Here is a 57,671-nt window from a genome sequence, read left to right as displayed (position 1 = left end):
CTTCTCTCGCTGGCTGCGATGCTTCGGCCGGTTGTTCTGCTTCGGTCTGCGGGCTGGATGAGGTCGGGCGAACGAGTTCGGGCGTGCTGGACGAGTTCGGTCTGCGGGCCGGGTTCGATCGCATCGAGCGCCGCCTCCGCGCAGGATCAGCCGGTCTTCCTGTCGACCGGGCCCCTGGTGCGGTGATCTCCAGCCCGGCGGCAGATCGAGCATGGAACGCCCGCCGTCTTCGCCGGGACCGGTTTGTTCATGCTCGATGGGGGAACGCCGCAACCGCAGACATCCGAACAGCGGTCGCCGGGTGCCGGAATGCCACCCGGCCGGCTGTTCCGGATGGCGGGGACATCCCGGCCACGGCACCGGGGCGGAACCGCGTTACGGCGCTCATCGGCACCGGGGCGGAACCGCGTTACGGCGCTCATTCCGTACCGCATGATCGTTGATCTTCAAAGGGGTTGACCGGCATTGCCGGGTTGTGCTGACGGGCGCCGCGGAGTACGAACAGTCCAGGGAGGACTTTCGATGACCGCTGTTTCCCCGCGCCCCGTGCAATCCCGGTCGTGGCCGCTGCGGCGGCAGGTCAGGGGCTCCTGGTTGGCCCGGACTCTGCGTACCACCGATGCGAAACAGATCGGGATCATGTATCTGGTCACGGCGTTCGTGTGGTTCGTGCTCGGTGGTGCGATGGCGCTGCTGATGCGGGCCGAGTTGGGCCGGCCGGGCATGCAGATCCTCTCGCCGGAGCAGTACAACCAGCTGTTCACCATGCACGGCACGATCATGCTGCTGTTCTTCGCGACGCCTATCGTTTTCGCCTTCGCCAACTTCGTCGTGCCGATTCAGATCGGTGCTCCCGATGTGGCGTTCCCGCGGCTGAACTCGTTCGCGTACTGGCTCTATTTCTTCGGGGGACTGATCGCGTTCGGCGGTTTCCTGGTGCCGGGTGGTGCGGCCGACTTCGGCTGGACCGCCTACACGCCGCTGAGTACGTGGCAGCATTCGCCGGGCGTCGGTGGCAACATGTGGGTGGTCGGGCTGGCGATCTCCGGTGTCGGCACGATCCTCGGCGCGGTCAACATGATCACCACGATCCTGTGCCTGCGGGCTCCCGGGATGACCATGTTCCGGATGCCGATCATGACGTGGAACATCCTGCTCACCAGCGTGCTCGTGGTGCTGGTCTTCCCGTTCCTGGCGGCCGCGCTCTTCGCCCTGGCGGCCGACCGGGTGCTCGGCGCGCAGGTGTTCAACGTGGAGACCGGCGGCCCGATGCTGTGGCAGCACCTGTTCTGGTTCTTCGGTCATCCCGAGGTCTACATCATCGCGCTGCCGTTCTTCGGGATCATCACCGAGGTGGTCCCGGTGTTCAGCCGCAAGCCGGTGTTCGGCTACAAGACACTGGTCGCCGCCACGATTCTGATCACCATGCTGTCGATGAGCGTGTGGGCGCACCACATGTTCGCCACCGGCCAGGTGCTGCTGCCGTTCTTCAGTCTGCTCAGTTATCTGATCGCGATTCCGACCGGGATGAAGTTCTTCGTCTGGATCGGGACGATGTGGCGCGGGCAGCTCACGTTCGAGTCGCCGATGCTGTTCGCGGTCGGGTTCATGGTGACGTTCCTGCTGGGCGGTCTGACCGGGGTGCTGCTCGCGTCGCCGCCGGTCGACTTCCACGTGACCGACAGCTATTTCGTGGTGGCCCACTTCCATTACGTGCTGTTCGGGACGATCGTGTTCGCGGTCTTCTCCGGCATCTACTTCTGGTTCCCGAAGATGTTCGGCCGGATGCTCGACGAGAAGTTGGCGAAGGTGCATTTCTGGCTGACCTTCATCGGGTTCCACACCACGTTCCTGGTGCAGCACTGGGTCGGCAACGAGGGCATGCCCCGGCGGTACGCGGACTACCTGCCCGGCGACGGCTTCACCACGCTGAACATGATCTCCACGGTCGGGTCGTTCGTGCTGGGCGCGGCCACGCTGCCGTTCCTCTACAACGTGTGGAAGTCGTACCGGGCCGGTCCGGTGGTGACCGTCGACGACCCGTGGGGGCACGGGAATTCGCTGGAGTGGGCCACGTCCAGCCCGCCGCCGCTGCGCAACTTCGACCGGATGCCCCGGATCCGTTCCGAGCGGCCCGCCTTCGACGTCAAGTTTCCGCAGCTGGCGGCCGGTGGTGAGTCGGTGGCCGGGCCGCCCGAGGGAGGGGCTCGGCCACTGACCGAGGAATCCAGTGGGGGAGCGAGCTATCCGGAGGACCGTACCGATCGTTGAGATAGGCGGTTAACGGAGGAACTGTCTGGTTTGCGCATAGATGCTCACTGTGAAAGAGGTCCTAAAGCCCCGTACCTAGCAATCCGCGCAAGGCGATGAGAGATCGGACAACCCGCCCCTTTCGGAAGGGATCTCATGCCGATCGCTCTGCACGCGCTGGTGGCCGCCGCGCTCGCCGTGCCCGCCGCCCCGGTGGCCGCCACGACACCCCGGGACTGCGCCGGAGACTTCACCGCGCGCTCCCGGGCCGACCTCGCGAAGATCACCGTCCTGGATCCAGGCCCACTCGCCAGAGGCATGCCCGCCCTGGCCGACGTGCGGCTCGCCAGCGCCGAGGGCACCGTGGACAGCGCCGCACGGCCGTACCGCAGCATCGCCTCCGGCCGGCACGCCGACGCCCGCATCCTGGGCCTCCCCGGCGGTGGCGCCGGCGCCCGGCACGCCGCGCCCGGACCGGGCGGGCCCGATGAGAAGAACCTCGTCGCCTTCCACGCCGCCGGTCTCGCCACCACCGCCGCCGGACGGTCGACCGCGTATGCCACCTGGGACGACGCCTACCGCTGCGGTAAGACCGGCGCCCTGACCCGGGCGGCGACCATGCTCAGCGGGCTGTCCGTGCTGGACGGCGCGGTGAACGTGGGTGGCCGACCGACCAGTCTGCTGCGGATCGGGCCGACCGGCTCCGCACAGAGCGCGACCGACCTGGTCGACCTGCGGCACGGGCGGGTGGGCGTACGATCCGGCGCCGGTGTCTCCCTCGGTGACCTGAGCCTCTTCCCCGGCACGCCCCAGGAGATCTCGATCAAGGTGGTCAACCAGCCCACCCTCGAAGTGGTCGCCGGCAGCCGCCCGGGCGAGACCGACGTGAACTACCGCCCGGCCGTGCTGCGGATCACCACCGCCGGCCGGCCGGTCCAGGTCCTCAAGGACGCCGGCGCCGCCGTGTCGCTCGGCCTGCTCACCGGCACCGCGCAGGGCCCGCCGGCCGCGCTCGAGGTCCGGTTCACGCTCGGTGAGGTCCGGGACGGTCAGCGCGGACGTCAGGTCTCGGCCGAGGCGTCGACCGTGCGCGTCGAGGTCAAACTCGGCATGAGCCACCTGCTCGACGTCGCCCTCGGCAGCCTGTCGGTGGTCGCCTGCGCGCCCGTCGCGACCGATCACCCGCAACAGCCGGGCCCGCTCCGGCCGTCTCCGCTCCCGGACTACCCGGACGACGTCGACACCGATGTCGGCTCCTCGCCTTCGGCATCGCCCGACGTCGACCACTCGCCTTCGGCGTCGCCGGACACCTCCACCCCGATCGATGACGTTCCGGTCGCGGTCCCCTCCGCTTCCGACGACATCCCAGGTGGTACGGGTGGAAGCGGTCTCGCCTTGACCGGAACCGATGTGACCGTCTTCGGTTTCGCCGGAGCCGGCCTGATCCTCGCCGGTCTGCTCTCCCTGCTGCTGACCCGTCGCCGGCCCACCCGCGACTAGACGCTCTCGTGCACCGGGCAGGCCGGCCGTCCCGCCGGCCTGCCCGGCCCTTCCGTTCCTCCGGTCGCCGCCGCCTCGCTCGGCGTGCCGGGTCGGACGGTCCGGCCTACGATGACGGAATGTCGCTGGTGACCGACGCCGCGGTGGACGAATGGCAGGCCCGGCTGCTCGGCCTCAGTCACAGCCTGCACGCCGAACCCGAGACGGCGTTCGAGGAGCACGCCTCGGCGGCGAAACTCGCGGCGATCATGGGGGCGGCCGGGTTCGACGTCAGCGAGGGTGTCTGCGAACTGCCGACGGCCCTGCGTGCCACCTACGGCGAGGGTGAGCTGACGATCGGGATCTGCGCCGAATACGACGCACTCCCCGGCATCGGCCACGGCTGCGGCCACAACGTCATCTGCGCGTCGTCGGCCGGGGCGGCGATCGCGTTACGGGCCGCCGCCGACCGCTACGGCTTCCGAATCGTCCTGCTCGGCACCCCGGCCGAGGAGAGCGGCGCCGGTAAACAGCTGATGCTCGAACGCGGCGGCTTCGACGACGTGACCGTGGCGATGATGGCCCACCCCGGCCCGGCCGCCGACACCGCCGCGGTCGGCGACAGCACCCAGGCGTGCAGCCGTTTCGCGGTCACGTTCCGGGGCCGTCCGGCGCACGCGGCGGGCGCACCGTGGGACGGGGTGAACGCCGCCGACGCCGCGGTCGTCGCCCAGGTGGCGATCGGCCTGCTCCGCCAGCAGACGCCACCCGTCTACCGGATCGCCGGTTTCGTCAGCTCCGGCGGCGACAAGACCAACATCATCCCCGAACGCAGCGTCCTCGAATACGAGGTCCGCACCCCCGGCGCCGCCCAGCTGGACGCCCTGCGCCGCCGGGTGCACGCCTGCTTCGAGGCCGGGGCACTGGCCACCGGCGCCACGGTCGAGTTCCGCCGCACCGAACCCGACTACCTCGACCTGCGCAACGATCCCTGGCTGATCGAACGCTACGGCAGCCACCTGCCGGCGTTCGGTCGGGCCGCGGTGCCGCTGCCGGGCGGTGTCAGCGCGGCCTCCACCGACATGGGCAACGTCAGCCACGTCGTACCGTCCATCCACCCGATGATCGGCCTCCGGGGCGTGACCGCGATGCCGCACACCCACGAGTTCGCGGCCGTGACCGTCACCCCGGCCGCCGACGAGGCCCTGCTGCACGCCGCCAAACTCCTCGCCCGGACCGCCACCGACCTGGCCGCCACCCCCGACCGCCGAGCCGCCTACCTGGCCCGTCAGCACACCGGCCGGCGGTGACCGGCACCGCGCACCCGGGCCCGGTCCGACCCGGGATCAGCGTGGCGGCAGCGTGCCCAGGTAATCGGCGAACGAACGGCGCGGCACCCAGCCCTGCGCCCGGGCCCGGCTGATGTCGAGGACGACCGGGCTGGTGAGCTGCTCCACGGCGTACCGGGAGAGGATCGGCGGACGTCGGGTGAACCGCGCCGCCGCGCCGACCATCGCGGCGGCCGCGCCGACCAGCGGAATCGGCAGGTGCATCACCGGCACACCACACACCGCGGCCACCACCGCGTCCCGCTGATAGGCGACCGCGTCCGCGATGTTGTAGGCGCCGGCCACCCAGCCCACCCCACCCGCCCGTCCCGCCGAGCCCGCCGACGCACCCGCCCGTCCCGTCGAGCCCGCCGCCGCACCTGCCGCGGTCGCGCCGCCCGCCGCTGTACTCGCCGGGTTTGTTCCGATTTCCGGGTTTGTGCGGCTTTCCGGGCTCGTGTTGCTTTGCGGGCCCGTGCCGCCCGCCGACAAACCCGCCGCGGCCAGGCAGGCATCGGCCAGGTTTTCGACGGCGGTCAGGCTGAGCGTCACATCGGGTCCGGGTAGCAGCGCCCGCCCGCCCCGAACCGCCCGCCGCAGCCGGGGCAGCAGATGCGGATCACCGGTCCCGTAGACGGCCCGCGGCCGTAGCACCACGGCCCCCGCGTCGAGGGCCAGCCGTTCGCCTGCCGCTTTCGTCCGCCCGTAGGCGGTCATCCCGGCCAGCGGATGGTCCTCACTGATCGCTTCCGGTCCGGCCGGTGCGTAGACGCTCGCGCTGCTCACCCACACGATCGGCCGATCGCCGGCCGCGTCCAGCAGGCGGGCGGCCCCGTCCACATTGACCGCCCGGAAGGCGGCCTCCGATCCGCGGCCGGGCGGCGGGTCACCGACGGCGGCCGCGAGATGCAGCACGACGTCGATCCCGGTCAGATCCGGCGTGGTACGGGCAGCGTCCCAGTACCGGAACTCCCCGACCGGCCCGGGCCGCCGCCCCAGACAGACGACCGTGGCCCCGAGCCCGGCGGCCGCCCGAGCCACCACACTGCCGCAGAACCCGCTCCCCCCGGTCACCGCGATCATGCCCAGGATCCTCCCACCCCACCCACCCGGCGGCTCAAGCCCAGCTCCGGGCGTCTCCACCGGGGTTGTGGAGGGGCTGCCAGCGGTGCGCCGACGTGGTCACGTCCGCCCGAGGTGATGTGTGACAGTCGCCCGGCCACGGACAGCCGGCCCTTCCCTTTCGGTCGCGCGGGCTGGGGCTGGGTGCGGCTGCCGGCCCCGATCCGGGCTGGGGCTGGGTGCGGCTGCCGGCCCCGATTCGGGCTAGGGCTGGGAGCGGTTGTCGGTGTCGGTCCGGGTTGGGGTTGGGTGCGGCTGCGTGCGTGGGTCCGGGCTTGGGGCTGGGTGCGGCTGCCGGTCTCGGTCCGGGTTGGGGTTGGGAGTGGCTGCCGGTCTCGGTCCGGGTTGGGGTTGGGAGTGGCTGCCGGTCTCGGTCCGGGTTGGGGTCGGGAGTGGCTGCCGGTCTCGGTCCGGGCTGAATCGGCCGGTCGTCGGGCGTGGCCGGTCGGCGGCTGTGTTCCATGGTGGGGCGGTCATGTCGCGAGGAGCGGCGGGAACTCGACGGGTCGCTGCTCCGCACCGCACGGGTGGATCAGCAGGTGGTGGCGGTGATGATCAGGGACGACCAGCCGGGTAGGGCGCTTCTTCGGGAGGCGCGAGCCCTTGTCACCACGGGGCGGTATGGGGCGAGGGCGGTCAGGGCGTCGAGCAACTGGGTGCGGGCCAGGCGGGCGCCCGGGCAGGCGTGTGGGCCCACGCCGAAGACCAGTTGTGCGACGTGTGGTGGAGCCGGGGCGGTGGGGGAGGGGTCGTGGTTGTGGGCGTTCACCGCGTGCCGGGTGATCAGAATCAGACGGTCGCCTCGGCGGATCGGGCGCCCGGCGATCGTGCCCGGGGCCGCGGCCGACCGGGGAAGCAGCGGTGTGGGGGCGGTCACGCGGAGGAGTTCGCCGGTCAGAGCTTCGGGGGCGGTTTCGACGTACGCCCAGAGGTCTGCGTCGGCACACCAGGCCGCCGCCCGCGGCAACCCCGCGACCGTCGTGTTGATCGCGGCCACCGCGAGCATCGCGGCGAGGCCGGTGTCGGGCGGCGGCGCGAGCGGGGCGTTCAGCCGGGCGTCGGGCGACGGCGCGGGCGGGGCGTTCAGGCGGGCGTCGGGCGACGGCGCGAGCGGGGCGTTCAGGCGGGCGTCGGGCGACGGCGCGAGCAGGGTGTTCAGCCGGGCGGCGGCCTGTTCGGCGGCTCGGCGGCGGCGGGGGAACGGTAGGCCGGGCAGATGTTCGCGGGCGCCGGCCGCGGCGGCGGCTCGGGCTGCGGATGCCAGTTCGAGGGGATCGACGGTGAGGCCGAGGAGGGCGGCGGCGGTGGCGCCGGAGAGTTCGGCGGCCACGTCGACCAGGTCGATCGGGTCGCCGTCGGCCAGCGGTTTCAGGCGGCGGTCCAGGACATCGGTCCATACCGGGCGTAACCGCGCGACCCCGTCGGCTCCGAGAGATTCGGCCAGGTCGCGTCGGGAACCGCGATGATCGTCGCCCTCCTGATCGAAAAGCAGGCCGCCACCGGTCAACCGGCCCGCCGCGCCGCCGGTGGTGCCTTCGGCCGTGCGGTCCAGCGGTATCCGAGTCAGGCCGTCGGTGAACGCGGAGCGTGAGTGGGCGAGAACGGTCGTGCCGATTCGGGTCGTCGGCCGGCGGCGAGCGGCTGCCATCAGCGCGAACAGCACCGGGTGGCTGCGCAGGTAGACCTGACGGTCCCGGCGGCGCGCCCGCGCGTGCGACATGTTCGGCCTCCCGTAGCCCCGTCCAGAGAACGCGATCATCGTTCGCTTCGCAGCCGAGGTCAATTCGCGCCTCGACCCGGAAGCGGCCGCCGTCGCCCGCGCATGCCGCCGCCTTCAGGTCGGCCGAAAGCCCGAAATGCCCGGCTAGCTCTGGGCGCTGTCGCGGTGAGCCATGCGACAGCCCGGTCAACCAGCCGGCGGAGCCGCCCGGTGGGTGATCCGGGTGGTGGTGGGTGATCCGGGTGGTGGTGGGTGATCCGGGTGGTGGTGGGGGATTCGGGTGGCGGTGGGATTCGGGTGGCGGTGGGGTTCGGGTGGCGGTGGCGGTGGCGGCGGGGGTTTGGGTGGCGGTGGGTGGGGTCGGGTTGTTGTGTGTGTGGGTAGGGGCGGAGCGGCGTTGGGGGTCAGCGGACGTGGACCTGGGACGGGGTGGTGGGGCGGTATCGGCGGTCCCAATACCAGAGGAGGGTTCGGCGGGGGCCCCACGCTCGTAACCGTCGCAGACTGGACTCGACGACGAGGTCCTCGGCCCGGATGATGCGGTCGGTGACGCGGCGGGCCCGGTTGAGGAGCGTCACGTCCTCGGAGCCGTCCTCCAGCGCCTCCCGCGCGGTGCCTCCGCAACGCAGGTAGAGGTCGGCGGTCAGGGCCAGATTGTGCCCGTGGACCAGGACATAAGGGCTGCGGAAGTCCGGCGTCCGGTGCGCCTTGCGATAGCGGCCGTACACCGCGGCGAGCCGCACGGCGGCCGGGAAGACGTGGCGTTCGGCCCAGGTCGGTTGCTCGTCGCGGCGCGGGACACTGCGGCCACAGACAAGATCGAAACCGTTGCCGAGGTACGCCCGAAGTGTCGCCACCCAGTCGACCGCCGGCAGGCAGTCGGCGTCGGTGCGGGCCAGGAACCGGCTGCCGGTCGTGATGGCGTGCCGGAATCCGGTGTCGGCGGCGGTGCCCGCCCCGCGTTCGGTCTCGGTGACGATCTCCACCGGGAACGCGGCCGTCTCCGCGAAACGCCGGACGACCCCGACGGTGTCGTCGGTGGACGCGTTGTCGACGACGATCAGCCGGAACCCCTGATCGGTCTGCCGCCCGAGCGCCGCCAGGGTCGCCCCGATCGACCCGGCCTCGTCGAAGGCGGGCACGACGACCGCGACGACCGGCGCGCTCATGGCCGTACCCGCTGATGGGGTATCGATGAGGCGAGCGAAGCCGCAGCGTTCCGGTCGGGTTTGCGGGAACGCCCGGCCAGGGGCACCGGGGCGAACATGACGCGGTCCGGCCGCGCCGAACCCATCCGGTCGAGGGGCCCGCGCAGTGCCGCCTCGACGCCGGCCCGATCGACGCCGGGGACGGTCTCGACGATGGCGACCACGTGTTCGTCACCGTCGCCGGCCGGCACCCCGACCAGGACGGCGAGCGAGACGCCGGGTACGTGCAGCGACGGCTCGTACAGGCCGGGATAGATGTTCTCCGCGTTGCGCAGGATCATGTCCTTGCTGCGCCCGCCGAGCACCACCCGTCGCCCGGACAGGGTGGCGATGTCCCCGGTGGCGACCCATTCGTGCGGTTCGGCGCCGAGGTAGCGGTCACAGACCCCGGTGCCGGCGAGCAGCAGCTGCCCGTCGTCGCCGACCCGACCGTGCACCCCGGGGAGCAGGTCGCCGACGAGATCACCGGCGCCGTCCCAGGCGCCCTTGTCCCGGGATTCGACGGCGGCCGCCGGGAACACCTCGGTCAGCGCGTAGACCCCCCAGGCTTCGTCGGCGCCGGCGGCCCGCACCCGGTCGAGTAGGTGTGCCGACACCGGCGCCGACCCGCTGTAGACCCGCCCGCGGAACGGCACCCCGCCGTCCAGTGCGGCCCGCAGCTGCGGCGGAGTGAGATAGACGGCCTGCGGCCGCAGGCCGAGGACCTGCCGGGCCAGCACCCGCGGGCGGCGATCGGGGGTGGCGACCGGCGCACCGGCGGCCAGCGACGGCACCATCACGAAGAACGTGCCGCCGAGCACCGGCACTCCGGCGACCGGCCGGACCAACTCGGCCACCGACCGTAGCCCGGCGTCGAGCCCGGCCCGGGTGTGCACGACCGCGCGCGGGCTGCTGGTGGTCCCCGAGGTGAAGATGATCACCGCGTCGCCGTCACCGTCGTAGGCGGCCGGCACCGGGCCGGGCCGCAGCTCCAGCGCCGGGGCGTTGCCCGGCAGCCGGGCGCCGACGGTGACGGTCGGCCCGAGCGCGGTGAAGTCGGGAAGGGCCAATCCGGCCCGGCGGGCCAGTGGGGCGGCCCATCCGGCGACCGCCTGGGCGGCCGCGTCGGCGACGATCAGGGCGGGCCGGGCCAGCGACAACCGGGCGGTGAGCACGTCCGGGCCGGCGGTCGGGTCGAGCAGCGCCACCCGCACGCCCAGCCGGTACGCCGCGAGCACCATGGCCACCGCCCGTGGTCCGGGGCGGATCGCCAGCCCGAGCGTGTCGCCGGCGCCCAGGCCACGGGCGTGCAGGGCGGTCGCGTACCGGTCGCGGAGCCTGGTCAGGTCCTCCCCGGAGACGGTCTTCCGGCCCCGCAACAGGGCGGGGCCGGACATCACACCGGTGCTCAGCGCGTCGAGCAAGGGGCTCCCCTCATCGTGGGTCCGGGGTCAGGGCGCCACTGCCACGGTCGAGGTACCAGCGGGCGGTCCGCAGCACCCCGTACGCACGCAGCCGCCGGGTCGAGTTCTCCACCACCATCGACCGGCTGTGCACGATCGATGAGGTGGTCCGGCGTACCCGGTTGAGGAAGAGCCGGTCGGTCGGCGACGGCCGCCGCGGCATCCCGCCGCACTCCTGGTAGAGCGCCGCGGTGATCGCCATGTTGTTGCCCGCGTGCATCCGGTAGGGCGCCCGGAACCCGCTGTCGCGATGTGCCGGCCGGATCCGCCCGAACGCCGCCGCCAATGCCACCAGCAGCCGGAACACCGCACGCCCGGCCGGTCCGTGCTCGTCGCGGCGGGCGGTGATCCGGCCGCACACCAGGCCGGCTCCGTCGTCCAGCGCGGCCCGGGCCGCCGCCACCCAGCCGGGCCGGGGCAGGCAGTCGGCGTCGGTACGCGCCAGCAGCACCGCCCCCGCCGCGATGGCGTGCCGGAACCCGGTGTCGACCGCGCAGCCCACACCCTTCTCGGTCTCGACGAGCACCCGCATCGGGAACGGCGCGCGGCCACGGAACGCCTCGACCGTCGCGACCGTCGTGTCGGTCGAGGCGTTGTCGACGACGAGCAGGGTGAAGTCGGTGTCGGTCTGTGCGGCCAGCGCGTCCAGGGTGGCGCTGATCCGGGTCGCCTCGTTGTAAGCGGGCACCACCACCCACAGCCTGGTCATGATCGTTCCCACACCATGGTCATCATGCTGACACCGCCGCCGAGCCCGATGAACAGCACCCGGTCGCCCGGCGCCAACTCCGGGTGGATGCGGCTGAGCTGCACGCCGAGGGTCGCGCTGGCCATGTTGCCGAGAGTCGTGACGGTGATGTCGAGCCGGTCCTTCGGCACCCCGGTCACCTCGACGAACTTCTCCAGGTAGGGCATCGTCACCTGGTGCACCAGAATCCGGGCGTACTCGGTGTACTCCATCCCGGTGCGTTCCCGGACCCGGTCCAGGATGCCCGCCCCGATCGTCTCGAACACCCCGCGCAGCCGGTGCCCGTCGCCGGTGAAGTAGGTGTGCTCCTCGCCCCGCGGATGCCGTGACCCGCCGCCCGGGATCCCGCCGACCGTCCAGTGCTCGGAGTGGGTGGCGGTGTCCACGTCGATGATCCCGCCCCGCTCGACCGGTTCGACCACCACGGCCGCCCCGGCGTCGCCGAACGTGTACCCGGCGAACGCCCGCCGTGCCTCGGCCAGCCCGGACACCCGCGGTCGCATCACCCGGCTCGGTGTCTCCCCGGTGACCACCAGTGCCCGCCGGGCCCGCCCGGCCAGGATCATCGACCGGGCCAGGTCGATCCCGTTGACGAAACTGTTGCAGGCGTTCGTCACGTCCAGCGCGTGGGCCCGGCTGCCGAGCGCGTCCTGCAGGATGTGCGCGGTCGCCGGTTCGACCATGTCCCGGCTGGCCGACGCGAACAGCAGCAGGTCGACGTCCTCCGGGCGCCGGCCGGCCGAGGCGAGGGCGTTGCGGGCGGCGTGCAGGCCGAGCGTGGAGGCGTACTCGTGGTCGGCCGCGATCCGCCGCCGTTCGATCCCGGTGAGCCGGGCGAGCAGGCCGCGGGGGAGCTTCCCGATCCGGTCCTGCAGCTCGGTCGTGGTGACCTCGCGCTCCGGCAGATGGGCGCCCACCCCGGTGATTCCGACTCGCACTATCCCCCCACTGACGGTTCGGTCCCTCAGCATGACCGAACAGTGTCCGATATGACGACCGTGCCGGAACAGCTTTTTCTGCTCGGCAACCTGGGCACCATGATCACTTACGCGGCGATCACGGTGGCCATCGCGGTGCCGGTCGCGCGGGCCGGGCAGCTGCGGAGCAACAGGCTCGCGGTGGCCACGGCGCTGATCTTCCTGACCGCCGCGGTCGGGCACGGACTGCACGCCTACCTGGTCTTCACCGAGGTGAGCCGCGCCTGGGTGTGGGCGCTGGCCTGCTGGAACGTGGTGACCGGGGGAGCCGGTGTCTACTACTGGACGGTCCGACGGCGCAGCCGGTCACCGGCCGGGGCGATCTACCCCGACCCGCAGCGGAAACGGTTCCAAGACGAGGCCGACGCGCACCGGGCCACCCTGGAGGCGGTGGTCGAGCACACCGACGAGGCGATCATCGGCTCTGACCTGGACGGCGTCCTCACCGCCTGGAACCGTGGCGCGGAACGGCTCTTCGGCTGGACCGCCGACGAGGTCATCGGAGTGCACGCCCAGGTGCTGACCGACGATGCCGGCGCGGTGGAGCAGCGGGACATGATGCGGCGGATCCGGGCCGGGGAGCGCGGTGTGTCGTACGAGACCCGCCGCTTCCGCAAGGACGGCACGCCGGTCGAGGCGTCGTTCAGTGTGGCCCTGGTCAAGGACCGGTTCGGGCAGCCGATCGGGTTCTCCGCGGTGGTCCGGGACATCACCGCGATCAAGGAGGCGGCGGAACGCCGGCGGGCCATCGAGGAACGCACCCACCAGGCCCAGCGGATGGAGAGTCTCGGCAAACTGGCCGGCGGGGTGGCCCACGACTTCAACAACATCCTGGCGATCATCGTGAACTACACCGACTTCGCCGCTGAGGAGGCGGCCGGCAACGACGCCCTGGCCGCCGACCTGAAACACGTGCGCAGCGCCGCCGACCGGGCCATCAATCTGACCCGCCAGCTGCTGACCTTCACCCGCGGCGACACCATCCAGCCGCAGGACGTCGACCTGAACGCCGGCCTGGCCGAGGTGCACGCGATGCTCGGCCGCACCATCGGCGAACACATCAACCTGATCATGGTGCCGTCCCCGGCGCCGGTGATGGTCCACGCCGACCCCGGCCGGCTCCAGCAGGTGCTGCTCAACCTGGCGATCAACGCCCGCGACGCGATGCCGGACGGTGGCACCCTGGTCCTGGAGGCCAACACCGCGGCCCTGGACGGCGGCGAACTCGAGATGCAGCCCCCACTGCCCGCCGGAACCTACGCCCGCCTGCTGGTCAGCGACACCGGCGAAGGCATGACCGCGGACGTGGCGGCACACATCTTCGAACCCTTCTACACGACCAAACCCCGAGGTCAGGGCACCGGGCTGGGATTGTCCACGGTCTACGGCATCGTCGCCGAGGCGGGCGGCAGCATCAACGTCTACTCCGAACCCGGTGTCGGCACCACGTTCCGTATCTACCTGCCGATCGCCGTCGCCTCCGGCACCGGGGTCCCCGCGGTCCTGCGCCAGGACGACCCGCCGTCCGGGGACGGCCGCACCATCCTGGTCGTCGAGGACGAGCCGGCCCTGGCCCGGGTGGTCACCCGGATCCTCGCGGGGGGCGGCTACCGCGTGCTCACCGCCACCGGCGGCCCGCAGGCGCTGACCCTGTTCCACCAGCACGGCTGCGATCTTCTGCTGACCGACGTGATCATGCCGGAGATGTCCGGCCGCCGCCTCGCCGAACTCGTCCACCAGGCCGAGCCCGGTCTGCCGGTCCTCTACATGTCCGGCTACAGCAACGGCCTCCTCGGCACCACCCACGTCCTGGACGGCGACATCGCCTTCATCGAGAAGCCCTTCACCGCCCACGACCTGCTGCACAAGGTCGCCGAGGTCCTGCCGAACCTCATCCGGGGGTACGGCTGACCCGCCCGATGCCGTGGATCAGGGGTGGGTGGTGAACGAGGCCAGTACGACGGTGTAGTCGGCCAGCTGCTCGGCCCAGGCCTTGCGGGTGGACTGCCACTCCAGGACGTAGGAGCGGCCGCCGACGCTGGTGACCCGGCGTAGTGAGCGCATGGCGGTGCCGTCCGGATCCTGGAAGGTGTACTCCCAGACGGCAGCCAGCGGGTCCGGAAGCGCTTCCAGGCGGAGTCGGCGGTAGCCCGGCAGGTGGGTCTCCATCTCGGCGATCTCCAGTTCGGCGACCACGTCCGATGGGGGTTCGGGTAGGGCCGTGATGCCGAACATCGCCCGGTTCCGGTCGGATCGGAAGGCCTGCCCGCCCGGGATCTCGTCGCGGTGCCAACCGGCCGGTACCGCGATCCGGTACCCCTCCGGGCTGTCCCACCAGGTATGGCCGTCCGGCGGTGGGATCTCCGGTAGCCCGCCCCGGCCGTCCCCCGCACCGGCGAGACCACCGGTGCCGACGGGACCCGCCGCACCGGCGGGACCCTGGTTCGGGTGGGCGACGGCGGGAGTGGACCGGGCGGTGTGGGTGGGTGCGGTGGTGGTGACGGCGGCGGTGTCCGTACGCGCGCGGGTCTCGCCCTGTGCGGTCGCCGCGACCGCGGTGAGCGTCGTGGTGACGGCGACCGCCGCGACGATGGCCGGAATGCGGCGGCGTGTCGTGGAGCGTGGCCGGCGGCGGCCGGCCTCGATGACGCCGCGCAACGCCCACTCGGCGCCGGTGACGGTGAGCCGGTCGGACGGGTCACGGCGCAGGAGCCCGGCCAGCACCGGTGTGAGTGGCCCGGCCCGGCGGGGCGGGTCGGGCCGGGCGGCACCGACGGCCCGCAGCACCTCGGCGGTGGTGGGGTACAGGAACGGCGGCCGACCCTCGACGGCGTGGTAGAGCGTCGCCCCGAGGGACCACAGGTCGGACCGCTCGTCGGTGGCGTGGTCGTAGATGCGTTCGGGTGCGATGTATTTCGGGGAGCCGAGCACGATCCCGGCGTCGGCGAGGGTGCGGATGCCGTTCGGTGTGACGGCCGGGCCGAAGTCGGTGAGCACGACCCGACCCTCGTCGGTGATCAGCACGTTGCCCGGTTTGACGTCGAGGTGCAGCACTCCGGCGCGCCCGGCCGCCCGCAGCGCGGACACCAGCAGCAGGCCGATCCGGGCGACGCGGACCGGGGACATCGGCCCGGACTCGTCGATCATCTGGTGCAGCGAGCGGGACGGCAGGTACTCCATGATGATCCACGGCCCGTCCCAGGACGGTAGGACGTCGTGGGTCTGGATCACGTTGGGGTGCTCGACGCGGGAGGCGGCGGCGGCCTCCGGGAGCGCCCAGTCCCGGAGGAGTTCCTGCTGACCGATGGTGAGGCCGTCGGGGAGGGCGCAGTGTTTGGCCACGACGTATTCGTCGGTCTTCTCGTCGACGGACAGCCAGATGCGACTCATGTGACCTGAGGCGAGCGAGCGGACGAGTCGATAACGTCCCCCGACGACCTCTCCCACCGCGGCCATGTATTTACCCCGTCTTCAAGATGTGTTTACGCAGGTCAGAAGCTCTGTCGAGAGTAGCCGGTGCGAGCTGACGAAAATCGAGCTTGGTAACTCTGTGCACCGGTACGACTATCCACTGTGACCAGGGCGCGGTCCATCGTCCGACCGGCGGGCGCGGGCTCGATGTCAGAGTTCCGACACCATCCGGGCGATCGGATTAATCGGGCGTATCGGAGAGGGTCAGGTCAGCCCGCCGATGACCGCGAATGCCCGTTCGGCGTCGGCCCGGATCGCCGCCCGGATGTCCGATGTGGGCTCGCCCAGGGTGACGCGTCGCCGGATCTCGGCGTGCAACGCGTGGTCGGCGGCCGCGAGGACGGCGGCGGTCAGGCGGGACCCGGACGGCAGGGCCTCGGCCAGGGCGTCCTCGGTGAGCTCCCGGAGCAGTCGCACACGGGCCAGCAGGGCCGGGCTGTCGTCGACGACCCGCCAGAGCCGGGCCGCCCCGGGGTGCAGGCCGAGTGTCGGGTCGTCGCGGTCCAGTCGGTCGAGGAATGCGCGGCACACCGCGGCGGCCGGGCTCTCGTCGCCCGCGCGGTCGTGCACGGCCCGGGCCAGCCGTCGCACCACCTCGTCCTGCCGGTCGAAGAGCAGGTCCTCCTTCGTCGGGAAGTAGTTGAAGACCGTGTTCACCGACACGTTCGCGGCCCGGGCCACCTCGGCCACGGTGACCCGGTCGAACCCCTTCTTCAGGAACAGCATCAGCGCGGAGTCGGCGATCGCCGTCCGGGTCGCCTGCTTCTTCTCGTCTCGAAGACCCACGCAGGAATCTTAGCGTCACTCAAAACTTGGGGTGACACCATTTTTTCGGTACGGTCGCATGCCCATCGACTTCGGTATCTACCCGGGTGGTCTCTCCATCGCGGTGGACGGCCCGGCCGAGGACCCGCAGCGCATCGGCGCGGCCCTCGACGATCTGCACGGCGACCGCCCGTTCCTGGTGCGTGGTTATCTGCACTACAGCGACGCGGCGCCGGGTTCGCCCCAGGCGCCGCCCGAGCCCGAGCGTTATGCGACCGGCCGGCGCCGCCTCGACCTGGTGCTGTGTTTCCGGGAGCCGGGCGAGGATCTGACCGGCTGGCTCGGATTCGTCCGGGAGCGCATCCGCCGGCACGCGCCGGTGCTGGCCAAGGTGCAGATCGCCGAGGAGCCGGACAATGCCGGGCCGGGTGGTGACGGCGAGTTCCCGGCGGTGCGGCGGGCCCTGATCGAGGGGGTGCTCGCGGCCCGCGACGAGGTGGCCCGGCTCGGCGCGGACGTCCTGGTCGGCTGCAACTCGACGCTCGCCTTCGACCCGGGGCAGGCCTACTGGACCGGGCTGGCCGAGGCAGGCGGCGACGAGTTCCGGGACGCGCTCGACTACGTGGGGCTGGACTTCTTTCCGGACGTCTTCCGGCCCGTCCCGGCCGAGTCGTTCGCCGAGACGGTCGCCGGGGTGCTGCGGCACTTCCGCCGGGAGAGCCTGGGCGCCGGCGGGATCCCCGGTGACGTGCCGATGCACGTCACCGAGCACGGGTGGCCGACCGGTGCCGGCCGGTCACCCGCGCGTCAGGCCGAGGTGTTGGAGACCGTGGTGCGGATCGTCGACGCGGCCGCGGAGGAGCTCAACATCGACACCTACGAGCACTTCGACCTGCGCGACGCCGACAGCGACGTCGACGACCCGATGTTCCAGTTCGGTCTGATGACCTCGGACTACCGCCCGAAACCGGCGTTCGAGACCTATCGCCGCCTGATCACCGAACTGGGACGAGAGTCCACTGCAGACCGCCGCGCGGGTCGTGCCAGCTCCGAAGCGGAGCGGCGCTGACCGAGGTCCGGAGGCGGACCGCATCGGCGGCGCCCTGGGCGGACAGCAGCAGGTAGCGGACTCCGTGCCCGCCCGGATCGGCGACCGACGCGGCGAAGTCCCGGTCCGGGGTGATCACGAACTGTCGCGGGTGGTCGCTGGCCAGCACCACACCGAAGGCGTAGGCCGCGTCGGTGAGGACCGCGCCGTCCGGCAGCCCCATCGCGTCCAGGTCGGCGGCCACCTGCCGGTTGACCATGGTGAGACCCCGGGTCCGCTCCGCGCCGTCCGCGGTGAACCACTCCGACTCCTCGCGGGCCAGCGCCGGCTGCCCTAGCGTGACCAGGGTGGCCGGTATCGAGATCAGTACCGCGCCGAGCGCGAGCGGCACGACCACCGGCCGGGGCCGGGCCGCGATCAGATGCCCGGCCAGCAGCACGGTCAGCGGGATCACGGTGATGTGGAACCGCAGCCAGCCGAACGACGTGCCGGACAGGAACGCCAGCCCGTCGAACGCCAGCACCGACCCGAGCACCGTGCACGCCGCCAGCGCCCGTGGATCACGCCGTCGCCAGGCCATCCCCAGTGCCGCCACCAGGATCAGCAGGAACAGCGGGGCCAGGCCGGACATCTGCTGCACCCAGTAGCCGAACCGGCCGGGCAGGTCGTCGCCGGTCACCGAGCTGATCCCGGTGGCGTTCGCGGACACCTGGGCCGAGTTGCCGTACTGGGAGGAGAACGTGGCGAACCACTGCCCGACGATCAGCTTGCCGGCCAGCGCCCAGAGGATCACCGCCAGCAGCCCGGGCAGTCCGGCGATCACCGCGTCGGCCCGGGCCGACGCCATCCGGCGGGGGCGTTCCCCGGCCGTACGGACGAAGGTGGTCAGGAAGACGAGAACCGGGACCGCGGCAGCCGGGGCGAGCGCCTCGTATCTCGCGCCGTAGGCGAGCCCGATGGCGAGGCCGAGTGGCACGAGCTGTTCGGGGCGGCCGTCGACGAGCCAGATGACCAGCGCCCGCACCGCCAGCATCAGGCAGAGCAGGAAGCACGCCTCGCTCATCCCGTTACCGGAGTAGATGACGATCATCGGGTGCAGCGCGAACGCGCCGGTCAGCACCAGCCGGGCGGTCCGCGGCACGTCGGAGCGCCGCAGCACGTCATGCAGCACCGGGACGGTCGCGGTCATCAGCGCCGCCGAGACCAGCACCACCAGCAGGCCCTGCTGGGTGAGCGCCGGGAAGATCAGCCCGAGCGGCAGGAACGGCAGCAGGATCAGCGACGGCAGCGGGTTCCAGACGAAGCCGATCGCGGCCAGGTGCGGATCCCGGCTGAACAGCGTGTACCAGGCGTTCGCGACCCGGCTCGCCGAGTCACCGGGCACCAGGTCGCTCTGCCAGAACCACAACGCCATGGCCAGATAGACGACGGCATAAAAGACAACAGGCCGTTTCAACACCGCGGGGGTACGGGTGAGGACGTCAACCGACATCAGCGGTCTCCTTCGTCAAGTGGAGTCCGTGTGTCGTCTTCTCCCAGTAGGACGGTTTGAAGACCAGCTGCCAGGCGGCTTTGGCCCCGGCCAGGCTCATCATCGCCCAGTACCCGGGGGACAGCAGTGCCGTGCCGAGCAGGTCCGGCCGGTCCATCGTGCGGGCCGACAGCACGTTCAGATAGATCACCGTGGCGTTGCCGAAGACCAGGCAGATGACGCCCAGGTAATAGAAGGGCGGCACGAAGATCTCCTCCATGACCGGCGGCCGGTCCAGGAACCAGAGGATCGTGGTCGCCCACAGCACCGCGTTGAGCAGCGCCGCCAGCGGGGTGCCGCCGACGAACAGGTTGAGGCAGAGGATCCCGCGCCAGCCGAGTTGCCGGACCGTGGCCCGCGGCGACCGCAGATGTACCAGCCAGGTCATCAGGTAGCCCTTGTACCAGCGGCTGCGCTGCTTGATCCAGTTGATGAAGTCCGAGTTCGCCTCTTCGAGGGTGACCGAGTGCAGCACCCCGACCCGGTATCCGGAGCGGGCCAGCCGGATGCCCAGGTCGGCGTCCTCGGTCACGTTGTACGGATCCCACGCCCCGAGCTCGCGCAGCTCCCGGGCCCGGAAGTGGTTGCTGGTGCCACCCAGCGGAATCGGCATCCGTAGCGCCACCAGACCGGGCAGCAGGGACCGGAACCAGGTGGCGTACTCCAGCGCGAACCACTTGGTGATCCGGTTCTGGTCGACGTTGAAGTAGCCGAGCTCGGCCTGCAGGCACACGTAGGACGGCCCGAGCCGGCGCAGCGCCACCACCGCCCGGCGCAGCTGCAGCGGATCGGGGATGTCCTCGGCGTCGTAGATCGTCACGAGCTCGCCGGTCGCCTGCTCCAGCCCGACGTTGCAGGCCTTCGGCTTGGTCTTCGGCTGCGACTCGGGCACCACCAGGATCCGTACGTGATCGGCGGTCGCCACCGCCTCGGCGGCCTCGATGGTCTCCCGGTCGTCCTCCTCCAGCAGCAGGATGATCTCCAGCTTGTCGGCCGGGTATTCGAGGGCGCCCAGATGGGACATGAGCAGCCCGATCACCGACGGCTCCCGGTAGGCGGGCACCAGTACGGTGTAGATCGGCAGCTCGTGGTCGGGAACCGCGCGGGCCTCCTCGTCACTGACCCGGATCAGGTGCTCACCCCGGGTCGACGCCCACACCAGCACCACCCGGAAGACGATCGCCGCGCCGTACGCCACGGTCACGATCGCCACCACTGTCTGCAGCACGGTCATCGGCCGCAGCACCGCCCACACCGCGATCAGGACCAGCGCCACGATCAGACCGGTCCGCTGCATCCGGGACAGCACCACCCGGGCCGAGAAGTCCGCGCTCATCGGGCCGTGCCCATCAGGACCACGGCCATCGCCACCAGCGCGGCCAGCGCGAACCGGCCACGCGGCAGATACTGCCGGACGGCAGTGACCGGGGCGGGCGCCGGTGACCAGCGGGTCACGAACACCGCGACGGTCAGTGCCAGCACCGCGTCGGTGAAGATCGGCAACCGCGCCACGTCGAACACCGCCGGCCCGAACAGCCGTCCGATGAGCAGTACGGTCAGCACCGAACCGACCGTGACCACGGCCAGGGTCAGCGACGCCACCGCACCCCGGGCCAGCGCCTTGGCGGTCGGTCCGAACAGGACGACCACGCTGATCAGCAGGCACGCCACCGCACCGGCCAGGGCCAGGCCGGGCAACTGCTGCGCGGGCAGCAGCAACTCGGTGCCCTGATGCGTGGTGACCAGGCCGCCTCCGCTGCTGGTCGGCCCGGCCGGGCGGCCGAGCAGGGTGACCACGGCCCGGATCCCGGCGTCCACCGACTCCCGGACGGCCGGGGCGATCCCGGCGATCGCGAGCAGCGGCAGCAGCAACGCCCAGCGCAGCCGGGCCACGGTACGCGTGCCGACCAGCAGGATCGCCGCACCGGCCAGGAACGACAGCGCCGCCGGAACCAGCCGGCCGGCGGCCGGCAGGAGCAGCAGCAGAGCCGCGCCGGCGGCCAGGAACACCGTGGCCAGCAGCCCGTCCACCTGTCGATCGTGCACGTCGGGTTCGGAGCTCGACGGCCGGATCCGGCTCGCCGCCAGCGCTGCCGCCGCGGCCACCGGGATCAGCAGCGGCACCCCGGAACCCCGGCTCCACAGCCCGTCCCACACGTCCCGGGTGAGCGCCGGGAACGCCACCGCGGTCAGCGCCACGGCCAGCACCAGCCGGGTCGCGACCGCCCGACGCACCGCCACCACCAGGCCGCCCGCACCGGCCGGAGCGCCGTACACCCAGTTGCTGGTGACCGCGTAACGCAGCACGAACACCACCACGATGGCCAGCACGTTCGCTTCCAGATAGTGCAACCCGGCCAGTTGCACGAGCCCGACGAGCAGACCCAGATGAACCGGCGTGAGCGTGTTGTTGAGCAGCAGGAACCGGCCGAACCGGCGCCGCCGGGCGTACTCACCGGGCGGCATCACCAGGTTGTCGATGACCACGAAGTTCCACCCGATCGCCACCTGTACGGCCAGGAACGCGGCCAGGAGGTAGGGCAGTCCGGCGACCTCGCCGAGCGCCCACAGCGCCGCCGAGTTGACCGCCGTGCCGATCGCCCCGGCCAGCGCGAACCCGGCCAGTCGGCCCAGCGGTGACACCGGATGCCGGGCCGCGGCGAGCCGTAGCAGGGTGAGGTGCCGCAGGTAGCGCACGCCCTCGCGCAGCGACGCCTTGCTCTCCCCGGCCTGCCGCGGCTGGAACGTGTACGGCACCTCGGTGATCTGCCGCATCCGGCCGCGGACCACGATCTCCAGCAGGATCTTGTACCCGTTCGGCCGCAACGACGAGGTGTCGAGCGCGTCCCGCCGTACCGCGAAGAAGCCGCTCATCGGATCGGTGACCGCCCGCAGCCGAACCGGAAAGAAGAGCTTGGCGAGTGTGCCGGAGGCGCGCGAGACGACGCGCCGGAAGGCGCCGCCGAGACCGGTCACCCGGCCGCGGGTGCGGTAGCGGCTGGCCACCACCGCGTCGGCCTGGTCGACCTGCCCGGCGGCCAGCAGTTCGGGCACCGTCGTCGGCGGATGTTGCAGGTCACCGTCCATCACGACGACCCACGGCGCTCGCGCCGCGGCCAATCCGGCGGTCACCGCACCCCCGAGACCCCCGGTCCGTTCGTCTTTCGGCCGATGCAGCAGGCGTACGCCGTCCGGATCCGATTCGGACAGTGCGGTGATCACCGCCGGGGTGTGGTCGTCGCTGTCGTCGACGAAGACGATCTCGCCGGGGGTGGCGCCGAGCGCGTCGCGCAGTTGCTCGACCAGGGGCCGTACGTTGTCCGCCTCGTTGCGGGTGGGCACCACGACGGTCACCGCCGGGGGTGCTTTCAGCCGAACTGGGGCTACGTCCGCCATTACCGGGTCTCCCTCTGGGAAGTGAATCGTGCGACTGCTCCGCCGCCGGCCTCGTAGTACTCGACGACGACGGTGTGTTCACCGGCTGCGACCTCGACGTCGGCGGTGAAGGTGGTGGGGCCGTGATCGGACCAGCCGTCGACGACCGTGACGCCGTCGAGCAGCACCCGGATCCCGTCGTCGCCGGTCGCCGCGAACCGGTACGTGCCGGCCGTCCAGTCGGCGGTCCGGGTCCAGCGGGCGGAGAACCCGTCGGCCGGGATCGCCGGATCGGGGCTGCCGTCACCCCAGTCGAAGGCGACCGCGTCGTCGGCCCGGGTGATCGCGGGCGGGCCGGTCAGGGTGCGGTCGGCGAAGTACTCGGCGGTCCAGGTGTCGACCGGGACGACGTCACCGATCCGCTGGTAGCCGAACTTCGCGAGGGCGCCGCCGCCGTTCTCGAAGTACTCGACCCGGATCTGGTGGGTGCCGGAGAGCAGCAGCCGGTCGGTGCTGAACGTGTCGTTCTGGTTGACCCACTTGTCGACGATCGGGACGCCGTCCAGCCAGACCCGGATGCCGTCGTCGCTCTGCCCGGCGAACCGGTAGACCCCGGCCGGGAGTGTGTCGGTGCGGGTCCAGCGGGCGGAGAAACCGTCCACCGGCAGGCCGGGCGCGGGTGAGCCGCCACCCCAGTCGAAACCGATCGTGCTGTCCGGCCGGACCAGCGTGGGCTCGCCGGTCAGGTCCATGCCGGTGAAGTACTCGGCGGTCCAGTCCGGCGGGTCGGGTGCCTCGGCGGTCTGCCGGTAGGCGAGTTTCGCGACCGCGTCACCGCCGTTCTCGTAGTACTCCATGACGACCGTGTGCGGACCGCCGCCGAGCATCGTGGACACGGTGTGCGCGGTGGCGCCCGAGTCGGCCCAGGCGTCGATGATCCGCAGCCCGTCCACGGTGACCCGGACCCCGTCGTCCGCGGTCGCGGTGAACTCGTACTCGCCGGGGGAGACGTGGAGGGTGCGCGAGTACCGGGCGATGAAGTGGTCCGCGGTGATCGCCGGATCCGGTGAGCCGAGCGCCCAGTCGTTGTCGACGTTCGGTTCGGTCCGGGTCAGGGCCGGCGTGGCCGGCGGCACGGTCGGCGCGGAGCCGGCGCCCGGGGTGTTCCAGTACTCGGCCGTCCACTCGGCGCCGGGCTGGTCGATCGCGGCCGCCCAGTCCAGTTCGACCATCGCGTCGCCGCCCTCGTCGAAGTACTCGAGAGTGATCGTGTGGACGCCCTCACCCAGGTCACCGATCCAGTCGTAGGCGGTCCCGGACTGGCCCTGCCACCTGTCGAGCACCAGCTGCCGGTCCACATAGAGCCGGACGCCGTCGTCGGAGACCGTGGTGAACCGGTAGCGCCCGGCCGGGAAGTGCTGCTTTTTGGTCCAGCGGGCGGAGAAGTCGTTCGCCGGGACGGTCGGGCCGGGTGCGGCCTCACCCCAGACGAAGTCGATCCGCGGGTCGGTGCGGGTCAGCACCGGGGTTCCGGCCAGGTTCCGGTTGTCGTAGAAGACGGCGGTGAACGGGGCCGACGGCACATAGGTGGCGGTGTAGGTGGTGTCGGCCGCCGGGGTGGTGACGGTGTGCCGGATGCCCTGGCCGTCCGACCAGCCACGGAACTCGTACACCGTGCCGTCGCTCGCCACGGCGGTCGGTGGGGCGTACAGCTCCCGTTTGAAGTTCTCCACCCCGAGGACCTCGTGCGGGGTCTCCACCGGAACCCCGTCGAGATAGGCGGTCAGGCCGGGCGGGCTGGTCGCGACCGTGAACGTGGTGGTGACCGGCCGGATCTCGATCGACTTCGAGGTGCTCAGGCCGTTGCCGTCGGTGGCCGTCACCTTGATCTCGTACCAGGTGTCGGCCGACGACTCGCCGGTGTCCGGGATGGTGAACTGCCCGGCCCGGCCGGTCAGCGGCCCGACGAACGGGTGGATGTGGGTGTGGTGGTGCAGGATCACCGACGTCCTGATCCGGTTGTCGTCCAGGTCGAACCCGGCGGCGTCCTGCGCGAACGCGTTGTAGGTGACGACGTCGCCGGCCCGGTAGGTGGACTCGTCGGCCGGCACCGCGATGGTCACCGTCGGCGCGATCCCCACCTGGATGATCAGTGGCACGGCGGTGTTCGTGCTGTCGCCGTCGGAGACCGAGAGGGTGGCCGTGTAGACGCCGGTCTGCTCGTAGGTGTGCGTCGGATTCGCCTCGGCGCTGGTCGTGCCGTCGCCGAAGTCCCAGGCATGGGTCAGCGGATCACCGTCCGGGTCGCTGCTGCCCGCGCTGGAGAAGGCGACGGTCAGCGGGTTCAGGCCCCGGTCCACGTCGGACGTCGCGCTCGCGGTGGGCGAGTGGTTGCCCAGGCTGTAGGTGACCCGGTAGATCCGCCCCGGGATGTAGGTCAGGTAGTAGAGGTCACCGTCCGGCCCGACCTTCAGGTCGACCACGGCTCCGGCCTGCGCGTCGAAGTCGTGCACCGAGGTGACGTCGCCGTTCTCGTCGAGGACCGCCCGCTTGATGAACCCCTTCGCGTAGTCGGCGAAGAACAGGTTGCCCCGGTACTCCTCGGGGAAGACGGTGCCCCGGTAGACCGGGCCGCCGGTGGCCGCCGCGCTCTCCCCGTCGTGGGCGTAGACGTGGATCGGGTCGATGAACCCCGCGCAGTTCGCGGTGCACATCCCCTCCTTGAGCGGCCATCCGTAGTTGCCGCCCTTGACGATGTGGTTGACCTCCTCCCACGTGTAGTCGCCGACGTCACCGCCGTACAACTCACCGGTCAGGCTGTCGAACTGGAACCGCCACGGGTTGCGGAAGCCGTACGCCCAGATCGCCTGCTCTTTTCCGGCCTGCCCGTAGAACGGGTTGTCGGTCGGGATGGAGCCGTCGGGGTTGATCCGCAGGATCTTGCCGTGCGGATTGGAGAGGATCTGCGCGTTGCTGGAGTAGCCGTTGTCGCCGACGGCGAAGTACATCTTGCCGTCCGGTCCGAACCGGATGCTGCCGCCCACGTGCAGGTGCTGGGAGAGCGACTCGGTTTTGAAGATCTCGAACGGGCCGTCGGTGCCGACATCGCCCGACGCGTCGAATCGGACCAGGCGATTGTGCAGGTCGAGACCCGTGTAATAGAAGTACACGTAGTGGTTCGAGATCCCGAAATCCGGGTCGAAGGCGATGCCGATGAGTCCGCGGTCGCCGGTCGGTTCGGACGGCAGCACCGCGAACGGTGTGGCCAGCAGATGTCCGTCCTTGAAGACCTTGATGACGCCGGCCCGCTCCAGGATGAAGATCCGTCCGTCCGGGGCGATCTCGAATCCGGACGGCTCGTTCAGGTCGTTGCCGACGACGAGCGACGTCTGGAAATCGGGGGGCGGGGCGGCGGACACGGGTGCGCCGGCGCCGAGGGAGAAAAGAATCAGGACCAGAAGCGCTGTCGCCGCTCTCACAGGTCCTGAACCTATGGGCCGATCATTGCGGGTCGGATGCCCCGGTCTGAAACCGTAGTGACACTCGTGATTCCGGGCTGTTTCCCATCCCGACTGATGAGTCCAAACTGGAAATGGATCACCGGCGATGACCGGTGATCCATTTCCCTTACGTCATTGAATGGGTACGTCCACGTAGGATCCGCCACCGATGGTGATGGAATCCCCCGAATCGTTCTCGTCGTAGTAGAGCGGGTCGACGGTGTCCACCACGAGGGTCAGCGAGTGCCCGGCCGGCAGGTCGTAGGCGGTCGCCGGGAACGTGACGTCGACGTCGCGGGTTCCCGACCCGGTGAGCCAGGTCGCCGGGGCGTGCGTGATCAGCTTCGCGTTGCCGACCAGGTCCAGGTCGTAGAGGTAGGCCACCACCGTCCCGGTCGACGCGGTGCCGGACAGTTCCAGGTGGACGCTCGCCTTGCCGCGGATGAGCTGATCCGACGACGGCCGCTCGGCCGCCCACACGCCGGCCCGACCGCGGTCCACGAACGGCAGCCAGACCGACGGCTGCTGCCCGGTGATCGCCGCGGCTCCGTTGGAGATCAGCACGATCCCGCCGTTGGCGATGGTGTCCTTGTCGGCGGGCAGGGTCTTGGTCCAGCCCGAGCCGGCCGCGCCACCGAGCAGCCCGGTGCCGTCCAGGGCGCGGATCCGGCCGAGGCCGTACCGGCGGGTCGAGCTCGCCTGGGCCGACCAGGTCGGGTACGACTCGGCGGCGGCGTTCAGCGGCTTCAGGTAGATCGGGTTGGCCGCGGTGGTGCCGGTGGCCAGGTGCGCGTCGAGCCAGGAGTAGAGGCTGGTCCACACCTCGTTGGGCAGCCCGAGCACGCCCGTCAGCTCGGCGATGGCGTGGTCGCCGGGGCGCAGTTCGAGCCGCTTCGGGGTGGTCAGCCTGCCGTAGAAGTCGACGAGCTGGTTCGGCGGGAAGAACGTGTCACCCCAGCCGTTGGCGATCAGCACCGCCGGGTTGTTCGCGTTGATCCGGTCGAGGTAGGTGGCGGCGGACCGTACCTTCGCCCACGCCATCACGTCGCCGACGTTCACATTCGCGTTGAAGTCGTTCATATTGTCGGTCAGCTCGGCGCTCGGCTTGCCGACGATCTGTGCGGCCAACTCCAGCAGCCCGGCCGACTGGCGGTGCCGGGTCTGGTCGGCGTAGAGCGAGTAGACCAGGTCGGTCCATCCACTGAGCACTCCGACCACCCGGATCCGGCTGTCGAATGCCGCCCCGAGCAGGCTGATCCCGGCGCCGTAGGAGATGCCGGCGGCGCCGATCCGGGCCGGGTCGGCCGCCGTGTTCGCGATCGTCCAGTCGACCACCTCGGTCAGGTCGGCCATGTCCTTCGGGCCGGCGGTGTCGATCTCTCCACCGGACAGCCACCAGCCGCGCGGGGTGTACGACACCACGACGTACCCGCGCCCGGCCAGCACTTTGGCCTGGGCCAGGTACTCCAGGTCGTTGAGGCCCCAACTGGACGGCAGGATCACCGCCGGGTGTCGCCCGCTCGCCGAGGGCGCGATGACGTTGGCCTTGAGCGCGACCCCGTCCGCACCGGTGATCTCGACGGCCTTGAACCCGGTGGTGCCCACGGCGGCGTGTGCCGGTGTGGTGGTCAACGTGGTCGCGGCCAGGGCGAAGGCGGCGATCAGTGTGGTCAAGCGGCGAAGCGCCATCAACACTCCTCGATGGAGGGGAGCGAACGTGGCGGCAGCGTAGGAATCGGTTCCGAGAATTTGAAGATGGTGACATTCTCGTTACCGGCTAGTAACGTAACTCGTCGGTAGCTAAGGGGGTGCAGGTGCTCTACGGAACCCCGACCGCGCGTCGACGTGACGCCCAGCGCAACCGCGCGGCCATCCTGGAGGCCGCGAGCGAGGTTCTCGCGCAGGAGGGCACCGTCGCCCTGATGCCCGAGATCGCCCGGCGTGCCGGTATCGGGCAGGCCACCCTCTACCGGCACTTCGCCGACCGGCAGGCGCTCACCGCCGCGGTCCTCACCTACCAACTGGAGATCCTGGAAGCGCGGGTGGCCGCCGACTCCGGGCACCCGGCCGGATTCCGCGACCTGCTCCGCGAGACCCTGCACTCCCAGATCGAGCTGCGCGGCCTGGTCAAACTGGTGCGCCGCTTCGACCTCGGGTTGCAGGAGCGGTACCGGCAGCGGGTGATCGCCGCCTTCGCCGCGCCGCTGAGCCGGGCCCGCGACCACGGGCACGTCCGTGCCGACCTGGTCCCCGAGGACCTGTCCCTGCTCTTCACCATGGTGCAGGGGGTGGCCGAGGCGACCGACGACGTGTCGGCCGCCCGCGCCGCCGCCGACCGGGCGGTGAACCTGGTGCTGGACGGCGTCTTCCTGCCGGACCTCAGGACCTCCGGGGCTCTGCCGATCAACCCCGCGGTGGCAGAGAGCGGCGGAACGGGGTGACGACGCGGTGCGCGGTCCAGAGGTCGACGAGATCAGCGTGTCCGAGCGTGCCGAGCTGGAACGGCTCCGGCAGGTCATCTCGACCGGCCCGACCGGGTCCGTCTCGATCGACGCGTTCATGCGGGACATGTCGGAGCGCCGGGCGGCCGAGGAGCGGTCCGCCCGGCAGACCCGTGTGCTGCTCTCCACGATCGAGGCGCAGCGGGCCGTCACCACCGCCGCCCACGACCGCGACGAGGCGCTGCGGGTCGTCGCCGAACAGGTGATGGGCGCGTTCCCGGCGGTCACCGGCGCGGCCGTCGAGCTGATGGCCGGCGACTTCGCCGCGGCCGGTGACCTGGCCGGTTACACCGGCCTCACCGGCCCCGGGGCTCGGCCCCGATCGCTGGCCGGGGAGGCGATCGCCAGCCGTCGGGTGGTCAGGTGCGCCGACACCACCACCGACGAGCGGGTCGACCGCGAGGCCTGCCTGCGGATCGGGATCCGGTCGATGTGCGCCGCCCCGCTCTACAGCGGCGACCGGCTGATCGGCGTGGTCAAGATGGGCAGCGCCCGGCCGGACGCCTTCGACGAGGTGGACGCCCACCACCTGGAGCTGCTCGCCGCCGGCCTGGCCTCCGCCCTCCGGTACGTCGACGACTACGCCCGCAACGCCACCCTGCTCGCCGAGCGGACCGCCGCACTGGAGGCCCTGGAGCTCAGCGACGCCCGGTTCCGGCTCACCTTCGAGAACTCACCGCTCGGTCTGGCCCTGTCCAGCGTCGACGACCGGTCCTTCGGGCGGTACCTCCAGGTCAACCCGGCGCTGTCGGCGATCACCGGGTACCGCGCCGAGGAACTGCTGCGGATGTCGTTCCACGACCTGCAGCACCCGGACGACGTGGCGGGCACCGAGAACGCGCTCCGGCAGATGATCACCACCGGGCCGGACACGGTCCGGGTCGAGCGCCGGTACGTGCACAAGGACGGCCACACCATCTGGGTGTCGATCCGGGTCGCGGTCGTCCGTAGCGGGGACGGCGTTCCGTCGTACGTCGTGGTCCAGGTCGAGGACGTCACCGCGCAGCGTGCCGCCGACGCCCGGATGCACCAGCAGGCCACCCTGCTCAAGCTGATCCCGGCCGCGGTGATCGTCCGGCGCCTCGACGGCACCATCCTCTGGTGGAACAACGGCGCCCAGCAGCTGTACGGCTGGACCTCGGCGGCGGCCCGCGGCCGGCGCACCCACCGCCTGCTCAACACCGTCTTCGAGGGCGGCTCGATGGCCGAACAGCAGGCCGCGCTGGAGGGTGCCGGCCACTGGGACGGCCAGATGCAGCACCTCACCGCCACCGGCCGGGCCGTCACGGTGCTCAGCCGCCAGGTCGTCCACCGGCCAGCCGACGGCGACGTCGAGGTACTGGAGATCAACACCGACGTGACCGCGGCCCGTGCCGCCGAACAGGCCCTCGCGGTGAACGAGCAGCGGTTCCGCGCCCAGTTCACGCACTCGGCGGTGGGCCAGGTGATCCGCGCCCTGGACGGCTCGCTGATCGCCGTCAACAAGGCGTTCGCCCGGATGCTCGGCCGCCGCGTCGAGGACATGGCCGGCCGGATCGTCGACGACGAACTGCTGGACTCGGAAGCCCGCGCCCACATGCACAACGAGATCGCCGGACTGTTCGCCGGGGACGCCGCCTCCTACACCCACGAGACCCGGCTCCGGCACGCCGACGGGCACTGGGTCGACGTCGAGGCCACCGTCTCACTGGTCCGCGACTCCCAGGACCGCCCGCGGCACCTCATCGTGGTGGCCAACGACATCTCCCAGCGTCGGATCGCCGAACGCGCCCGCGACCACGCGGCCGCCGCCCTCGCCGAGCGCAACACCGCCCTGGAAGTCGCCAACCAGCTCAAACTCGACATCATCGGGATGCTCGGGCACGAGATCAGCAACCCGCTGTCGGCCATCCTCGGCTACAGCGACCTGCTCGCCGACGACCTGGAGGCGGACTCGCAGGCGACCCTGGCGGTCACCGTGATCAGTCGGCAGGCGCAACGGCTCGACGAGATCGTCCGCGAGGTGCTGTCCATGGTCAGCATCGACGCCGGCAACCTCAGTGCGGTACGCGGCGAGGTGTCCCTGCACGCCGGGATCGCGAGTGCGCTGGAGAGCACCGGCGCCACCCACGTCCCGGTGACCGGGCCGGACGTCACCCTGCGCTTCAACCCCGGCCACCTCCAGCAGGTCCTGGTCAACCTGCTGTCCAACGCGGCCAAGTACGCCGGGGGCGCCACCGCCGTCCGGATCGAGCCGACCGGTCGCGGCCGGGTGCTGCTCAGCGTCGAGGACCGTGGTCCCGGTGTGCCCGAGGAGTTCCGGCCGCGCCTGTTCGACCGGCTCACCCGGGCCGAACGCGACGCCGGGTCGGTCCGTGGCACCGGACTCGGCCTCTACATCGTCCGCAGCCTGGCCCGCGCCAACCACGGCGAGGTACGGCACGAGCCGCACCCCGCCGGGGGTTCGATCTTCACCATCGAGGCGGAGGCCGCCGGTTAGGCGCCTTTTTAGAAGACGACGCTCCAGCCCTCGCGCCGCCCCTGACCGGCGGTCCACGCCACGCCGTCCACCTTCAGCCCGCGGGCGTCCAGCAGGGTGAGCGTCCCGCCGCCGTTGCCCAGCTGTACCGGGGTCACCACCGGCACCTGCGTCACGGCCCCGGCCGCCAACTCACCGGCCAGCGGCTGGCGGCCACCCGCGCTGTCGACCAGCGACCAGCCGGTCAGGTCGATCCGGCCGGGGGACGCGTTCAGCAGCGTGACGGTCTCCGGCTCCGGCGCCGGGCCGGGCGGGTTGACCAGCGCGGCCACCACCCGTACCAGATGATCCGGCTCGGACGGCGACGGCTGCGGCGCCGGACCGGCGTCGGGCAGCTCCCTCGCCGGGTGTCCGGTGATGTCGTCGGTGTGCATGACCTGCGACTGGAAGGCCAGGAAGATCGCAACCCAGGTGTCCGCGCCGGGGAAGTGCAGCAACAGTGCCCCGTCCTGGAAGACCCCGTTGTCGCCGGCGAACTTCCCGCGGTTGCCCTGGTTCATGTGCACGTCGTGGATGCCGTTGCCGGGCCGGAAACCGAAGATCTTGTCGGACTTGGGCTCCGGCCCCCACGGCTCGCCGAACACGTAGGCCCGCGCCTCCGGATCACCCTGCGCCTTCTGCACGTAGTGATCGAGGAATTCGCCGAGATCATTGTCCGGACCGGGCTTCGTGGTCGGCACCGGCCGCATCGCGAACCGGTCGAAGAGATTTCCACGGATGAAGTCGATCGCGACGCCGCCGCGCCGGCTCTCGACCTCGGTGAAACCGTCCGGGAGCCGGCGGACCTGCTCCAGGATCGGATGATCGAAATCGTCGATCCCCAGGTACAGAAGATCCGGCGGGGCCAACTGGGAACGCACGTTGACGGCTGCCCGGTAATCGACGCCGGCCGCCCGTAAATGAATTTGATAATGAGGTGTGTCATCGGTTTCTAGGCGACGGTCGATGACGGCCGCACGCAGAACCCCGTAACGCTTCAACGGCATGCCCGGATTGGACACCCGGGCATATTCGTAGTCAATGAACGACTCGGAAACTGTTCTCGTCGATTACCGGACAGCATGGATTCGGTGCGACATCTCCGGCGCGCCGTTCGCATAGATCGTGATCTCCCTGGGAATCCTCACAGCCGACACCGGTAACCTGGTGCCTTCGTCTCTTCGTGAAGGAGTTGATGTCCGCCGTGGGCGGATACGGCTGGCAAGTTGTCCTGGTCGTGGTGCTGGTGCTGCTCAACGCGGCGTTCTCGGGCAGCGAGATGGCTCTCATCTCCCTGCGGGAGAGCCAGTTGCAGCGTCTCGAGCGGCAGTCCCGCACCGGAAGGACCCTCGCCAAGCTGGCGCGGGACCCCAACCGGTTCCTGGCCACCATTCAGATCGGCATCACCCTGGCGGGCTTCCTCGCCTCGGCTGCCGCGGCGGTGTCGCTGGCACAGCCGCTGATCGAGCCGCTCGGCTTCCTCGGCAGCGCCGCGGAGCCCGTCTCGATCATCCTGGTCACCATCGTCCTGACGTTCTTCACCCTGGTCGTCGGCGAGCTCGCGCCCAAGCGCATCGCCATGCAGCGGGCCGAGGGCTGGGCGATGCTGGTGGCCCGCCCGCTGGACGTGCTGGCCACCCTGTCCCGGCCGGTGATCTGGCTGCTCGGTAAGGCCACCGACCTGGTCGTCCGCCTCGCCGGCGGCGACCCCGGCGCGGGCCGGGAAGAGGTGAGCACCGAGGAGATCCGGGACATGGTCGCCGCCCAGCAGGACATCACCGCCGAGCAGCGCACCATCATCAGCGGCGCCTTTGAGATCGCCGACCGGATCCTGCGGGAGATCCTCATCCCGCGCCGCGACGTGCTGATCCTCCCGGCCGACCTGCCCGCCCCCGAGGCGCTGGCCCGGCTCGTCGAGGGCGGCCACTCGCGGGCCCCGGTCACCGGCGCCATGGGCCTCGACGACGTGCTCGGTGTGGTCCACCTGCGTGACCTGATCACCGCGGGCGGCCTGGTCCGCGACCACATGTTCGAGCCGCTGTTCCTCCCCGAGACGCTGAAGGTGTCCGACGCCATGCGCCAGCTGCGCGGCCAGCGTCAGCAGTTCGCCCTGGTCGTCGATGAGCGCGGCGCCATCGACGGCATCGTCACCATGGAGGACCTGGTCGAGGAGGTCGTCGGCGAGATCTACGACGAGAGCGACCGGGACGTGCAGTCGGTGATCCACGAGGAGGACGGCGCGATGCTGCTGCCGGGCACCTTCCCGATCCACGACCTGCCGGACATCGGCGTCGACATCGAGGAGACCGACTCCGGCGACTACACCACGGTGGCCGGTCTGGCGCTCGCGCGTCTCGGCCACATCCCGACGGTCCCCGGCGAGACGGTCCGCATCGACGGGCACACCGCCGAGGTCGTCGAGATCACCGGGCGGGCGATCACCAAGCTGCGCCTGCGTCGGCTGGCGTCCCAGGAGACCGAAGAGGAAGCCACCGTCTGAGCGGTCTGAGATGTCCGAGCCACGGTCGGTCGTGGCTCGGACACCGCCGGGTCGGGCGTGCCTCGTCACATCCGGCCCTTCTCGGCTCGCGGGCCCGGTCACCTGCTCATAGGCTTTTCCAGTGCTCATGATCATCGCGTTGGCGCTGCTGGCCGCGGTCCTCGCGTTCGCCGTGGCCCGGCCCCGGGGACTGCCCGAGGCCGCGGCCGCGGTTCCGGCGGCCGCGCTGGCGGTCGGGTTCGGCCTGGTCACCCCGTCGGCGGCGCTGCACGAGATGGAGGAGCTGGCGCCCACCGTCGCGTTTCTGGCGGCGATCCTGGTGCTCGCGTTCACCGCGGAACGGCATGGTGTCTTCGGCTGGATCGGGGCGCTCGTCGCCCGTACCGGGAAAGGTCGTCCCCGCCGTCTCCTCGGCGCGGTCTTCGGCGCCGCCGCCTTGACCACCGCGGTCCTCAGCCTGGACGCCACGGTGGTCCTGCTCACGCCGGTGGTGTTCGCGGTCGCCGCCCGTGCCGGTGTCGGGCACCGCCCGCACGCCTACGCCTGCAACCACCTCGCGAACTCGGCCTCCCTGCTGCTGCCGGTCTCGAACCTGACGAACCTGCTGGCCTTCGCCGCGAGCGGGCTGACCTTCGCCGGTTTCGCCGCGCTGATGGCCGCGCCCTGGCTGGCGGTGATCCTGGTCGAGTTCCTGATCTTTCAGTTCTTCTTCGCCGACGATCTGGCCGCCCCGGCCACCCCGAACCCGGGCGAACCCGGCCCCGCCCCGCGCTACGCCCTGACGGTGCTGGCGGTGACGCTCGCCGGTTTCGTGGCCCTTCAGCCGTTCGGCGTGGAGCCCGCGTGGGTGGCCGGTGCCGGCGCGATCGCCCTGGCCGTGCCGCTGTTGCGGCGCCGCGACATCCACCCGTCCACGCTGTTCACCGAGGCGAACCCGGCCTTCTGTGCCTTCGTCCTGGCCCTCGGCGTGGTGGTGCTGGCGGTCCGCTCGAACGGTCTCGGCGACTGGATCGACACCTGGATCCCGGCCCACCCGGACCTGCTGGGCCTGCTCGGTGCGGCCACGCTGGCCGCGATCCTCGCGAACGTCCTGAACAACCTCCCGGCCACGCTGGTGCTGCTGCCGGCGGTGGCCCACTCGCCGGGCCTGCTGCTGGCCGTGCTGATCGGTGTGAACGTCGGCCCGAACCTCACCTACGCCGGTTCCCTGGCCACCCTGCTCTGGCGTCGCATCCTGCACGCCCGCGACGCGGCCCCACGAACCTCCGAGTTCCTCCGCCTCGGCGCGGCCACCGTCCCGCTCACCCTGGTCGCCGCGGTGACCGCTCTCTGGGCGGGCCTGAACATCTACCACCCCTGATCCGGTACGCCGTGGGCCGCCCCGCCCCGAGCCGCCGCCCGTGCCCACCCCTCCCGTGCCCACACCGCGACGCGGTCCCGACTCCGGCCCCGGCGCGCCCGCCGGGCGGCTGCGTGGTTTGTCCGGCCGGTTCTCGGGGCCGTCGGGCGGCCGGGATCTCGGGTGCGAACCCCGCCGGTCCCTCGGGTGGCCGTTGTGGGAACGGGGTGGGCCCGGGGCGCTTGTAGGATGCGCCGGTGGTTCAGGATCTCGTGGGTGACGACCGGCCGGCGGCGACGGTGAAGGTGGAGCCCGGCGATGGGGAGCCGGCCGGAAGCGCCGGTGACGCCGCGGCGCGCGCCGCGGACGAGGCCGACGCGGCTGCTGACGGTGGCGCGGCCCGCGCGGCGGGGGTGGCGGGGGTGTCCTCGACGGAGCTGATCCTCTGGCTGCACCGGGGGCTCTCGGTGGCGGCGGTCATGGGTCTCGTCGTCGGGACCCGCGGGTTCTGGCAGGCCAACGCGATGAGCCGGCCCTGGCTGGCCCTGGTGCTGACCGGCGCGTACCTGGCGATGCTGGTGGCGGCGGTGATCGCGCTGTGTGCGTCGCGGCATCGGGTGCTGGCCCGGCTGGACGTCGGGGTGCTGGTCACCGCGCTCGTGATCAAGATGGTGGCGGCGTGGCCCGGGGTGTCCGGGGCCAAGGACCTGACCGTCGACGAGGGCATCCTGATGGACGCGGCGTCGCGGGCGCTGGCCAGGGGCGGCAACCCGTACACGTCGTCGTGGCCCGGGATCGACCCGGTGCTGCCGACGCAGCTGATGGACGGCCGGACGGTGTTCGACTTCGGCTATCCGCCGCTGGGGGTGGAGATCGGGGCGGTGTTCGAGCGGCTGTTCCCGTCGATGGCCGGGATCGTGCTGGTGGCCTGGCTGGCCGTGTTCGCGACGGCGGTGTTCGTGTTCTGGGTGGCCCCGCGCCCGTTGCGGCCGATCGCGACGCTGGGTGTGCTGGGGCTGGGCACGCTGGCCGGTTACGCCGACAACGCGTACCCCTCGATCATCGCTCTTCCGTTCCTGTGTGTGGCTCTGTGGGGTTGGCCGAAGATCGGGCGGGACGGGCGGCTGGGCCGGTACGGTCTGGTGCGCGCCGCCGCGCTGGGTGCCGCGTGCTCGATCCATCAGCTGGGCTGGTTCCTGGCGTTGTTCCTGGTGGTGGGCCTGGTCATGCTGCGTCTGGGTGAGCTGGGTCTGGCCCGTACGTTCACGCTGCTGCTGCGTTACGGCGGTACCGCGCTGGCGGTGTTCGCCCTGTCCAGCCTGCCGTTCATCGTGAAGTCGCCGCACGCCTGGCTGACCGGGGTGTTCGAGCCGTTGCTGCAGCACGCGGTTCCGCACGGGCAGGGCCTGATGGGCATCACCCACTACATCATCGGCGGTAGTGCGGCCCTGGACATGTACGGCCACGCGACGATCGCCCTGCTGGTTGCCCTGCTGGCGGTGTTCGCCCTGCACCAGCGCACGCTGGGCCCGGCGGTGGCGGTGCTGCCGTGGACGATCTTCATGGTGTCGACCCGGTCGCAGGACGGCTACTGGCTGCTGACCATGCCGTTGTGGCTGGTTCCGCTGGTGACGACGACCCGTGCCGATTTCGCCGACGCGTTCCGGATCGACCTGCCGAAGCGGAAGGCGGTCACCGCCGCGCTGTTCGTCCCGGCGGTGGCGCTGTTCCTGATCGCGGTCGCCACCCCACAGCCGCTGGACTTCGAGGTCCGCACCCCGGTGGTCGCCGGGCAGAACCTGCCCGAGCTGACCGTGCGGGTGACCAACAGCTCGGCCGACCCGGTGCGGCCCAACTTCTCGGTGGCCACCGGCGCGACGATCGCGAGTTTCTGGACGATCAAGGCCGGCCCGGCGACGCTGCCGGCCGGGGCGACCGAGACGTACACGCTGGTGCCGAAGACGAAGACGTTCAAGATCCCGGCGGAGGGGCTGACCATCCTGCGGGTCGTCTCGGACGGCCCGCAGACGCTCAGCAGCGTCCGTCTGTCAGGCTGAGCACGTGGCCCTGTCGAAAGGGCGGAGGATCGCCGGGTGGGTGGTGGCGCTGATCGCGCTGCCGCTGCTCACCGGGGTGCTGTTGGCGCTGCCGGAGCCGCCGCTGAACATCGACATCCTGCTGTTCCTGGCGCTCGTCGTCGGGGTGGCGCTGATCGGCGGCCGCCGGCCGGCGGTGTTCGCCGCGGTCGTCGGGACGCTGCTGCTGAACTGGTTCTTCACCCCGCCGTACGGCCGGTTCGCGGTCGCGCAGAGCCACAATCTGCTCGCCCTGGCCCTGTTCGTGCTGGTGGCGGTGGCGGTGAGCTGGGTCGTCGACTCGGCCGCCCGGACCACCCGGGAGGCCGAGCGGGCGTCGGCCGAGGCGCACACGCTGGCGGCGGTGGCGACCGCGGTGCTAAGCGGCGAACGGCCGCTGCCGGCGCTGCTGGACCGGTTGCGGGAGACGTTCGGCCTGGACACGGTCGCGCTGGTGGAGTCGGGGACGACGGTGGCCGAGGTGGGTCGGCTCGGGTCGCGGGCGGAGACTGCCGACGCGACGGTCCGGGTTGATCAGAATCTGACAGTGGCGCTGTTCGGCCGTACCGTCGAAGCCTCTGATCGAAGGGTGGTCGAGGCGTTCGCCGCGCAGGCCGCGATCGCCTTGCGGCAGGAACGTCTGGCCGCCGAGGCGGCCACCGCGAGGGTGCTCGCCGAAGCCGACCGGATGCGGACCGCGCTGCTCGCCGCGGTCAGCCACGACCTGCGTACGCCCCTGGCGTCCGCGAAGGCGTCGGTGGCCGGCCTGCGCAGCCCGGACGTGACATTCGACGACGAGGACCGCGCGGAACTGCTGGCCACCGCTGACGAGTCGCTCGACCGGCTGGCCCGGCTGGTGGCGAATCTGCTGGACATGAGCCGCCTGCAGGCCGGGGCGCTCGGTGTCGCCGCGGTCGACATGGGTGCCGAGGAGGTCGTACCGGCGGCTCTGGACGACCTCGGCCCGTCGGGTCGTGCGGTGCTGGTGCGGGTCCCGCCCGACCTGCCGATGGTGCACGCCGACCCGGGCCTGCTGGAGCGGGTGCTGGTGAACGTGATCGGCAACGCGCTTCGCTACAGTCCGCCGGACCGCCCGCCGACGGTGACCGGAAACAGTCACGGCGAGGTGGTCGAGTTGCGTGTGATCGATCACGGCCCGGGGATCCCGGCGGATCGGTGGGAGGATGTGTTCCTGCCGTTCCAACGGCTCGGTGACCGCGACAACCACACCGGCGTGGGCCTGGGCCTGGCTCTGTCGCGTGGCCTGGCCGAGGCGATGGGCGGCACGCTCATCCCCGACGAGACCCCCGGAGGCGGCCTCACCATGATCCTGACGCTTCCCGCCGGAAAGCCGGCATGACCCGCATCCTGGTCGTCGACGACGAGCCGCAGATCGTCCGGGCACTGCGGATCAACCTCAAGGCCCGGGGGTACGAGGTGGACACCGCCCCGGACGGCGCGACGGCCCTGCGCGCGGCCGCCGAGCACCACCCCGACCTGGTCGTGCTGGACCTGGGCCTGCCCGACATGGAGGGCGCCGAGGTGATCGCCGGCCTGCGCGGCTGGACCTCGGTGCCGGTCATCGTGCTGTCCGGCCGGGCCGACAGCACCGACAAGGTGACCGCCCTGGACGCCGGTGCCGACGACTACGTGACGAAACCGTTCGGGGTGGACGAGCTGCTGGCCCGGATCCGGGCGGTGACCCGCCGCTCTCAGCCGGAGGAGGCGGAGGCCCCGGTGGTGCGCCTGGGCGACCGGGAGGTCAATCTGGCCGAGCACACGATCACCGGCGATGTCCGGCTCACGCCGACCGAGTGGCAGCTGCTGGAGCACCTGCTGCGGCATCCGGGCAAGCTGATCACTCAGCGGGACCTGCTGCACGACGTGTGGGGCCCGCAGTACCGGACCGAGACGAACTACCTGCGGCAGTACATGGCCCGCCTGCGCCGCAAGCTGGAGGCCGACCCGGCCCGGCCACGGCACCTGCTCACCGAGCCCGGCATGGGTTACCGGTTCCGCCCGTGAGCGCCTCGGCGCCGCGGCTCGGCGTGCTCGACGTGGGCTCCAACACGGTGAACCTGGTGGTCGCCGAGGCGGCGTCCGGGCTGCCGCTGCCGGTGCACACCTGGGAGCGGCGGCCCCGGCTCGCGCACCGGCTGCCGGCCGACGGGACGATCGGCCCGGAGGCGCTGGAACGGATGCTCGACGCGGTCGCCGGGGCGGTCGACGAGTCCCGCCGGGCCGGGGTGAACCGGATGTTCGCCTACACCACCGCGGTGGTCCGGGACGCGCCGAACCGCGAGGCGGTCCTCGCGGCGGTGCACGAGCACACGGGGGTACGGCTGGGCACGCTCACCGGCATCGAGGACGCCCGTCTGACGTTCCTGGCGGCCCGGCGCTGGCTGGGCTGGCAGGCCGGTCCGATGCTGATGGTCGACATCGGCGGCGGCTGCCTGGAGGTGGCCTTCGGCCGCGACCGGCTGCCCGAGTCGGCGATGTCGCTGCCGCTCGGCGCGGGCCGGTTGACCAGGGAGTTCCTGACCGACGGTGACCCGCCGTCGCCCCGGGCGGTGCGGCGGCTGCGGCGGCACGTGCGGGAGCAGTTCGCCGAGGTCGCGGCCCGCACCTCCTGGGAGGCCCCGCGCACGTCGGTGGCCGCCTCCAAGACCTTCCAGCAGCTGGCCCGGCTGGCCGGTGCCGCACCGTTACGGCTCGGCCCGTTCGTGCCGCGGGAGCTGCGGGCCTCCGCGCTGCGGCCGTGGATCAAGCGGCTGGCCGCGATGCCCAGTCCGAAGCGTTCGCACCTGCCGGGGGTGTCCCCGCACCGGGCCCGGCAGATCCTGGCCGGCGCGATCGTGGCGTACGAGGTGATGCGCCGCCTCGGTGTCGAGTCGCTGATCATCTGCCCGTGGGGGCTGCGCGAGGGGATCCTGCTGCGCGAGTTGGAGGCCCGGCAGACGCCGCTGGTCAACGCCGCGTGGGTGCCCTGGAATTGAGGCTCATCCTTCCGGCGTGCGGGCCGATATCTGAGGTATCCGGTTCTTCCGCGTCGGCCAAGGAGATACAGCGTGCGGTTGTTCGGTTCACGTGCGGCCACCGTCGAGGCGGCTCGCCCGATCCCGCGTGACGTCGAGGCACTGGAGCAGCTGGTCCTGGCCCTCGACACCGCGACGGACGAGGACAGTGCCTGGCGGATCACCGTGGAGAACATGGTCCGGTTCCACAAGATGGGGTACGGCGCGGTCTGGGTCCCGGACGGCCTCAACAAGCTGCGTCGCCTACACGAGTGCGGCTCGCTCCAGCCGCAGCTCGCCGGCGTCACCGAGCCCGAGCTGGTGACCAGGGCGCTGCAGAGCCGTGTCGCGGTCTTCGACGAGGAACCGGAGCGGGCCACCGGATGCCGTCGCTGGCAGACCGCGGCCAAGGCGGGCATGGTCGCCGCGATGATGCTGCCGGTGGTCAAGGGCAACGAGGTGCTGGCCGTCCTCGAGTACTACTCACCGAACCCGATCTACGCCGACCCGGCCCGTAAGGAGAAGCTCGCGGCCGTCGCCCGGGTCGCCGAGCAGGCCCGGTCGGCCGCGGTCGCCGCCGCCGAGCTGCGCCAGGTCGCCACCGACCGGGAGGCGGTCACCACGGTGGTCACCCGGGTCGGCGCGGCGTCGGACAGCGCGACCACGATCAAGTCCGCCCTGGACGCGGTGCGGACCGCGTTCGGCTGGGCGTACGGCTCCTACTGGGAGATCGACGGCGACGCCAACGTGCTCAAGTTCCACCTGGAGTCCGGATCGGCCGGTGACGAGTTCCGCCGGGTCACCCTGGCCGCCGAGTTCGCCGAGGGCGTCGGTCTGTCCGGCCGTGCCTGGCGGGCCCGTGACCTGGTCTTCGTCAAGGACCTGGCGGAGGTCACGGACTGTGTTCGGGCGCCCGCCGCGCAGCGGGCCGGGGTGCGTTCGGGCGTGTGCTTCCCGATCATGAGCGGCGACAGGGTCGTCGGCACCATGGACTTCTTCACCACCGAGTACATCGACCTGTCCGAGTCGCGGGCGGCCGCGCTGCGCAACGTTCAGCAGCTGGTGTCGCAGCGGCTCGACGTGGTCCGCGGCAGCGAGCGGGCCGCCGCCAACGCCCGTGACCTGCTGGACACGGTGCAGCGGCTGCGCAGCGCCAGCGACGACGCGACCACGGTGGCCGAGCAGGCGGTGACCCGCGCGTCGGCGATGACCGCCGAGGTGGCGGCGCTCGGGCAGGCGTCGGCGGCGATCGGTGACGTCATCAAGATCATTTCCTCGATCGCCGAGCAGACCAACCTGCTGGCGCTGAACGCGACCATCGAGGCGGCCCGGGCCGGTGAGTCCGGCAAGGGCTTCGCGGTGGTCGCCGGCGAGGTCAAGGAGCTGGCCCGGGAGACCGCGGAGGCCACCCAGAAGGTCGCCGACCAGATCGCCGGGATCCAGTCCAGCGCGGAGACGGTCGCCAACGGCATCCACACCACCAGCGAGACGATCGGGAAGATGGACGCCGTACAGGCCCGGATGAACGACGTGCTCGCCGAGCAGGCCGAAATGGCCCGCGCGCTACAGGGTTGACCCCTTCCGATCGAACATTCGTCCTAGACTGCCTCGGAGTGACGCAGGGCACAGCATGATGCGTCTATGAGCCCGGCCGGTCGTCAGCGCCCCTGAGACGGTGCTGACGACCGGCCGGGCGAACTTCGAGGGGAGTGAGACATGAGCGGTGTTCGATTGTTGGTCGGGACCCGTAAGGGACTGTTCATCCTGACCTCGGACGCGGCCCGGCAGGACTGGAAGGTCGACGGGCCGCACTTCGGCGGCTGGGAGATCTACCACGCCAACGGGTCACCGGTCGATCCGGACCGGATCTACGTGTCGCAGTCGGGCGGCTGGTTCGGCCAGCTGATCCAGCGGTCCGACGACGGCGGGGCGACCTGGCAGCAGGTCGACCACGACTTCACCTACGCCGGCGAGGTCGGTGACCATCTCTGGTACGACGGAACCCCGCGCCCGTGGGAGTTCAAGCGGATCTGGCACCTGGAGCCGTCCCGCACCGAGCTCGACGTGGTCTACGCCGGCGCCGAGGACGCGGCCCTCTACAAGAGCACCGACGGCGGTCAGAAGTGGGTGGAGCTGACCGGTCTGCGCACCCACGCGTCGGCCCCGAAGTGGCAGCCCGGCGCGGGCGGCATGTGCCTGCACACGATCATCCTCGATCCGGTCGACCCGGACCGGATCTTCGTCGCGATCTCGGCGGCCGGCGCGTTCCGTACCGACGACGGCGGGATCACCTGGAAACCGATCAATCGGGGCCTGAACAGCGACGGCATCCCCGACCCGGACGCCGAGGTCGGCCACTGCGTGCACCGGATCGCCCAGCACCCGTCCCGGCCGGACACCCTGTTCATGCAGAAACACTGGGACGTGATGCGCTCCGACGACGCCGGTGACAACTGGCGGGAGATCAGCGGCGACCTGCCGACCGACTTCGGATTCCCGATCGCGGTGCACGCCCATGAGCCGGAGACGATCTACGTCGTGCCGATCACCAGCGACTCGCTGCACTACGTGATGGACGGGAAGCTGCGGGTCTACCGCAGCCGGACCGGTGGTGAACAGTGGGAGCCGCTGACCGTGGGGCTGCCGCAGGAGCACTGCTACGTGAACGTCCTGCGGGACGCGATGGCGGTGGACACGCTCGACGAGTGCGGCGTCTACTTCGGCACCAGCGCCGGTCAGGTGTACGGCTCGGCGGACAGCGGCGACACCTGGAAGGCCCTGGTCAGTGACCTGCCGCCGATCTGCTCGGTGGAAGCGCAGGTGCTTCCGTGATTCGGGTGATCCTCCCGCCGCACCTGCGCACCCTGGCCCACGTGACCGGGGAGGTGCGGGTGGAGGTGCCGGGCGAGGTGACCCAGCGGCATGTGCTCGACGCCGTGGAGGCGAAGTTCCCGATGCTCGTCGGCACGATGCGGGACCGGGGGACCGGCAAGCGGCGGGCACTGGTGCGGTTCTTCGCCTGCGAGGAGGACCTGTCCAACGAGCCGCCGGACGCGGCGCTGCCGGACCGGGTGGCGCAGGGCGAGGAGCCGTTCCTGGTGGTCGGGGCGATGGCCGGGGGCTGAGGGGACGCGAAGGCGGCCGGGCTTCAAGCCCGGCCGCCGCGGTTCTCCAGGAATCGGCTCAGTGCCAGGGGCCGTGACCGTGACCGTGACCGTGACCGTGACCGAGACCGTGGCCCCACGGGCCGCGGTGCCCGTATCCGCCCCACGGGCCGACCCCGCCCCACGGACGGACGTAGGGGCCACCGACGACGACCGGGCCGCCCAGCGGCACGACCCCGACCGGTGCGGACATCGGCACGGCCAGCACGCCGGCGCCGCCGCCACAGGTCGACGCCACGTTGACACACTGGTTGCCGTCGTAGGCCGGTTCCTCGGCGACTCCCGGTTCCTCGGCGACCGCCGGTTCCTCGGACATGGCCTGGCCCTTGGTCGCCTTGTGGGCCTTGTGCCCCTTGTTCGCCTTGTTCGCCTTGTGCGCCTTGGCCGGCTTGGCCGGCTTCTCGGCGGCGAGAGCGCCACCGGTCGGCTCCTCGGCTACCGGCGCGGGCTCGTAGTCCACCACCGGTTGCGCCGGCTGGACGATCTGCACCGGTCTCTGGATGACGAGCACGTATGGCGTACCGACCCTCTGGGCTTGGTAGTCGCAGTCGTAGTCGGCATCCCACAGCGACAGCGAGGACGCGTAGCCGCCACAGTCGCTCAGCGTGTTGTAGTAGCCGAGGACGTGACCGGGCGGCCACCAGCCCGGACCGGCGAGCGCCGGCGTGGCCCCGAACGCGGCTCCGGCCACCAGGCCGGCGCAGGCGGTGATCAGTCCTTGAGTGGTTTTTCGCATGTCAGACCTTTCCGTTACGTCGCTTGTGTCCCGCATAGCTGAGCACGACGTTCGAAAGGCGGGGCGAGGTTCGTGGGAAGTAACTCGGACCGGGTCCGGCTTGGCCTCCAGGGGTCACCCGGACGTGATCCGGAGGACCTCCTGAGACTGGTGTGGCGACCGTCGGCCTACGATCGGGGACATGGTCAGGCGCAGCGGCGAGGCGACTCGCGCGGAGATTCGTGCCGCCGCGGCCAGTCTGTTCCGGGAGCGTGGTTTCGCGCGGACCTCGGTTCGGGACATCGCCGCCCAGGCGGTGACGAACCCGGCACTGGTGATCCGGCACTTCGGCACCAAGGAGTTGCTCTTCCTGGACACCATGCAGTTCACCATCGACGACGAGCCGCTGCTCGACGTCCCGCTGGAGCGGTTCGGTGAGCGTTTTATCGAGGTGCTGCTCTCCGACGACGACATCCGCGGGGTCTATCTCGCGCTCGTCCGGGGCAGCAACGAGGCCCAGATCAAGATGCGTCTGCAGGCCATCCACGAGCGCAGCTTCGTCGAGCCGGTGCGGGCCCGGCTCTCCGGCCCGGACGCGGACGTCCGGGCGCGGATCGCCGCGTCTCTGGTCGGCGGGCTGCTCTACGCCCTGTGGGTGGTGGAGGACGAGGGCCTGGTGTCGGCCGACCGTGCGGACCTGATCGCCCACTACGGCGCGCTGCTCCAGCAGGCCCTCGCCGGCCCTACTGGACCGACCAGCCACCGTCCGACGGCAGCACCACCCCGTTGAGGTTCACGCCGTCGTCGCTCAGCAGGAAGGTGATCGACGCGGCCAGGTGCTCGGCCAGCGCCACACCGGGGATGAGCTGCAGGAACGGGCCGGTACGCTCGCGGCCGAACTCGGACTGGCTGGTCGGGGCCATCCCGGTGGCCACGCCGCCGGGCGCCACCGCGTTGGTCCGGACGCCCTGCCGGCCGTACATGAAGGCGACGTTCTTGGTGATGCCGATGACCGCGTGCTTGGACGCGGTGTAGGCGACCCCGGCCGCGTTGCCGCGCAGCCCGGCCTCCGACGCGATGTTGACGATCGCGCCGCGCCCGGCCGCCAGCATGGCCGGGACCACCGCGCGGGTCAGCCGGAAGAGCCCGTCGACGTTGACCGCGAACACCTTCTCCCAGACCGCGTCCGAGGTCTCGTGGATCGGGCTGAAGTCGTCGACCACCCCGGCCACGTTGGCCAGCCCGTCGATCCGGTCACCGGCGGTGGCCACCACCCGGGCCACGTCGTCGGCGCTGGTGATGTCGGCGGTCACCGCGACGAACGAGTCGCCCAGCTCGGCCGCGGTCTCCTTCAGCTTGGCGTCGGTGATGTCGACGCCGATCACCCGACCGCCCTCGCGGACGATGCGGGACGCGGTGGCCCGGCCGATCCCGGAGGCGGCGCCGGTGACGATCACCGTCCGCCCGGTGAACCGGCCGGCGACGATCTGCTCCTTCCAGCCGGACTCCTCGGCGGCGTCCGGCACGACCCCGCCGTTGACCCGCAGGACCAGCTCGTCGACCACGGCCTGCGGCATCTTGCCCTGGCTCAGCTCGACCATCTGCTGCAGGGGCAGGCTGCGGATCGGGGCCAGCATCGAGGGGTCCGCACCACCGGCGGCGAGCAGCTCGCCCAGGGCCGGGCCGCCCTCCGGGTGGTCCAGCCACTCGCCGATGGTGCTCGCGGCGGTCAGCGGCTTCGTCGTCATCTCGGGGTCCCTTCGACAGGAGGATGCGGGGCGGAAGTGAACTTAGTTTACTTCGGTCGCCGAGGTAACCCCGGGTTTTCGTACCACCCCGGTGGGGACCGCACCCGCAGGCCGATGGCCGGGCCGGAAGTCCGTTAGGGTCCTCCAATGGGATTGCTGGACAGGTTCGCCGGTTCACCCCGTCGCCGGTTCGCCCAGCTCGCACTCCGGGTGGCCCGGCGCACCCCGGGTGTCGAGCGTGCGGTCTACCAGGCGGACGACTTCGCCATCGCGATCCACCGGACCGGGGCCGACAGCCCCGCCCACCTCTACCTCGCCAACGTCTACCGCGAGACGGCCGGCGCCTCCCCGGCGGAACGCCGGGAACGGCTGGAGAAACTGCTGCGGCTGATGACGCCGATGCCCGAGGACAGCTGGGAGACGGTACGGCCGAAGCTGCGCCCGGTGCTACGCCCGGTGACGTTCGGGGTGGCCGGGCCGGCCGGGATGCGCCCGCCGCTGTCCCGTCCGGCGATGCCGTTCCTGCGCGAGCTGGTGGTCATCGACGCCCCGGACGCGATGGCGTACATCCTGCCGGACCGGGTCGAGGAGTGGGGCGTCGACGTCGCCGACGTGTTCACCGTGGCCCGGGAGAATCTGGTCGGGATCGCCCGGGACAGCCTGGACCGGGAGTGGCGCTCGGCGGTCAGCATGCTCGACGACGGCGACGGCTACTTCACGTCGCTGCTGCTGTCGCCCGGCTGGCTGGCCGAGGTGGGCGAGCGGATGGGCGGGCCGGTCGTCGCGTTCGCGCCGGACAACAACACTCTGCTGGTGGCGCCCCTGCCGGAGACCGGGATCGAGCAGCTGTACGCCGTCGTCGAGCACAGCTTCGGTGAGGCGGTCCGCTACCTCTCACCGGTCGGCTACGTCGCCGGGCCACAGGGGCGCAGCGTGCCGTACACGCCACCGCCGGGCCACCCGCACCACGCCGTCGCCCGCCGCGCCGACGCCGTCCTCGCCCTCACCGAGTACTCGAACCAGACCGATTGGCTGGCCGGTCAGTACGCGAAAGCCGGCGTCGACACGCACATCGGCCGGCTGATCGCGGTCGAGCCACCCGGCGGCGGCCCGGCCGAGACCATCGCCACCTGGCCGGCCGGCGTGAGCGCGCTCCTGCCCCGGGCCGACTCGATCGCCTTCGCCCACCCGGACGGCGGCGTCGACTTCCGCGTCCCGTGGCACATCGCCGAAGAGCACGCCGGCCTGACCCCGGAGCCGCTGCTCGCCCCGGCCCGCTACCGCGTCGACGACTGGCCCGACCCCGAGGTCCTCGCCGAGCTGCGCGAGCACCGAGCGGACTGACCGACATACATAGGTTGCCGATCCCGCCCGCCCGGGGGCAGGCTCGTCGGGAGAGACTGCATGCGGCGTACGGCGGTGAGTCCGGGAGGTCCGATGCCGGCTGTGGATGACGAAGAGGCCAACCTGCGGGTGGGTCCGCCGGCCGATCATGCGGCCGGGCTGGAGGCGGTCCGGCTGAGCCTGGCCAACGCGGTGAGCAAGATGGGCGTGAAGAAGACCGCCCGCAACCTGTCCGTGCTCAACCAGCACGACGGTGTCGACTGCATGAGCTGCGCCTGGCCCGACCCGGCCGGTCGGCGACACACCGCCGAGTTCTGCGAGAACGGGGCGAAGGCGGTCTCCTGGGAGGGCCAGCGCGACACCGTCGGCCCGCTGTTCTTCGCCGAGCACTCGATCGCCGACCTGGCCGGGCGCACCGATCACTGGCTGGAGAAACAGGGCCGGCTCATCCACCCGATGATCAGGCGGGACGGTGGCACCCACTACGAGCCGATCTCCTGGGCCGAGGCGTTCGAGGTCATCGGCTCCCATCTGAATGAGCTGGACAGTCCGGACGAAGCGGCCTTCTACACCTCGGGGCGGGCCAGTAACGAGGCCGCGTTCCTCTATCAGCTGCTCGCCCGCGCCTACGGCACCAACAACCTGCCGGACTGCTCGAACATGTGCCACGAGTCGACCGGCACCGCCCTGATGCGCACCATCGGCATCGGCAAGGGCTCGGTCACCCTCGACGACCTGCACCAGGCCGACCTGATCGTGGTCTCCGGGCAGAACCCGGGCACCAACCACCCGCGGATGCTCACCGCCCTGGAGATCGCCAAGCGGGACGGCGCGAAGATCCTGGCGATCAACCCGCTGCCGGAGGCCGGGCTGATCCGCTTCGACAACCCGCAGCGACCGCGTGGCCTGGCCGGCCGGGGCACCCCGCTGGCCGACCGGCTGCTGCGGATCCGCTCCAACGGCGACCTGGCCCTCTGGCAGGCGATCGGCCACCTGCTGCTGCGGCGCGGGGTGGCCGACAAGGAGTTCATCGACACGTCCACGGTCGGGTTCGACGAGTGGTCCGCGCACGTCGCCGAGATCGACCGGGCGCAGGTGCTCGCCGCCACCGGGCTGACCTGGGACGAGATCGAGGCCGCGGCCGACATGCTGGCCGGCGCCGAGCGGATCGTGCACTGCTGGGCGATGGGTATCACCCAGCACCGCAACGCCGTCGCCACGATCAAGGAATTCGTGAACGTCGCCCTGCTCCAGGGCATGATCGGCAAACCCGGCGCGGGGCTGTGCCCGGTCCGCGGGCACTCCAACGTGCAGGGCGACCGGAGCATGGGCATCTGGGAGAAGCCGTCGACGCTGTTCCTGGACCGGTTGCGCGACGAGTTCGGGTTCGAGCCGCCCCGCGCGCACGGGCACGACGCGGTCGACACGGTCCGGGCCTTCCGCGACGGTACGGCGAAGGTGTTCATCGCCCTCGGCGGCAACTTCGTCGGCGCGATGTCCGACACCGAGGTCACCGCCGCGTCGATGCGGAACGCCGCGCTGACCGTGCAGGTGTCCACCAAACTCAACCGCAGCCATGTGGAGGCCGGGCGTACCGCGTTGATCCTGCCCACCCTGGGCCGTACCGAGCAGGACCTGACCGGCGGCCGGGTGCAACGGATCACCGTGGAGGACTCGATGTCCGCGGTGCACGCCTCCCGCGGGCGTTCCGAACCGGTCGGGCCGCTGCTGCGCTCCGAGATCGACATCGTCTGCGGGATCGCGGCCGCCGCACTCGGTGACCGGTACGACATCCCGTGGGGCGGGTTCGCCGCCGACTACGAGGAGATCCGGGAACGGATCGGTCGGGTCGTGCCGGGCTGCGACGACTACGCCGCGAAGATCCGAGGCGGCGGGTTCACCATGCCGCACCCGCCGCGTGACTCGCGGACCTTCCCGACGATCGAGGGCAAGGCCGTCTTCACGGTCAGCCCGCTCGAGGTGATGACCGTCCCCGAGGGGCGGCTGGTGTTGCAGACGCTACGCAGCCACGACCAGTTCAACACGACGATCTACGGCCTCGACGACCGGTACCGGGGGATCACCTCGGGCCGCCGGGTGGTCTTCATCAGCGCCGCCGACCTGGCCGAACTGGGTTTCACCGACGGCGACCTGGTCGACCTGGTCTCCGAGTGGTCCGATGGCGTCGAGCGCCGGGCCGAACGTTTCCGGCTGGTCGAATACGACACCCCGAAGGGCTGCGTGGCCGCCTACTACCCGGAGACGAACCCGTTGGTGCCGCTCGATTCGCAGGCCGAGGAGAGCGGCACCCCCACCTCCAAGTGGGTGCAGGTCCGCCTGGAACGCCCCACCCGCGCTGCCGACGGCCCCGCGCCGCTCTGACCTCGCGCCACTCTGACGCGGCCCGCGCTCTGACCTCGCGCCGATCTGACGCGGCGCCGCTCTGACGCGGCGCCGCGGCTCGCTGTTGTTCCGGTCCGGTGGGAGCCCCACCGGACCGTCAAACGGTGGGGTCGGAGGCGGTGCTCTCGAAGACCGCGACCAGCGTCTCGACGCCACCGCCCCAGGCGGCCGCGGCCACCGCGGCGACCACCGTCGCGGCACGCAGCGCGTGGTACATCCCCCGGCCGGTGCCGGCGTCGGCCAGGTTGCGGGCCACCGCCCGGGGCAGGGTCCGCCGCAGGTAGTCCTTCTCCGCGCCGAGTTCCTGGTCCTTCGGCATCAGCCCGGCCATCTGCACCTTGCCCCGGCCCTCGGCATAGCAGCGCCGCATCAGGAACCCGAACGTCGACCGCTCGGCCGGCACCTCGTGGTCGATGGTGGCGTCCGGCACGTACATCCACCGGCCGCCCGCAGCCGAACTCATCCGCAGGCACAACTCGGTGTCCTCGGGCCGGTTCTGGTCGCCGAGCTTGCCGAAGCCGGTACGGAAACCACCGACCGCGAGAAACGCGTCCCGCCGCACGATCATGTTGGCCGACCACACGTTACGGATCTGGGCGGTCCGGGTCGGCATCCCGGTATAGGACACCCCGACCGCCCAGAGCAGCTCGTCGGGCATCCAGGTGGGCTTGGTCTTCGCCCAGGCCGGGATGATGCCGCCGCCGGTGCCGACCACCGACGGATCGGCGAACGGCGCCAGTTGCCCGGCCAGCCAGCTCGGACTGGCCACCGTGTCGTCGTCGAGGAACGCGATGAACGGCGACCGGGTGTGGAAGGCGCCCGTGTTGCGGTTGCCGGAGGCACCCCGGGCATACGCGTTCTCCAGGACGGTGACGCCCGGGAACTCGGCCCGCACCCTTGTGGCCATCGCCGGATTGTGGTCGACCACGACCACGATCTCGGCGGCCGGATGCGTCTGGGCGTGGGCGGAGGCGATCGTCCTGGTGAGCGACGCCCAGCGCTTCTCGCTGTGGGTCGGGATGACGATGCTGACGTCGTCGGTGCTGCGGCTGGGCTCCACGGGGTCGGCTCCTAGGTGCGGGGGGAGTGGCGAAGCCTGGCGGACTTTCCTGTGGTGAACCTGTGGATTCGGGCTCCTGTCGATGGCGAATCTGTGAGTCTGGTCGCTCCCGAATCGCCCGTTCCGCGACTCCGGTGAGTAACGACGGCATTCCTCCGAGTCCTGATTCCGGAGGGTGTCGGGATTCTCGCTGAGGGTGATCACTCCTCGAAAAAGTCAGAGCGTTGCCCCCCGTGTCACTCCCGTAGTGCATAGCGGTCGAGCAGCGGATCGTCGGGGGAGAGCTGCCGGAGGCCGGCGAGGATCGCTCGGACGTCGTCGGCGTCGTCCTCCACCTCGGCGATGGCCCGGGTGCCCGCCTGCGGTGGCTCGTAGTAGATCTGGCCGGAGAAGTCGATCTCGGGATGCCCGGCGAGCTCGCCGAGCCGGAGACCGGGCCGGAGCTCCGCGGCCAGCGGGAGCAGCCGGTCACTCTCGACCGAGATGGTGCGTTCCCGGCCGTCGGCCATGAACCTGATGTACCAGTTCTCGAAGGAGGTCTTCGCCGGGTACGGCTGACCGGTCCGCTGATGCAGAACCCGCAGCCCCGGGGCCCTCGCCGCGGTCCAGACCACCTGGCTGCCGTCGGTGCCGACCGCCGCCATCAGCTCCCGGGCCCGCTCCAGCGGATAACCGGCGACCGATGCCTGCCAGTGCTTGCCGCGGTCGTCGGACCAGATCCACGAGTAGTCGACGGTGTCCTCCCGGCGGAACTCGTACCGGACGGCTGGTCGGCCGTTGAGGACGTCGTCGACGCGGACCGGTGCCGGGACCGACTGGACGCCGTCCTCGTCGAACGAGATCCTGTCGACCGGCCCGTTGACCCAGACCCCACCTCGCATCACGCCCTGACCGTCGAGCTCTCCGGCGACCAGTGACGGAGTGATGCAGGCGGCCGGCCCGGTCGAATCGCGGGCGAAGACGTCGACCAACTGCCAGCCGGCCGGCACCACGGTCGGGAACAGCCGCACCTTCGACCGGTCGGGCCGGATCGGCTCGGCGTACCCCTCGTGGAGGCCGCTGCAGGTGAGCGTCCCGTCGGCGGCGACCGCCGCGGTGACCAGGCGGTCCTCGCCGCGTTCGTGCATGCCCGGCCCGACGACGGCGAGCCCCAGCGGCACGCTGACCGCGACCACGGTCAGCCCGGCCAGCAGGGCCAACCGCCGCCCGCGGCGGGGACCGGCGAAGAGTGTCCGGAGCAGCCCGGCCCGAGCATGTAGGGGTGCCGCGGTCATGCTGCGGCGGGTGTCGACGGCGGCCCGGATCGCGGCGAGCCGGTCACCGTCGCCTGGCTCGGCGCCTGACACCGGGTTTGCTGAGAGAAGGGTGGATGGCAGGCGGTCACGGTTCATCGCGGGCCTCCGGGTGCCGTGGCGGGAAAGGTCTCAGCGGATCGGGCCGCCGGAATCCGGCGACCGGAGTCGGCGCGGGTCTCGGCGAACGAGGAGTCGGCGAGGCGTTTCATGGCGGCCCTCAGGCGTTGCCGGGCCCGATGCAGTCGCACGGCCAACGTCGCCCGGGAACACCCGAGCGCCTCCGCCGCCTCGGTCCGGCTCAAACCGTCCCAGGCGAGGAGCATGAGCAACTCACGATCGTCGGGTGGAAGCTCGTCGAGAGCCGCCCCGGCCAGCCCGTCCGCCGTCTCGGGAACGCCTGCCCGCTGCTCCTCGGCGAGCCGATCGTGCAAGGCGTCCCGGCGCCGCTCGCTGCGACGCAGGTTGGCCGCGACCTTACGGGCCACCCCGAACAGCCATGGCCGGGCCGACTCCGGAATGTCACCGAGCCGCCGCCAGGCGATCACGAACGTCTCAGCGACGACCTCGTCGGCCTGCTCTCCGTCGACCCGCCGTCGCGCATATGCCAACACGTCGGCCGCATGCTCCCGCCACAGCCGGTCGAACCGTGCCTCATCGGCGGCATCGTCGCCCACCGCGCCTCCCCGTGAATCCGGAACACCCTCTCACCTCTGTCGGTGTCCGGCACCCGGCCCCTGATTACCGCCGCACAGAAGGAAATCGGGGGCGAGGCGAGCGGCGAGCCGCAGAAGGAGATCGACGAGCGCGATCGGCGGACGAAGGAAGGGGAGACCGAAAGCGCCCCGCCCGATCAGCGCTGCGAAGGGGTGCGCTCCATCAGGGTTATCCCGAGGAGCGGATGGCTCCACCGCTGCACCACCCGGTACGACCCGCCGATCAGTGCCCGCTTGGCATCCGACATGTCGGCCAGTGGGTCAGCCGGCGAATCCACCCGGATGATCCAGATTCGGGGCGGGGTGCCGAGGCAGGTGGCCTGCGGGCATTCGGTGGCGAGGAACCGCCCGTCGACCCGCTGCCCGGTGACGGCGAGGACGTCCACCGGCCGGGGATCGCGCAGGTAGCGAGCCCACATGTCCCGAGGTGCCCACCCGATGCTCGACGGCCCGTCGGGGAACACGGCGACGTCTCCGGCCCGGTACCGCTGTTGAACGATCTGCGCGATCCGAGCCGAGTCCTCGCCGTGACCGGCGGGTTCCCGGATGTCGACGTGGGTGGGCCACCCGAGCAGGGCGACGAGGCCGATGACGGCGCCGGTCCGCGAGCCGGCCCCGCGAGCGGCGAGGACGACGAGCGCGGGCAGGGCGACGAGCACGTACCGGGGCACCCAGATCTCCGCGACGGTCCCGGCCGCGAGCAGCAGCACCGGCGGCACGAACCCGGCCGCGGCGAGAGCCCACCCGATCCGATCACGGCGGAGCCCGACGATGGCGAGCGCGAGCACCACACCTCCGGTGATCGCCGAGACGAACAGTTGCGCGGGCAGCAGCCGCAGCGTCTGCACGGTGACCGGATTGATCCACGAGATCTGCGCGGTCTGCCCGGTGGCATAGAGCAGAAGGGCGGCCGCGGGAAGTCCTCCGGCCACGGCCGCGGGCAGCCAGAGACGCCAGGCGCGGACCCCGGCGAGACCGTGCCCGGCCACCATCAGCAGCGCACTGAGCGGGTGGAAGTACCCGGTCGTGACGACGGCGGCCGCATAGACCGCGGCCCGCCCGGCTCCCGGCCGGTCCAGCAGGCGGATCAGCGCGAGGAGGGCGAGCGAGGCGAAGAAGACGGCGATGGCGTACGGCCGGGCCTCCTGCCCGTACCGGGACACGACCGGCAGCACCGCCCAGAGCAGCCCGGCGAGCAGTCCGACCGTGTCGCCGGCGGCACGCCGCCCGATCTCGCTGACCACCACGGCGGTCAGGACGACCGCGATCAGTGAGGGGAGACGCAGAGCGAGCGTGCCGGTCCCGGCAAACCCCGCAAAGACCTTCAAAGCCGCATAGTACGGGGTGACGACCGCGTCGACCGACCCGCCGAGCCGCCACAGCTGCTCCCAGTCGAGCCGGACGACGCCCCAGGTGGCGAGTTCGTCGGCCCACAACGAGGCTCCGGTCGACCGCCATCCACCGAGAACCGCGGTGACGAGCGGCGGAAGCACCCAGACCAGGAGCCGGAGCCGGGACGGGACCGGCGGGGCGGGGGTCCGGGCCGGGCTGGGGGCGGTGACGACGCTGATGACGGACTCCCGGACACGGCTGCGAAGCGCCCAGCCTAGGACGCCCCGAGACGCGATCGTCGATGCGACGCGAAGGTTTCAGGCACTGTTCACCGGGGTGAGCCGGACGCGCCGGGCCAGCTCCACGATGGCCTCGTGACGCCCGGTGCCCAGACCGTGCCGGGTGACGTTGAGCGCACCGGCGGCGGCCCCGGTGCGGACCGCCTCCCGCAGGTCACCACCACCGGCCAGGACCGTGGCCACCCCGGCGGTCATCGAGTCACCGGCGCCACGATGGTCGACGACCTGCAGCGCCGGCAGTTCGACCAGCAGCGCCTCCCCGTCGAGCAGCGCGATCCCGGCCCGGTCGGCCCGGCTGATCAGCACCGACCCGGCGCCCTCCGCGCGCAGCTCGCGGGCGGCCGCGACCAGCGCCTTGTCACTGTCGTCGGCGGCCCGCCCGTCCTCGATCAGCTCCTCGTGGCTGACCTTGAGAAAGGCCACCCCGCCGTCGAGGACGGAGGTGAGATGGTCACCGGACAGATCGGCGATCACGGTACGGCCATGAGCCCCCAGATCGGCGGCGAGACGGCGGTACACCTCGGCCGGCACCACCTCGGGGGCGGCCGGCCCGCTGAGGATGCTGACGTCGGCCCGTAGCCCCTCGGCCAGGGTGGCGCTGTACAGCTCGTCCAGGTCGTGCCGCTCGAGCGGGTCACCGGCGAACTCGGCCACGGTGTCCCGCGTACCGTCGCGACGGTCGTGCACGTACCACCCGGTGCCGTTGTGGCGCTGCACCGTCCGTACCGTCAGATTCTCACTCTGGAGAACCGCGGTGGCGACCGCGCCGATCTCGCCGCCGACGGCGGCGCAGAGGGTGACCGACGCGCCCAGCCCGGCGCACATCCGGGCCTGCCAGACGCCCTGCCCGCCGGGGTGGACGTGCAGTTCCGGGCGGCTGCCGGGCTGCTGCTCGATGGTCACGGTGAGCTGGGGAACCGGTGCGAAGACCGTTACCGTCGGCATGTGTCCGCGTTTACCCAGCTCAGAGGCGTGTCAACCCTTGACTGCGCCGGCCGTGATACCGGCGACGAAGTGCCGCTGGAGGAACGCGTACGCCAGGATCATCGGCAGCGACGCCACCACGACGCCGGTGAACAGCAGCGGGTAGTCGGTGAGGTATTCGCCCTGGAAGTCGAGCAGCGCGAGGGGCAGGGTGCGCTTGGCCGGGTCGTCGATGAACAGCAGCGGATACAGCAGGTCGTTCCAGTGCATGACCAGCAGGAAGATCGCGGTGGCGGCCAGACTCGGGTAGGAGACCGGCACCGCGATGCGCCGGAAGGTGGCCCACGGCCCGGCGCCGTCGATCTCGGCCGCCTCGTAGAGTTCGGGCGGCAGCGTCCGCATGAACCCGGCCAGGATGAACACCGCCACCGGCAGCGTCACCACCACGTCGACCAGGATCAGCCCGGTCAGGCTGTTCCGCAGGCCGAGCCGCTCGAACTGGACGTACTGCGGGATCATGATCGCCTGTGCCGGGACCGCGAGGCCGAGCGCGAACACCCCGAAGAGCAGGGTGGACGGCCATTTCGGCAGCCGGGCCACGGCGAACGCGGTCAGACTGCCGAGCAGCAGCGTCGCCGGCACCGACACCGACACCACCAGGACGCTGTTGCCGAGCACCCGCAGCAGGTCCTGCTCGCCGAGCACGGTGGCGTAGTTGGCCGTCGTCGGGTCGGTGGGCAGCCCGAACGGCGCGGCGAACAGATCCCGGGTGGTCCGGAAGCTGCCGGCCACGATCACCAGGATCGGGACCGTGATCAGCAGCGTGTAGATCGCCAGGATCAGGCGCCGGCTCATGCGTGGGCCATCCTCGCGGCTCGGTTCTGCAGATAGGTGACCAGCGCGATCGCCGCCATGAACACGATCGACTCGGCGGCGGCGTAGCCGAGTTGCGAGTTCGCGAACGTGGTGTAGATGCGGGTGGCGAGCACGTCCAGGCCGGACCGTGGCGGGTTTCCGGCCAGGCCCAGGATCAGGTCGAACGCCTTGAACGACTGGAGTGTGGTGTAGGCGATCACCAGCGTCGTCGCGGGCGCCACCATCGGCCAGGTGACGTGCCGGAACTGCTGCCAGCGCCCGGCGCCGTCGGTGGTCGCCGCCTCGTACAACTCCGGGGGGATCTGATTTATCCCGGCGATGTAAATGATCATCATCTGTCCCGCGTGGAACCAGATCTGCGCGACCGCGACCCAGAAGATCGCGGTGCCCTCGTTGCCGAGGAACGCCGATTTCCACGAGCCCAGGCCGACCGTGTCGAGAACGGTGTTGATCAGCCCGAAATTCGGGTCGTAGACGAACTTCCAGATGAACGCCACCGACACCGACGAAAGCACGGTCGGCAGAAAGAACAGACCCCTCAAGAACCGAGAACCTTTTGTCGGTACGGCCAGGAGCACCGCCAGGAGCAGGGCCAGGGCGGTCTGCCCCAGTACCACCACGAGCAGGAACTTCAGATTGTTGGTGAGGGCGTTCCGGAACAGGTCGTCATTCGACACGACCGCCGTCAGATTGGACAGTCCCACGTCGTCGAACGTGGCGCTGTACCCGTCCCAGTCGGTCGTGGCGTACCGCAGGCCCTGCACGGCGGGAAGCAGGAAGAACCCGCCGTACAGGGCAAGCGCGGGAGCCGCGAAGAGAAAGAGTTTGAACTTCACTACTTCTTCTTCTGGTCGATGACCTTCTGCGCCTCTTCGGCGGCCTGTTCCGGGCTCTTGCCGCCGGCCACCTGAACCGTGGCGTTCTCCACGGCACTGCGCACGTCCAGATTGGTGAACTGGAAACGCGGGGCGAGGGCGGTCTTCCTGGTGAGCCAGGGCGCGAGCGCCTTGAGGTCGGCGTTGGTGTACTCGACACCCTTGACCGTGACGTGCTGGGCCGTGCCGTTGGCGTAGGCGCCGGCCACCACCGGGTCGGACAGGTATTCCAGCCAGGCCAGCGCCGCGCCCTGCTTGGTGGACTTGGCGTTCACGCCGAGGATGAAGGTGGCGTTGTGGACACCCTCGTACTTCGCCTTGTCGGCGGTCGTGGTGATCGGCGCGAGCAGGTCGATGCCGAAGGTGGCGCCGAGCTTGCGCACACCCGCGACCTGGAACGAGCCGGTGGCCAGCAGAGCCGCCTTACCCTGGGCGAACAGGGCGAGCGCGGCGTCGCTGCTGGTGCCCGTCGCACCTGTCTGGAAGTACGGGCGCAGTTCGGCGTACTGCTTGAGGACGGTGAGGAACCAGTCGTCGGTGACCTTGTGCTCACCCGTCTCGATCTTGCCGAGGGCGTCGTCGGTCGGCGCGTTGTTGACCACCAGCACGTTGAGCAGCTGTCCGGCGTTGGCCGCGTCGCCGCCGGGCCAGGCGATCGGTGCGACACCCTGGGACTTCAGCTTGTCGGCCAGGGCCAGGAAGCCCTGCCAGTCCTTCGGGGCCTCACCGAGCCCGGCCTTACCGATCAGGTCGGTGTTGGCCAGCGGGGTGTTGAAGACCAGCTGGTACGGCACACCGAGCTGCTTCCCGCCGTCGGAGCCCGCGGTGATCAGCGAGGACTCGTACTTCTGCAGGAGCGCCTGTCCGGTCAGGTCGGCGGAGACCCCGGCCTTCGCGATGTCCAGGAACTGCGCGCCACGGAACGCGGTGAACGCGTCGCCGACCGAGCCGCCGCGCAGCTTCTGGATGGCGGTGCTCTGGTAGTCGGCGGACGGCGAGATGTCCTGCCGTACCGAAATCTTGCCGTTGATCT

General features: G+C 71.2%; 42 protein-coding genes and 1 pseudogene (1 of these 43 only partly in view). 19 read left to right on the top strand and 24 right to left on the bottom strand.

Annotation, left to right across the window (positions count from 1 at the left end; all coding sequences use genetic code 11):
- The first annotated feature begins 522 nt into the window (after positions 1-522).
- The 3 genes from ctaD to Q0Z83_RS34485 all read left to right on the top strand — a co-directional run bounded on the left by ctaD (position 523) and on the right by Q0Z83_RS34485 (position 5,039).
- Positions 523-2,271, top strand: coding sequence for an aa3-type cytochrome oxidase subunit I (gene ctaD, locus Q0Z83_RS34495; RefSeq protein ID WP_317787430.1), 1,749 nt, complete (start codon positions 523-525; stop codon positions 2,269-2,271).
- A 135-nt stretch (positions 2,272-2,406) separates the two neighbouring features.
- A complete protein-coding gene (locus tag Q0Z83_RS34490; protein ID WP_317787429.1) occupies positions 2,407-3,750 on the top strand; it encodes a hypothetical protein in 1,344 nt (447 codons plus the stop codon).
- 119 nt (positions 3,751-3,869) lie between these two features.
- Complete coding sequence (locus Q0Z83_RS34485; RefSeq protein ID WP_317787428.1) at positions 3,870-5,039, top strand: amidohydrolase; 1,170 nt, start codon at positions 3,870-3,872, stop codon at positions 5,037-5,039.
- 36 nt (positions 5,040-5,075) lie between these two features.
- Here the strand turns inward: Q0Z83_RS34485 and Q0Z83_RS34480 are convergent, their stop codons facing one another.
- From Q0Z83_RS34480 to Q0Z83_RS34455, 6 genes are all read right to left on the bottom strand, one after another.
- Positions 5,076-6,140 carry an NAD-dependent epimerase/dehydratase family protein gene (locus Q0Z83_RS34480; RefSeq protein ID WP_317787427.1) on the bottom strand — a complete coding sequence of 355 codons (1,065 nt, stop codon included), beginning with the start codon at positions 6,138-6,140 and terminating at the stop codon, positions 5,076-5,078.
- Positions 6,141-6,711: 571 nt separating this feature from the next.
- Complete coding sequence (locus tag Q0Z83_RS34475; RefSeq protein ID WP_317787426.1) at positions 6,712-7,899, bottom strand: cytochrome P450; 1,188 nt, start codon at positions 7,897-7,899, stop codon at positions 6,712-6,714.
- A 404-nt stretch (positions 7,900-8,303) separates the two neighbouring features.
- Positions 8,304-9,068 carry a glycosyltransferase family 2 protein gene (locus tag Q0Z83_RS34470; RefSeq protein ID WP_317787425.1) on the bottom strand — a complete coding sequence of 255 codons (765 nt, stop codon included), beginning with the start codon at positions 9,066-9,068 and terminating at the stop codon, positions 8,304-8,306.
- Complete coding sequence (locus tag Q0Z83_RS34465) at positions 9,065-10,510, bottom strand: AMP-binding protein (protein WP_317787424.1); 1,446 nt, start codon at positions 10,508-10,510, stop codon at positions 9,065-9,067. The genes Q0Z83_RS34470 and Q0Z83_RS34465 overlap by 4 nt, the downstream gene beginning before the upstream one ends.
- A 10-nt stretch (positions 10,511-10,520) precedes the next feature.
- Positions 10,521-11,258 (bottom strand): glycosyltransferase family 2 protein, encoded by a 738-nt coding sequence (locus Q0Z83_RS34460; RefSeq protein ID WP_317787423.1) that lies wholly within the window; start codon positions 11,256-11,258, stop codon positions 10,521-10,523.
- Complete coding sequence (locus tag Q0Z83_RS34455) at positions 11,255-12,235, bottom strand: 3-oxoacyl-ACP synthase III family protein (RefSeq protein WP_317787422.1); 981 nt, start codon at positions 12,233-12,235, stop codon at positions 11,255-11,257. Before Q0Z83_RS34455 ends, Q0Z83_RS34460 begins: the two co-directional genes overlap by 4 nt.
- A 51-nt stretch (positions 12,236-12,286) precedes the next feature.
- Here Q0Z83_RS34455 and Q0Z83_RS34450 point away from each other — a divergent pair, with 51 nt between their 5' ends.
- Positions 12,287-14,185 carry a PAS domain S-box protein gene (locus tag Q0Z83_RS34450; protein ID WP_317787421.1) on the top strand — a complete coding sequence of 633 codons (1,899 nt, stop codon included), beginning with the start codon at positions 12,287-12,289 and terminating at the stop codon, positions 14,183-14,185.
- Between the two features lie 18 nt (positions 14,186-14,203).
- Here Q0Z83_RS34450 and Q0Z83_RS34445 read toward each other — a convergent pair whose 3' ends face one another.
- Both Q0Z83_RS34445 and Q0Z83_RS34440 read right to left on the bottom strand, forming a co-directional pair.
- Positions 14,204-15,730, bottom strand: a complete 1,527-nt coding sequence (locus Q0Z83_RS34445; protein ID WP_317787420.1) for a serine/threonine-protein kinase — start codon at positions 15,728-15,730, stop codon at positions 14,204-14,206.
- A 219-nt stretch (positions 15,731-15,949) separates the two neighbouring features.
- On the bottom strand, positions 15,950-16,531 hold the full coding sequence (locus Q0Z83_RS34440) for a TetR/AcrR family transcriptional regulator (protein ID WP_317787419.1): 582 nt from the start codon (positions 16,529-16,531) through the stop codon (positions 15,950-15,952).
- Positions 16,532-16,589: 58 nt separating this feature from the next.
- On the opposite strand from Q0Z83_RS34440, the gene Q0Z83_RS34435 reads away from it, so the two are divergent.
- Positions 16,590-17,579, top strand: coding sequence for a hypothetical protein (locus Q0Z83_RS34435; RefSeq protein WP_317787418.1), 990 nt, complete (start codon positions 16,590-16,592; stop codon positions 17,577-17,579).
- On the opposite strand, the gene Q0Z83_RS34430 is transcribed toward Q0Z83_RS34435, so the two are convergent.
- The 5 genes from Q0Z83_RS34430 to Q0Z83_RS34410 form a co-directional block, all read right to left on the bottom strand.
- Positions 17,506-19,050, bottom strand: a complete 1,545-nt coding sequence (locus tag Q0Z83_RS34430) for a hypothetical protein (protein ID WP_317787417.1) — start codon at positions 19,048-19,050, stop codon at positions 17,506-17,508. The two genes, Q0Z83_RS34435 and Q0Z83_RS34430, sit on opposite strands and share 74 nt — an antisense overlap.
- The gene (locus Q0Z83_RS34425) at positions 19,040-20,425 is read right to left on the bottom strand and encodes a glycosyltransferase (protein ID WP_317787416.1); all 1,386 of its coding nucleotides are present in this window, start codon (positions 20,423-20,425) and stop codon (positions 19,040-19,042) included. The genes Q0Z83_RS34430 and Q0Z83_RS34425 overlap by 11 nt, the downstream gene beginning before the upstream one ends.
- A complete protein-coding gene (locus Q0Z83_RS34420) occupies positions 20,422-22,485 on the bottom strand; it encodes a glycosyltransferase (protein WP_317787415.1) in 2,064 nt (687 codons plus the stop codon). Before Q0Z83_RS34420 ends, Q0Z83_RS34425 begins: the two co-directional genes overlap by 4 nt.
- Positions 22,485-25,943, bottom strand: coding sequence for a PA14 domain-containing protein (locus tag Q0Z83_RS34415; protein WP_317787414.1), 3,459 nt, complete (start codon positions 25,941-25,943; stop codon positions 22,485-22,487). The genes Q0Z83_RS34420 and Q0Z83_RS34415 overlap by 1 nt, the downstream gene beginning before the upstream one ends.
- A gap of 153 nt (positions 25,944-26,096) precedes the next feature.
- Positions 26,097-27,653, bottom strand: a complete 1,557-nt coding sequence (locus Q0Z83_RS34410) for a CocE/NonD family hydrolase (protein WP_317787413.1) — start codon at positions 27,651-27,653, stop codon at positions 26,097-26,099.
- A gap of 125 nt (positions 27,654-27,778) precedes the next feature.
- Here Q0Z83_RS34410 and Q0Z83_RS34405 point away from each other — a divergent pair, with 125 nt between their 5' ends.
- Both Q0Z83_RS34405 and Q0Z83_RS34400 read left to right on the top strand, forming a co-directional pair.
- Positions 27,779-28,405, top strand: a complete 627-nt coding sequence (locus Q0Z83_RS34405; RefSeq protein ID WP_317787412.1) for a TetR/AcrR family transcriptional regulator — start codon at positions 27,779-27,781, stop codon at positions 28,403-28,405.
- 7 nt (positions 28,406-28,412) lie between these two features.
- Complete coding sequence (locus Q0Z83_RS34400; protein WP_317787411.1) at positions 28,413-30,944, top strand: PAS domain S-box protein; 2,532 nt, start codon at positions 28,413-28,415, stop codon at positions 30,942-30,944.
- 8 nt (positions 30,945-30,952) lie between these two features.
- Here Q0Z83_RS34400 and Q0Z83_RS34395 read toward each other — a convergent pair whose 3' ends face one another.
- Entirely contained in the window at positions 30,953-31,969 is a 1,017-nt protein-coding gene (locus Q0Z83_RS34395; RefSeq protein WP_317787410.1) for a DUF2278 family protein, read from the bottom strand.
- 188 nt (positions 31,970-32,157) lie between these two features.
- On the opposite strand from Q0Z83_RS34395, the gene Q0Z83_RS34390 reads away from it, so the two are divergent.
- The 9 genes and pseudogenes from Q0Z83_RS34390 to Q0Z83_RS34350 all read left to right on the top strand — a co-directional run bounded on the left by Q0Z83_RS34390 (position 32,158) and on the right by Q0Z83_RS34350 (position 43,015).
- Entirely contained in the window at positions 32,158-33,462 is a 1,305-nt protein-coding gene (locus Q0Z83_RS34390; protein ID WP_317787409.1) for a hemolysin family protein, read from the top strand.
- A 121-nt stretch (positions 33,463-33,583) separates the two neighbouring features.
- Entirely contained in the window at positions 33,584-34,822 is a 1,239-nt protein-coding gene (locus Q0Z83_RS34385; protein WP_317787408.1) for an SLC13 family permease, read from the top strand.
- A 236-nt stretch (positions 34,823-35,058) separates the two neighbouring features.
- A complete protein-coding gene (locus tag Q0Z83_RS34380; RefSeq protein ID WP_317787407.1) occupies positions 35,059-36,858 on the top strand; it encodes a hypothetical protein in 1,800 nt (599 codons plus the stop codon).
- 7 nt (positions 36,859-36,865) lie between these two features.
- Positions 36,866-38,236, top strand: a pseudogene (locus Q0Z83_RS34375) (sensor histidine kinase); the annotation flags it as partial.
- The gene (locus tag Q0Z83_RS34370; protein WP_317787406.1) at positions 38,233-38,901 is read left to right on the top strand and encodes a response regulator; all 669 of its coding nucleotides are present in this window, start codon (positions 38,233-38,235) and stop codon (positions 38,899-38,901) included. The pseudogene Q0Z83_RS34375 and the gene Q0Z83_RS34370, both read left to right, overlap by 4 nt.
- Positions 38,898-39,872 (top strand): Ppx/GppA phosphatase family protein, encoded by a 975-nt coding sequence (locus Q0Z83_RS34365; protein WP_317787405.1) that lies wholly within the window; start codon positions 38,898-38,900, stop codon positions 39,870-39,872. The genes Q0Z83_RS34370 and Q0Z83_RS34365 overlap by 4 nt, the downstream gene beginning before the upstream one ends.
- 72 nt (positions 39,873-39,944) lie before the next feature.
- A complete protein-coding gene (locus Q0Z83_RS34360) occupies positions 39,945-41,465 on the top strand; it encodes a methyl-accepting chemotaxis protein (protein WP_317787404.1) in 1,521 nt (506 codons plus the stop codon).
- Positions 41,466-41,606: 141 nt separating this feature from the next.
- Positions 41,607-42,722, top strand: coding sequence for a WD40/YVTN/BNR-like repeat-containing protein (locus Q0Z83_RS34355; RefSeq protein WP_317787403.1), 1,116 nt, complete (start codon positions 41,607-41,609; stop codon positions 42,720-42,722).
- Positions 42,719-43,015, top strand: coding sequence for a MoaD/ThiS family protein (locus Q0Z83_RS34350; RefSeq protein ID WP_317787402.1), 297 nt, complete (start codon positions 42,719-42,721; stop codon positions 43,013-43,015). Before Q0Z83_RS34355 ends, Q0Z83_RS34350 begins: the two co-directional genes overlap by 4 nt.
- 58 nt (positions 43,016-43,073) lie before the next feature.
- Here the strand turns inward: Q0Z83_RS34350 and Q0Z83_RS34345 are convergent, their stop codons facing one another.
- Positions 43,074-43,790: a hypothetical protein gene (locus Q0Z83_RS34345; protein ID WP_317787401.1), complete on the bottom strand. Its 717-nt coding sequence runs from the start codon at positions 43,788-43,790 to the stop codon at positions 43,074-43,076.
- A 181-nt stretch (positions 43,791-43,971) separates the two neighbouring features.
- Here Q0Z83_RS34345 and Q0Z83_RS34340 point away from each other — a divergent pair, with 181 nt between their 5' ends.
- Entirely contained in the window at positions 43,972-44,559 is a 588-nt protein-coding gene (locus Q0Z83_RS34340; RefSeq protein ID WP_317787400.1) for a TetR/AcrR family transcriptional regulator, read from the top strand.
- Here Q0Z83_RS34340 and Q0Z83_RS34335 read toward each other — a convergent pair.
- On the bottom strand, positions 44,513-45,517 hold the full coding sequence (locus tag Q0Z83_RS34335) for an SDR family NAD(P)-dependent oxidoreductase (RefSeq protein WP_317787399.1): 1,005 nt from the start codon (positions 45,515-45,517) through the stop codon (positions 44,513-44,515). The two genes, Q0Z83_RS34340 and Q0Z83_RS34335, sit on opposite strands and share 47 nt — an antisense overlap.
- Before the next feature lie 147 nt (positions 45,518-45,664).
- On the opposite strand from Q0Z83_RS34335, the gene Q0Z83_RS34330 reads away from it, so the two are divergent.
- Positions 45,665-46,861: a hypothetical protein gene (locus Q0Z83_RS34330; protein WP_317787398.1), complete on the top strand. Its 1,197-nt coding sequence runs from the start codon at positions 45,665-45,667 to the stop codon at positions 46,859-46,861.
- Between the two features lie 93 nt (positions 46,862-46,954).
- Positions 46,955-49,243, top strand: a complete 2,289-nt coding sequence (locus Q0Z83_RS34325; RefSeq protein WP_317787397.1) for an FdhF/YdeP family oxidoreductase — start codon at positions 46,955-46,957, stop codon at positions 49,241-49,243.
- Positions 49,244-49,361: 118 nt separating this feature from the next.
- Here Q0Z83_RS34325 and Q0Z83_RS34320 read toward each other — a convergent pair whose 3' ends face one another.
- From Q0Z83_RS34320 to Q0Z83_RS34285, 8 genes are all read right to left on the bottom strand, one after another.
- The gene (locus tag Q0Z83_RS34320) at positions 49,362-50,324 is read right to left on the bottom strand and encodes a glycosyltransferase family 2 protein (protein WP_317787396.1); all 963 of its coding nucleotides are present in this window, start codon (positions 50,322-50,324) and stop codon (positions 49,362-49,364) included.
- 236 nt (positions 50,325-50,560) lie between these two features.
- Entirely contained in the window at positions 50,561-51,715 is a 1,155-nt protein-coding gene (locus Q0Z83_RS34315) for a hypothetical protein (RefSeq protein ID WP_317787395.1), read from the bottom strand.
- Complete coding sequence (locus Q0Z83_RS34310; RefSeq protein WP_317787394.1) at positions 51,712-52,293, bottom strand: RNA polymerase sigma factor; 582 nt, start codon at positions 52,291-52,293, stop codon at positions 51,712-51,714. The genes Q0Z83_RS34315 and Q0Z83_RS34310 overlap by 4 nt, the downstream gene beginning before the upstream one ends.
- Positions 52,294-52,469: 176 nt before the next feature.
- Positions 52,470-53,825: a glycosyltransferase family 39 protein gene (locus Q0Z83_RS34305; protein WP_317787393.1), complete on the bottom strand. Its 1,356-nt coding sequence runs from the start codon at positions 53,823-53,825 to the stop codon at positions 52,470-52,472.
- Positions 53,826-53,981: 156 nt separating this feature from the next.
- The gene (locus Q0Z83_RS34300) at positions 53,982-54,908 is read right to left on the bottom strand and encodes a 1-phosphofructokinase family hexose kinase (protein ID WP_317787392.1); all 927 of its coding nucleotides are present in this window, start codon (positions 54,906-54,908) and stop codon (positions 53,982-53,984) included.
- Positions 54,909-54,938: 30 nt separating this feature from the next.
- On the bottom strand, positions 54,939-55,742 hold the full coding sequence (locus Q0Z83_RS34295; protein WP_317787391.1) for a carbohydrate ABC transporter permease: 804 nt from the start codon (positions 55,740-55,742) through the stop codon (positions 54,939-54,941).
- Positions 55,739-56,599 carry a carbohydrate ABC transporter permease gene (locus Q0Z83_RS34290; protein ID WP_317787390.1) on the bottom strand — a complete coding sequence of 287 codons (861 nt, stop codon included), beginning with the start codon at positions 56,597-56,599 and terminating at the stop codon, positions 55,739-55,741. The genes Q0Z83_RS34295 and Q0Z83_RS34290 overlap by 4 nt, the downstream gene beginning before the upstream one ends.
- Positions 56,599-57,671 carry the 3' portion of an extracellular solute-binding protein gene (locus Q0Z83_RS34285; RefSeq protein ID WP_317787389.1) on the bottom strand. The gene runs 217 nt beyond the window's last position, so the window shows 1,073 of its 1,290 coding nt (coding positions 218-1,290); the start codon falls outside the window, past its right edge — the gene reads right to left on this strand; its stop codon occupies positions 56,599-56,601. Before Q0Z83_RS34285 ends, Q0Z83_RS34290 begins: the two co-directional genes overlap by 1 nt.

Source organism: Actinoplanes sichuanensis (assembly GCF_033097365.1).
GTDB lineage: Bacteria > Actinomycetota > Actinomycetes > Mycobacteriales > Micromonosporaceae > Actinoplanes > Actinoplanes sichuanensis.
Note: the sequence above shows the minus strand (reverse complement) of the source record. Positions and strands in the feature narration are given on the sequence as shown.

Excerpts from the sequence above, each read along its gene's own strand:
- ctaD (WP_317787430.1), top strand. The coding sequence starts at position 523 with ATGACCGCTGTTTCCCCGCGCCCCGTGCAATCCCGGTCGTGGCCGCTG.
- Q0Z83_RS34490 (WP_317787429.1), top strand. The coding sequence starts at position 2,407 with ATGCCGATCGCTCTGCACGCGCTGGTGGCCGCCGCGCTCGCCGTGCCC.
- Q0Z83_RS34485 (WP_317787428.1), top strand. The coding sequence starts at position 3,870 with ATGTCGCTGGTGACCGACGCCGCGGTGGACGAATGGCAGGCCCGGCTG.
- Q0Z83_RS34480 (WP_317787427.1), bottom strand. The coding sequence starts at position 6,140 with ATGATCGCGGTGACCGGGGGGAGCGGGTTCTGCGGCAGTGTGGTGGCT.
- Q0Z83_RS34475 (WP_317787426.1), bottom strand. The coding sequence starts at position 7,899 with ATGTCGCACGCGCGGGCGCGCCGCCGGGACCGTCAGGTCTACCTGCGC.
- Q0Z83_RS34470 (WP_317787425.1), bottom strand. The coding sequence starts at position 9,068 with ATGAGCGCGCCGGTCGTCGCGGTCGTCGTGCCCGCCTTCGACGAGGCC.
- Q0Z83_RS34460 (WP_317787423.1), bottom strand. The coding sequence starts at position 11,258 with ATGACCAGGCTGTGGGTGGTGGTGCCCGCTTACAACGAGGCGACCCGG.
- Q0Z83_RS34450 (WP_317787421.1), top strand. The coding sequence starts at position 12,287 with ATGACGACCGTGCCGGAACAGCTTTTTCTGCTCGGCAACCTGGGCACC.
- Q0Z83_RS34445 (WP_317787420.1), bottom strand. The coding sequence starts at position 15,730 with ATGGCCGCGGTGGGAGAGGTCGTCGGGGGACGTTATCGACTCGTCCGC.
- Q0Z83_RS34435 (WP_317787418.1), top strand. The coding sequence starts at position 16,590 with ATGCCCATCGACTTCGGTATCTACCCGGGTGGTCTCTCCATCGCGGTG.
- Q0Z83_RS34430 (WP_317787417.1), bottom strand. The coding sequence starts at position 19,050 with ATGTCGGTTGACGTCCTCACCCGTACCCCCGCGGTGTTGAAACGGCCT.
- Q0Z83_RS34425 (WP_317787416.1), bottom strand. The coding sequence starts at position 20,425 with ATGAGCGCGGACTTCTCGGCCCGGGTGGTGCTGTCCCGGATGCAGCGG.
- Q0Z83_RS34420 (WP_317787415.1), bottom strand. The coding sequence starts at position 22,485 with ATGGCGGACGTAGCCCCAGTTCGGCTGAAAGCACCCCCGGCGGTGACC.
- Q0Z83_RS34410 (WP_317787413.1), bottom strand. The coding sequence starts at position 27,653 with ATGGCGCTTCGCCGCTTGACCACACTGATCGCCGCCTTCGCCCTGGCC.
- Q0Z83_RS34395 (WP_317787410.1), bottom strand. The coding sequence starts at position 31,969 with ATGCCGTTGAAGCGTTACGGGGTTCTGCGTGCGGCCGTCATCGACCGT.
- Q0Z83_RS34390 (WP_317787409.1), top strand. The coding sequence starts at position 32,158 with ATGTCCGCCGTGGGCGGATACGGCTGGCAAGTTGTCCTGGTCGTGGTG.
- Q0Z83_RS34370 (WP_317787406.1), top strand. The coding sequence starts at position 38,233 with ATGACCCGCATCCTGGTCGTCGACGACGAGCCGCAGATCGTCCGGGCA.
- Q0Z83_RS34355 (WP_317787403.1), top strand. The coding sequence starts at position 41,607 with ATGAGCGGTGTTCGATTGTTGGTCGGGACCCGTAAGGGACTGTTCATC.
- Q0Z83_RS34345 (WP_317787401.1), bottom strand. The coding sequence starts at position 43,790 with ATGCGAAAAACCACTCAAGGACTGATCACCGCCTGCGCCGGCCTGGTG.
- Q0Z83_RS34340 (WP_317787400.1), top strand. The coding sequence starts at position 43,972 with ATGGTCAGGCGCAGCGGCGAGGCGACTCGCGCGGAGATTCGTGCCGCC.
- Q0Z83_RS34335 (WP_317787399.1), bottom strand. The coding sequence starts at position 45,517 with ATGACGACGAAGCCGCTGACCGCCGCGAGCACCATCGGCGAGTGGCTG.
- Q0Z83_RS34330 (WP_317787398.1), top strand. The coding sequence starts at position 45,665 with ATGGGATTGCTGGACAGGTTCGCCGGTTCACCCCGTCGCCGGTTCGCC.
- Q0Z83_RS34325 (WP_317787397.1), top strand. The coding sequence starts at position 46,955 with ATGCCGGCTGTGGATGACGAAGAGGCCAACCTGCGGGTGGGTCCGCCG.
- Q0Z83_RS34315 (WP_317787395.1), bottom strand. The coding sequence starts at position 51,715 with ATGAACCGTGACCGCCTGCCATCCACCCTTCTCTCAGCAAACCCGGTG.
- Q0Z83_RS34300 (WP_317787392.1), bottom strand. The coding sequence starts at position 54,908 with ATGCCGACGGTAACGGTCTTCGCACCGGTTCCCCAGCTCACCGTGACC.
- Q0Z83_RS34295 (WP_317787391.1), bottom strand. The coding sequence starts at position 55,742 with ATGAGCCGGCGCCTGATCCTGGCGATCTACACGCTGCTGATCACGGTC.